Below are 56,768 nucleotides of genomic sequence, written 5' to 3' on the forward strand. Positions count from 1 at the left end.
TGTCCAGGCCGATACGGATCGGCTCGGCTGCCCACTCCGCCGTCCCCTTGTCCCGGCAGACGACCAGGAGCACGCACGGGTAGCGGAACTTCGCGTAGAGGTGGGCGAGGTAGTACGCCCAGCTACTGCGCTTGTCCGGGTCCTTCTTGCCCTGGGCCTCGATCGCCAGCAACAGCGAGCCCCCGTCGGCCACATCGATGCGCAGCAGCGTGTCCACGTGCCGTTCGAGCGGTCTGATCTCCGTGAGATCGGTGTCCATGAGCGACACCGCGACAGGTTCCGGAAAGGGGATGCCCAAGGTGTGGAAGGCACTCGCGAATAGACCCGGATTCTCCTGGAAGATCCGATGATGAGCCTCATGAGGCGAACTGACCATATGCCGGAGACTAGGAAACAATCGGCATATGCGTCTGGCATACCTACTCCGCTTCACCCGATCGTGTCGGCCCGCCCCGGACGGGCATGACACCATCGATCCGTGCTCGACATCGGCTACTCCCTCTCCCGCCGCTTCCCCGACCCCCCGCAGACCGACTACCGCCGCGCGGACGTCCGCGCGCTGCGGCACGATCTGTTCTCCGGCGACGTCTACCTCGCGGACACCAAGGCGGACCGCGAGGTGTCCACAGCCTGGGGATGGGTGCCAGTGCTGGACTTCGCGTGGGCGCTGTGCGACATCGTCGAGCAGATCGACCAGGACCCGCGCGGCAACCGCTCGCACCGGCAGCAGTACGCGGAGCTGGACTTCACCGAGTCATCGGACCGGATGATGTTCGAGCGGCGCTTCGGCTGGGTCGACGTCGAGGCGGACTGGATGCCCGGCGACGAGCCCCCGCTGACCTTCAGCCACTCCCTCCTGCGCCGCGAGGCCCGTGACTTCCTGCACGACCTGATCGCGGACCTGTCCGACCTGCACGAGGGCCTCGCCGACAACCCCGTGATCTGGGACCTCCAGGCCCGCTTCCCCCGCATGTGAGGCCCGCGCCGCCGCCCGAGGGCCTCACGCCTCCACCCGCACCCCGATCTGCGCCGCGAACGCCGGAGCCAGCTCCATCAGCTGCAACGGGCTGATCACCGCGCCCGCCAGCCGGTCGACGCCCCGCGCGATGTCCAGCTCGGCCACCGCGCGCAGGTCCACCGACTCCATCCGGACCCCGCTGAAGTCCGCCCGCTTCAGCACGCAGTCCCGGAACTCGACGCGGACCAGGTGCGCGTCACCGAAGTCCGGCTCGGAGAGCACACAGCCCTCGAAGACGACGTCCTTGAGCCGGGCCTTGCGCAGATTCAGGTAGTCGATCTTGCCGCCGCGCACCACCACCCGCTCCAGCACCGCACCATGCAGCTGCACCCCGCCCAGGCGCGCGTCCACCACCTCCACGTCCCGCAGCGACGCCTCCGCGAGATCGGTGCCCACACCCCGTACGCCCGTCAGCACCGCGTCGATGAAGCGGGCCCGCGCCAGCTCCGTGCGGTCCAGGGTGCAGCCGTCCAGGGCGCAGTCCATGAACCGGGCGCCCCGGCCCGACGCGTCCGCCAGGTCCACCCCGTCGAACCGCACCCCGTCGTAGTCCCCGTCCGGCTCCAGGCCCTCGCCGTCGTAGGGAACGAGCGGTGGCAGCCGCACCTCCGGACGCCGCGCCGCCGCGATGGTGTCCTTCTTGCCCTTGACCGCCCTGGCCCCCCTGGTCGCCCCGGTCGCTCTGGTCGTCCTGCCCTCGCTCGCTGCCATGCCCCCATCGTGACGCACCCCACTGACAGTCCCCCGTCGACCGTGTCACGAGCCGCCGCCCCCGATCCGTCGCATCATCAAAGACGCGAAGGAGATCCAGCCATGGAACACATCCACGTCATCGGCGGCGGACTCGCCGGCCTCACCGCCGCCATCACCGCGGCCGAGTCCGGTGCGCGCGTCACCCTGCACGAGGGCCACCGGACCCTCGGCGGCCGGGCCAGGACCGCGGACGGGCCGTACCGCGCCAACGAAGGCCCGCACGCCCTGTACCGGCGCGGGCCGCACTGGACCTGGCTGACCCGGCGCGGTCTTCTCGGCGCCGTCGTCTCCGTACCGCCCCGCGAAGGCCTCCGCTTCCGTTTCCGCCGCGCGGGAGCGGCCCGCCGGACCCCGCCCGTGGCTCTGCTGCGGCTCGCCCGCCGGGCTCCCCGCACGGCCCCGGTCGACGTCGCCTTCCTGGAGTGGGCCGTCGGACAGGTCGGCGAGGAGGGTGCCCGGGCCGCCGCGAACTTCGCCGCCACCGCCCTGTTCCACCACGACCCGGGGTCGCTCTCCGCCCGGTTCGTCCAGGAGCGCCTGCACCGCCTGGCCTCGTTCCCGCCCGAGGCCCACTACCCGGTCGGCGGCTGGGCTCCGCTCGTCGAGCGGCTGGCCGGCCACGCCCGGGGCCTCGGGGTCGGCATCGAGACCGCCGCCCGCGTCGATGCCCGGACCCTCGGCGAGCTGGCCCGTACCGGGCCGGTCGTCGTCGCCACCTCCCTCGACGCCGCCCGTGTCCTCCTCGACGACGCGTCCCTCACCTGGGACAGCGGCCGCACCGTCCTGCTGGACCTGGCGGTGCGCACCCGGCGCGGCGACGCGTTCGTCGTGTCGGACCTGGACGCGCCCGGCTGGCTGGAGCGGTTCACCGCCCAGGATCCCGGCCTCGCCCCGGCCGGCGAACAGCTGCTCCAGGGCCAGTTCCCGATCGGCCCCGACGCGCGCAGGGCGGAAGGGACGGCGCGGGCCGAGGAACTCCTCGACCTCGGCTTCCCCGGCTGGCGGGAGCGCACCACCTGGCGCGTCGAGGCCCTCGCCGACGGCAGCACCGGGGCCGTCGACCGCCCGGGCACCACCTGGCGGGACCGGCCCTCCGTCGTCCGGGGCGACGGGATCTTCCTGGCGGGCGACCAGGTCGCCGCCCCCGGACTCCTCAGCGAGGTCTCCTTCACCAGCGGCATCGAAGCCGGCCTGCTCGCCGTGAAGGCCGCCGGGCCGCGCTCCCGGGCCGCGCTCCCGGGCGGGGATCCAGGACGGGGGCCCAGGACGGGGTCGACGGGGTTGACCTCAAGCGGACTTGATGTATGAGGGTGGGGTCACAGCCCGCGGCGAGCACGGCCCGCGGCGCGACCCCAGGGAGCTTGTCATGCGCGCTGTACGCCTTCACGCCTTCGGCCCCGCCGAGAACCTCGTGTACGAGCGGGCCGAGGACCCCGTCCCCGGCCCCGGCCAGATCCGTATCGCCGTGGCCGCGGCCGGGGTCCACGTTCTGGACACCGTTCTGCGGGAGGGGGAGCGCGGCCCGTACCCGGAGCCCGTCGTCCTCCCCACCATCCCCGGCCGCGAGGTCGCCGGAACCGTCGAGTCGGTGGGCGAGGGCACGGACCCGGCCTGGCTCGGCAAGCGCGTCGTCGCCCACATCGGCATGGCGCCCGGCGGGTACGCCGAACTCACCGTCACCGAGGCCGACCGGCTCCACGAGATCCCCGAGGGGCTCGACGCCGCCGAGGCCGTCGCCATGATCGGCACCGGCCGAACCGCCCTCGGCATCCTCGGGTTCACCCCGCTCGGCCCCGATTCCGTAGTCGTCGTCACCGCGGCGGCGGGCGGGATCGGCACCCTCCTCGTCCAGTACGCGAAGAACGCGGGCGCCACCGTGATCGCGCTGGCCGGCGGCCCGGCGAAGGTGGCCCGGGCGGAGGCCGAGGGCGCCGACCTCGCCCTCGACTACACCCGCCCCGACTGGCCGCGCCAGGCTCGTGAACACCTCGAAGCGGCGGGAGTGCGGGCCACCGTCGTCTACGACGCCGTCGGCGGGACCACCGCCCGCGCCGCCGTGGACCTCCTCGGCCCCGGCGGGCGGCACGTGGTCTACGGCTGGTCGGGCGAGGGGCTCCACGACGGGGGCCCGCTCACCTTCACCGACGAGGAGCTGGCCGAACGCGCCATCACGTCCGGGTCCGTCCTCGGGCCGGGGATGATCGAGAACGGCGGCGGTCTGCGCGCGCTGGAGACCCGTGCCCTCGCCGACGCGGCGGCCGGCCGGCTGCGGCCCGCCGTACAGCGCTTCCCGCTCGCCGGGGCCGCCGCCGCGCACCGCGCGCTGGAGACCCGGGGCACGATGGGCAAGGTGGTCCTGGAGCCGTAGTCAGGCCCCGCGCCCGTCGGCCCCCAGACGGGTCAGCGCCCCGTCCGTCAGCCGGTACACCGTCCACTCGTCCTGCGGGCGCGCGCCCAGCGACTCGTAGAACGCGATGGACGGGGCGTTCCAGTCGAGCACGGACCACTCCAGCCGCTGGTAGCCGCGCTCCACGCAGATCCGTGCCAGCTCCGTCAGCATCGCCCTGCCGTGGCCGCCGCCGCGCCGGTCGGGGCGGACGTACAGGTCCTCCAGGTAGATGCCGTGCACTCCGCGCCAGGTGGAGAAGTTCAGGAACCAGAGGGCGAAGCCGATCACCTCGCCGCTGTCGTCGTCGGCCGTCGCCACGTGCGCGTAGGCGGCGGGCCGGTCGCCGAACAGCGCCTCGTGCAGCTGGTCCTCGGTGACGACGACCTCGTCGAGGGCCTTCTCGTACTCGGCGAGATCCCGCACCAGGGAGTGCAGGGCGGGGACGTCTTCACGTGTGGCGGTACGAATCATGGGCGCAGCGTAAGCAACCGGGGCCCCGGCCACACCTTGTTTTGTTCTTCGCGGCTTCCGGCCAGGCCGCGGACCCGACTCCGCCCCCGACTCCGCCCCTGCCCCTGCCCCCGGCCCCCGGCCCCCACCGGCGCGCGGGAGGCGAGCCCCTCACCGCCCCAGCAGCCGCCGCGCGATCTCCGCGTGGACGGGGGCGATCCGGCCCTCGCCGCCCTCCGCCGCCCACAGCCCGTGCTGGAGCACCCGCCCCAGCGTCCAGGCCCGCGCCCGCTCCCGGTCCCGCTCCAGGCCCAGCGCCTCCGTCAACGCGTCGAACCGCCACACCACCTCGTCGGCGTCGAAGAGGTTGTCCAACGCCGGGAGCAGCTCGAATCCCGGGTCCCCCGCGAGCGGCTTCGGGTCGAGCGCCACCCACTCCCCTGCCCGCCTCGCGTCCGCGCGCCCGGCCAGGACGTTGTCGTAGTGCAGGTCCCAGTGCAGCAGCCGGTCCCCCGGCTCCCCCGCGACCTCCCGCACCGCCGCCGCGCAGCCCTCGACGAGCCGCCGGTCCTCGGCGTCGGCCAGCAGGCCCACCCTCTCCGGGACCGCCGCGAGCATCCGCTCCACCACCCCGCCCAACGTGCGCAGCCCCTCCGGCGCGGGCACCGCCACCAGCCGGGCCAGCACCGCGCCGAGAACCGTCACCGCCTTCCGCACGTCGGCCTCGCCGGACAACGGTCGCCGCTCGTCGAGCCGTTCCAGCAGCATCGCACCGGACTCCGGTTCATGGCCGAGCAGTTCCACCGCCCCGGCCCCCGCGTCGGTCCACGCCCGCAGCGCGACCGGTTCGCCCGCCGTCTCCTCGTCCACCAACTGGAGTTTCAGCGCCGCGGGCCGCCCGTCCGCCTCCCGCACCACCGGCAGGACCAGCGCGCACATCCCGTTCATCGACGGGCCGTCCGGCCGCAGCCCCCACCGCTCCAGGCACCGCTCGGCCAGGCCGGGCAGGGCGGCGACGAAGGCCCGGCCGGCCGCTCCGTTGTACTGGGACTGCGTGGCGATCAGTTCGTCAGGAATGTCGATCACCTCACCGATCCTAGGGACAGCGATCCTGGGACAGCGATCCCGGGACACCACTCCTGAGGACACCGGTCCTGGGGACCGGCGTCGACCGGGCCATGACGGAACAGCCTCGCGCGCAGTAACGTCCCGCCACACGTACGCTCGGCATCTCACCGGACCGGGCAGGGACACCAGGGGCATCATGAGCACCGTCAGTACCGTCGTCGGCGGCATATCGTTCTGGTACGCGCGGGAGGGCACCCCCGCCCCGCGCGAACCCCTCCCCGGCGACACGAGCGTCGACGTCTGCATCGTCGGAGGCGGCTACACCGGGCTCTGGACGGCGTACTACCTGAAGAAGGCCGTCCCCTTCCTCAACATCACCGTCCTGGAAGCCAAGTTCTGCGGCTACGGGGCCTCCGGCCGTAACGGCGGCTGGCTGTACAACGGCATCGCGGGCCGTGACCGGTACGCCAAGCTGCACGGCCACGACGCCGCCGTACGGCTCCAGAAGGCGATGAACGACACCGTCGGCGAGGTCGTCAGGACCGCCGCGGAAGAGAAGATCGACGCCGACATCCACCAGGGCGGCGTCCTGGAGGTGGCCCACACCCCCTCCCAGCTCGCCCGGCTCAAGGACTTCCACAGCGTCGAGATCGCCTTCGGGGAGAGCGACCGGGTCCTGCGCGGCGCCCGCGAGACCGCCGAGCGCGTCCATGTGACGGGGGCCGTCGGCTCGTCCTGGACCCCGCACGGCGCCCGGCTGCACCCGGCCAAGCTGGTCAAGAGCCTCGCGGACGTGGTGGAGGCGCTCGGCGTGACCATCCACGAGTCGACGCCGGTCACCGAGATCAAGCCCAAGCACGCCGTGACGCCGTACGGCACGGTCCGCGCCCCGTACGTCCTGCGCTGCACCGAGGGCTTCACCGCGAGCCTCAAGGGGCAGAAGCGCACCTGGCTCCCGATGAACTCCTCCATGATCGTCACCGAGCCGCTGCCCGCCCGGATCTGGGACACGATCGGATGGGAGGGCCGCGAGACCCTCGGCGACCTGGCCCACGCCTACTTCTACGCTCAGCGCACCGCCGACGACCGCATCGCGCTCGGCGGCCGCGGATACCCGTACCGCTTCGGCTCGGCCACCGACGACGACGGCCGCACCCAGCCCGCCACCGTGGCCGCCCTGCGCGATCTGCTGGTCCGGCTCTTCCCCACCACGGCGGGCGTCCACGTCGACCACGCCTGGTCCGGCGTCCTCGGCGTCCCGCGCGACTGGTGCGCCACGGTCACCCTGGACCGCACGACGGGCCTGGGCTGGGCGGGCGGTTACGTCGGCTCCGGCGTCGCCACCGCCAACCTCGCCGCCCGCACCCTGCGCGACCTGATCCAGCAGGACTCCGGGCAGGCGGGTCCGACGGAGCTGACCACCCTGCCGTGGGTGAACCACAAGGTCCGCCGCTGGGAGCCGGAGCCCTTCCGCTGGCTCGGCGTCCACGGCATGTACGCGGCCTACCGCGCCGCCGACCGTCGCGAGAGCACTTCGCCGCGCCCCGGCACGGACCCCGTCGCCAGGGTGGCCGACCGCATCGCGGGCCGCCACTGAGCCACCGGGCCCGCAGGGCCGGGATCGCAGGCCCGGAATCGCAGGCCCAGGTCCGCCGGCCCGGGCTCGCTCAGTCGCGCGGCCAGGGCCGTCCGTCGAGACGCTCGATGGAGAGGTTCAGGCGGCTGAGGGAGTCGGCGAGCTGCTGGGCCTCCTCGGGGGTCCACTCCGTGAGGACCTTCGCGAGGCCCGCCATGTTCCTCGCCCGGTCGCTCTCCAGGCGGCGTCCGCCCTCCTCGGTGATGGCGAACTTGCGGGCGATGCCGCCGTCGGGGTCCGGGATGCGCTCGACGACCCCGGCCCGCAGCATCGCGGCGGTCTGCCGGTTGAGCGTGGAGGCGTCCAGGCGGAAGGCGTCGCCGAGCTGGCCGATGGACATGGGCCCCTCCACCTGGATCCGGCTCAGCAGGATGTAGGCGGAACGGTCGAGCTGCCAGTCCACGCGCGGGGTGACCATGTGCATGTACCGGCCGAGCAGCATCGTCTCGCGTTCGATCCGGTCGATGGGCTTGTCCACGCGCTGCTTCCTTCGTCGAACCAGGTCTCTCACGATAGATGTGCATCATGCACGTGCTGTGCATGATGCACAATCAATGTATCTTGCATAGTCGAACGCCGAGAACGCGGTCCCGGAAACCCGGACCGAGAACCCGGCCCGATAGCGCGTACGCGAGAACGCGGCCCAAAACGCGCACGCGAGAACGAACGACCCGAACGAACGACCGGCCCGGAAGGGCAAGAGGGAGCAGTACCCGTGGAGAGTTCACCCCCCGCAGCCCGCCCGGGAGGCGTGGTCGGCATCCTGGCCTTCGCCGGCATCGTGGCGGCGCTCACCCAGACCCTGGTGGTGCCGCTGATCGCGGAGCTGCCGAAGATGTTCGACACCTCCGCGTCGAACGCCTCCTGGGTGATCACCGCCACCCTGCTGGCCGCCGCCGTGGCCACGCCCGTCGCCGGCCGGCTCGGCGACATGTACGGCAAGCGACGCATGCTGCTCGTCTCGCTCGTCCCGCTGGTCCTCGGCTCGGTGGTCTGCGCCCTGTCCTCGTCCGTGGTCCCGATGATCGCCGGGCGCGGTCTCCAGGGCCTGGGCATGGGCGTGGTCCCGCTCGGCATCAGCCTGCTGCGTGACGTGGTGCCGGCCGAGAAGCTCGGCCCGTCCATCGCGATCATGAGCGCCTCGATGGGCGTGGGCGGCGCGCTGGGCCTGCCGTTCGCCGCCGCCATCGCGGAGAACACCAGCTGGCGGGTGCTGTTCTGGGTGGTCGCCGTACTGGCCCTCGCGGTCGGCGCGCTGATCCTGGCCCTGGTCCCCGGGGACCGCCCGGCCACCAGGTCCACCAGCTTCGACCTGCTCGGGGCCGTCGGCCTGGGCACCGCCCTGATCTGTCTGCTGCTCGCCGTCTCCAAGGGCGCCGACTGGGGCTGGGGCAGCGCCACCACGCTCGCCCTCTTCGCCGCCGTGCTGGTGCTGCTGCCCGCCTGGGGCTGGTGGGAACTGCGCCTCAGCGAACCGCTGGTCGACCTGCGCGTCACCGCCCGCCCCCAGGTCCTGATGACGAACACGGCATCGATCCTGGTCGGCTTCGCGATGTACGCGCAGTCCCTCGTCGTGCCCCAGCTGCTCCAGCTGCCCGAGGCCACCGGCTACGGCCTGGGCCAGTCGATGCTGGCGATGGGCCTGTGGATGGCCCCGGCGGGCCTGATGATGATGGCGATGTCCCCGGTCGGCGCGAAGCTGTCCGCCGCCAAGGGCCCGAAGGTCACTCTGGCCGTCGGCAGCCTCCTCATCGCCGCCGGATACGGCCTGTCCGTCCCGCTGATCGGCGCGGACTCCCCGTGGAGCCTGCTGATCGTCACCCTCGTCTGCAACTCGGGCGTCGGCTTCGCGTACGGGGCGATGCCCGCGCTCATCATGAGTGCGGTGCCCCAGTCCGAGACCGCGTCGGCGAACAGCTTCAACGCCCTGATGCGCTCGATCGGCACGTCCTTCGCGGCGGCGGTGATCGGCGTGGTCCTGGCCCGGATGACCACGGACTTCGGCGGCTTCCCGCTGGCTTCCCAGAACGGCTTCCGCGTCGCGATGCTCATCGGCTGCGGCGTGGGCCTCGCGGCGGCGATCGTCGCCGCTCTCATTCCCGTACGCCCGGCGGCCGCGCCCCTGCGGCCGGCCGCCGCGAGCGGTCCCGCGGGGGTGCCGGAGGCCTCGGAGTCCAAGGCCTGACCGTGTCCAGGGCCTGACCGTCCTCGCCTGTACGGAGCGCGGCCCGTGGCCCGACGGCTGAACCGCCGGACCATGGGCCGGACTTCGCCCGGTGACCCGGCATCACGGTCACGACGCCGGGCCAGCGGGTCGCGGGCCAGCGGGTCGCGGGTCAGCGGGTCAGCGAGTCAGCGCGTCGGCGCGTCGGCGCGTCGGCGCGTCGGCGGATCAGCAGGTCGCGGGTCAGCAGGTCGCGGGTCAGCGGGTCAACAGGTCGCGCGTCGGCGGATCAGCGGGTCGCGGGTCAGCAGGTCGCGGGGCAGCGGGCAACAGGTCGCGCGTCAGCAGGTCAGCAGGTCAGCGCGTAAGTCTCAGCAGCCGCCCGGCTCTCGCCGTCGCGACCAGCTCCTCGACGGTGGCGAGCTTCACCCGGGGGCGCCCGTCGCGTCGGCCCCGGTCCCGTTCGGCACGGTCGATCGCGGCCAGGCCCCGGGCGTCCACCACCCGGCGGTTACGCCGTCGGGCCAGGCGCCGGAACGCCTTGGCGTCGCCCGTCGGGGCGGGCAGCGTTCCGGCGACCGCGTCGGCCAGGAGCGTGCCGACCGTCTCGGCCGCGCAGGTGCGGTTCGCGCCGATCCCGCCGGAGGGCCCCCGCTTGATCCAGCCGACCACATAGCCGCCGGACAGCCCGGCGATCCGGCCGCCCTCGTGCGGGACGGTGCCCGAGGCCTCGTCGAACGGCAGCCCGGGGACCGGCAGCCCCCGGTAACCGATGGCCCGCAGCAGCATTCCGGCACGCAGGTCCGCCGTACCCTCGCCACCGCCGTCGGTGACCCGTACGGTGCGCATGTCCCCGTCGCCCCGGACCTCCACCGGCTCGGAGTGGAAGCGGAGCACGATGCGCCGGTCCGCCCCTCGGCCGGGCCGGGGGGAGGCGGCGGCCGTCCGCGCCCGGATCAGCCCCCGGAGCAGCCCGGCTCGGTCGCCGGCCCCGGCCGCGTCGATCGCCGCCCCCGTGCGCGGATCGTGGTCGTCCACCACCAGCTCCACGCCAGGCAGATGCTTCAGCGCGAGAAGTTCGGAGCGGGTGTACGCGGCGTCCCCGGGCCCCCGCCGCCCCAGCACCACCACCTCGCGGACCCGGCTCGCCCGCAGCGCCTCCAGCGCGTGCGCGGCGATGTCGGTGCCCGAGAGCGCCTCCGGGTCGGTGACCAGGATCCGGGCGACGTCGAGGGCCACGTTGCCGTTGCCCACCACGACGACCCGCTCGGCGGACAGGTCGACGCCCTGCGCGACGGCCTCCGGGTGGGCGTTGTACCAGGCGACGAACGAGGTCGCCGACAGACATCCGGGCCCTTCCTCGCCGGGGATGCCGAGCCGCCGGTCCGTGGAGGCGCCGACCGCGTAGATCACCGCGTCGTGGTGGGCGGCCAACTCCTCCGCCGTGACGTCCCGGCCCACCTCGATGCCCAGGTGCATCCGGACCCGGGGGTGGGAGTGGAACCGGGAGAAGGCGTCGCCGGCCTTCTTCGTCGCGGGGTGGTCGGGGGCCACGCCGTACCGGACGAGCCCGCCGGCCACCGGCAGCCGGTCGATCAGGGTCACCTCGGCGGCCGTGTGCAGCAACAGGTCCTGCGCCGCGTACATCCCGGCGGCCCCGGTGCCGACGACGGCCACCCGCAGCGGCCCGAAGTCGGACGGCAGGCTGCGCCCGAAGACCGGCTCGCCCCACACGTGGAAGTTCGGCCCGTCCACCGCCCCGGGGGCCTGCTCCCCGCCTTCGTAATAGGCGGCGTTGATGTCGGCGTACTCCCGCTGCGCGGCGGACAACGAGTCCACCGGGAAGATCGCGTCCACCGGGCAGGCGTCGGCGCAGGCCCCGCAGTCGATGCACGCCCGGGGGTCGATGTGGAGCATCTCCGTACGGCCGAAGGCGCGTTCCTCGGGCGTCGGGTGGATGCAGTTGACCGGGCAGACGGCCACGCAGGTGGCGTCGTTGCAGCAGGTCTGGGTGATGGCGTAGGTCATGGCCCCGGCTCAGATCAGGTTCGCGCGCTTGTAGAACGCGAGGGCGGGCTTGGTGAGGAGGCGGGCGGAGGCCAGGAAGTCCATCAGCCCCGAACAGCTGGACCGCATCATGGACTTGTGGTGCTCGTTGCGCCGGGCGGCGGCCAGCGCGCGCTGCTTGTCCAGCCCGGCCCTCCGGTAGACCTCCGGATTCACCATGCTGGTCACGATGAAGTACGAGGCGACGGCGACGACGAACGCGTTGAGCTGCCGCCGGGCCCACCCGGCGCCCTCCAGGCGCTTGAGGGTCTCGTCCCGGGCGAACTTCATGTGCCGGGACTCCTCCACCACATGGATGTTGTTGATGGTGCGGACGAACGGCACGACCCGCTCGTCGCGCATCCAGTCCCGCTGCATCACGTCGAGCACTTCCTCGGCGACCAGGATCGCCGCGTACGCCGCCTCGCCGAACGCCAGCGTCTTGAAGGCCCTGCCCAGCTCCATCACCGCACGGCGCGGGCGGTAGTGGGGCGCCCCGAGCTTCTGCGCACCGCGCGCGAACATGATCGAGTGGCGGCACTCCTCGGCTATCTCGGTGAGCGCCCACTGGAACTCCGCGCCCGCCGGGTTCTTCATGTAGATGTCGCGCAGCACCATCTGCTGGAGGATCATCTCGAACCAGATCCCGGTGCTGGCGACCGAGGCCGCCTCCTGACGAGTGAGCTCCTTGCGCTGCCCCTCGGTCAACTCGCCCCAGTACGCGGTCCCGTAGAGGCTGCACCACTCCGGGCTCGCGCCGTGGAACTCCTTGTCCAGCGGCGTCTCCCAGTCCACCTCGGTGGCCGGGTCGTACGCCAGCTGCGCGGCCGAGTCGAGCAGCCGCCGCGCGACGTCGTCGCCCTCGGGACTCTCCTGGACCTTCGACGGAACGGTGCTGCCGGCCATGCTGCGGCTCCTTGGGTCGAGTGCGGTGATCCTCGATCGTGGTGAGGTGCGTACATCGGCCGACCGCCGCGTACGCAATCGGCTCGCGCTGTACGGGGTCGGGTGGTGCTGTGCCGGGTCATGCCTGCGTGCTGTGGCTGTGTGCTGTGGCTGTGTGCTGTGTGCTGTGTGCTGTGTGCGGTGTGCTGGACGGGATCACCGGACCGAGGCCGGGGGCGACGGCCCGCGCCGGACCGGACACCGGCCGACCCGGAATCCTTGTTAGACGCAAGGTATAACAAGGATCCCGGGTCGCCTACCCCTCGGTAGAAATCGGTACGGACGCTCACCACATCTCCTTGCCCCGAGGGCAGTTCGGCGCTATTCCTCCCCCCAGGCGACCGGCAGGGAGACCACTCCGTAGATGCTGGAGCGTTCACGCAGCGGCACTTCCTCCGGCGGGACCGCGAGGCGCAGGGAGGGAAAGCGGGCGAGGAGCGCCGGGAGCGCCACGGTCATCTCGACCCGCGCGAGCTGCTGACCGAGGCACTGGTGGGGGCCGTGGCCGAAGGAGAGATGCCCGGTGGCCCGGCGACGGATGTCGAGCCGGTCGGGCTCGGGGAACCTGCGCGGATCACGGTTGGCGGCCTGCACGGAGACGGTCACCGTCTCCCCCGCCCTGATCAGTTCGCCCGCCACCTCGACGTCCTCCAACGCGGAACGCAGCAGCGGGTCGGCCACGCTGAGGTAGCGCAGCAGCTCCTCCGCGGCCGGCCCGGCGAGATCCGGGTCGCCGCGCAGGGCGTCCAGCTGGCCGGGGTTGGCCAGCAGGGCGAAGACGCCCAGGCCGAGCATGTTCGCGGTGGTGTCGAGCCCGGCGGCGAGGAGGAGTCCGCCGATCCCGGCCAGCTCCTCGTCGCTGAGACCGGAGGCGGCGGGCCCGGAGGCGGCAGGGCCGGAGGGGGCGGGGCCGGGGGCGGCAGGGTCACCGGACCGGGGCCCGGTGCCGTGTGCGGGTCCTGGGGCCGCGAGATCGCTGAGCAGGTCGTCGGTGGGTTCGGCCCGCTTGGCGAGCACGAGTTCACCGACGTACCGGAGCAGCCCCGCGTAAGCCTCGTCCCTGGCCCCGGCGTCGGCCGCCTGGTCGAAGATGACCTCGACCAGCCCCAGAAAGCGCCCCCGGTCGGCGTAGGGCACGCCGAGCAACTCGCAGATCACCAACGTGGGCACGGGCCGGGCGAAGGCCTCCACCAGGTCGGCCGTGGGCCCGGCCTGCTCCATGGCGTCCAGGCAGTCGGCGGTGAACCGCTCGATACGGCCGGCCAGTTGACGCATCCGACGGACGGTGAACCGGCCGGCGAGCAGCCTGCGGTAGCGGGTGTGCTCCGGGGCGTCGAGGCCGATGATGTCGCCGACGGGCGCCGGCGGCAGCTCCCCCGGCGCGCCCTCCATCGCCATCGGCAGGTGCAGGAGCTCGTAGCGGGAGCTGAAGCGCGGATCGGCCAGCACCGCGCGGGCCTCGGCGTGCCCGGTGACCAGTCGGCCCACGTGCCCGTCCACGTAGCGGAGGCGGCGGACCGGCCGGTCGCTCAGCGCGGTGAGGGCGGCGGGCGGATCGAAGGGGCAGCCGGTGTGCCGGTCGGTGGGCAGGACGGGCAGCTCGTCGGCGGTCGCGGAGCCGGTGTCGGTGTCGGTGCCGGTGCCGGTGCCGGTGCCGGTGGCCGGGTCGTACGCCATCAGGTTCTCCCCAGGTCGTCGGATCGAGACAAGACATCGGATCGAGGCACCGGAGCTGAAGTCACCGGAGCTGAAGCCATCGGAGCTGAAGCCATCGGAGCTGAAGTCACCGGGACTGAAGTCATCGGGGCGACGTCATCGGGGCGGGAACTCACCGGGGGTCCTGGCCGAACTTCGAGGTCGCCCAGAAGTAGCCGAGCACCACGAGCCCGAGGCTCCAGCCCACGGCCAGCCAGCCGTTGTGGCCGATCTCGGTGCCGAGGAGCAGGCCGCGCAGGGTCTCGATGGCCGGGGTGAAGGGCTGGTACTCGGCGATCGGCCGGAACCAGCCCGGCATCGTCTCCACCGGGATGAAGGCACTGGACAGCATCGGGAGCAACACCATCGGCAGAGCGTTGTTGCTGGCGGCCTCGGCGTTCGGGCTGATGAGGCCCATGCCGACCGCGACCCAGGTGAGGGCGGCGGAGAAGAGCACGAGCAGCCCGAACGCCGCCAGCCACTCCACGAGCGTGGCGTCCGTGGAGCGGAAGCCGATGGCCACGGCGACCGCGCCGACCAGGACCACGCTCAACACGCTCTGCAGCACGCTGCCGACGACGTGCCCGATGATCACGGAGCCGCGGTGGATCGCCAGGGTGCGGAAGCGGGCGATGATGCCCTCGGACATGTCCGTGGAGACGGACACCGCGGTCCCGACCACGGTGGAGCCGATGGTCAGCATCAGGATGCCCGGGACGATGTAGGCGATGTACGCGGAACGGCCGCCCCCTCCGCCGCCGATGCCCGCGCTCATCACGTCGCCGAAGATGTAGACGAAAAGCAGCAGGAGCATGACAGGCGTGAGGAGCAGGTTCAGGGTGAGCGAGGGATAGCGCCGGGCGTGCAGGAGATTGCGCCGCAGCATGGTGTTCGAGTCGCGCACGGCGAGGGAGAGGGACGTCATCGGACAGCCTCCTTCGGCTGGTTGTTCCGGGCGGACACGCCGGAGCCGGTGAGGGCGAAGAACACGTCGTCGAGGTCGGGGGTGTGGACGGTCAGTTCGTCGGCCTCGATGCCGGCCGAGTCCAGCCAGTCGAGGATGGAGCGCAGTTCGCGCTGGCTGCCGTCGCTGGGGATGGAGAGCGACAGGGACTCGTCGTCGGGGGCGGCCCCGGTCAGTGCGGAGGCGGCGGACCGGTAGGCGTCCGGGTCGGTGAAGCGGAGCCTGACGTGGCCGCCGGGGACGAGCCGCTTGAGCTGCTCGGCGGTGCCCTCCGCGGCGATCTTCCCGTCGTTGAGGACGGCGATGCGGTCGGCGAGTTCGTCGGCCTCTTCGAGGTACTGGGTGGTGAGGAAGACGGTGACGCCGCCGGCGACCAGCTCGCGGATGATGCCCCACATGCTGTGGCGGGAGCGCGGGTCGAGGCCGGTGGTCGGTTCGTCGAGGAAGATGATCCGCGGGGAACCGACCAGGGTCATCGCGATGTCGAGGCGGCGCTTCATGCCACCGGAGTAGGTGGACGCGGGCTTCCTCGCCGCCTCCACCAGATCGAACCGCTCCAGAAGTTCGGCGGCGACGCGCCGCCCCTCGCGCCTGGACAGGTGGTGCAGGTCCGCCATCAGCAGCATGTTCTCCTCACCGGTGATCAGACCGTCCACGGCGGAGAACTGGCCAGTGACACCGATCGCCGCGCGCACGGCCTGCGCGTCGACGGCCGGATCGTGGCCGCCGACGCTCAGTACGCCGGCGTCGGCGGTGATGAGGGTGGAGAGGATCTTTACGGCGGTGGTCTTGCCCGCGCCGTTGGGGCCGAGCAGGGCGAAGACGGTGCCCTTGGGCACCGACAGGTCGATGCCGTCGAGCACGAGCTTGTCGCCGTAGGACTTGCGCAGGCCGGTGGCGGTGATCGCCTGCTGCGTCGCGGCCTGGGCGGCGAGCGGCGCGGCGGACCGGGTGACAGTCATGCTGGTTCCCTTTCGCGAGCGGTGAGTCGGGAGTGGTCGGGACGAGAAGCGGGCATGGCGAAGGCGGGCTCGGCGGAGCCGGACGCCGTGGAGTGAGTTACGACGAAGTCAGGCGCGGGAGTCAGGCGCGGGAGCCAGGCACGGGAGTCAGGCACGGGAGTCAGGCACGGGAGTCAGGCACGGGAGTCAGGCACGGGAGTCAGGCACGGCGGACGATGATGTCGCCGGCCCCGCTCCGGGCGTGCACCTCGACGGTCTCGTCGGAGTCCTCGGGCCCGGCGGCGGCGCCGAGCGAGTTGCGTACGGTGCCGAACTTGGGGTTCAGGTCGAGCCAGGCGGCGGTGCCCTCGTGGATGCCCACTTCGAGGTCGCCGACGGAGGTGCGCAGAGCGATGCGGCCGCGGGTCACGTCGCCGACGCGGATGCGCCCGTTGGAGGAGGTCGCCTCGACCCCGGCTCGGGCGACGCCGATCTCGATGCGCCCGTTGGCGGACTTGGCGACGACGTCGCCGTGCGCGACGCCCACGGAGATGTCGCCGTTGGCCGCGTTGACCTTCAGCTCACCGCCGACCTCGTCGATCACGGTCGCGCCGTTGCCGTTCTTGACGACCGCCGCCCCGGCGACCGCGCCGACCTCGACCCGGCCCGAGCCGATGACCTCGACCTCCCCGGTGGAGCGGACCAGCCGGATGTCGCCGTGGTCGGTCCTGAGCTCGGCGCGGGCCGCCTCCTCCACCTGGAGGTCGCCGAGCGAGGTCCTGAGCCGGACCTCGCCGAGCGGCCCCCCGCCGAAGAAGCCGCCCAGCGCGGAGGTGCCGCGCACATCGGAGCCCGCGGGCAGTTCGATGCTCACCACGACGGCGCCCGGCTTGCCGAACAGCGAGCGCTTCTTGGGGGTCCTGACGGTGAGACGGCCACCCGAGCAGGAGACCTGGGTCTGCTGCACGGCGCGTACGTCGTCCTCGTCGGATCCGTTGCCCGGCAGCACCTCGACGACCGTGTCGGTGCGCTTGCCGGCGGTGATGCGGGCGGTGCCGGCGTCCAGCTCGATGACGGCGGAGATCGGCTCGGGGGTATCGAAAGAAGGCATGGCTGTCCCGTCCTCTTGGCTCGGTGAGTGATGAGTGATCAGTGACGTCGGCCGGATCGGCGATCCGCCGGTGAAGTGGCGCCGGCTACGAGCAGGCGGCCCAGCAGGCCCAGGACCCAGCCGGTCCAGCGGACCCAGCAGGCCTAGCGGACCCAGCCGGTGAAGCCGCGACCCCCCGAGTCCTTGACCCGGCCCGTCGCGCTCGCGCGCCCCCCTCCGTCGAGGGACACGGACACGGCCCGCACGAGCCAGGCGTTGACCGACAGCCCCTCCGCCGCGGCGGCGCTCTCCGCGCGGCCCTTGAGGTGGGCGGGGAGACGGAGGTTGATCCGCACCATGGTGCCGTCGTCGGCCTCCCCGGCCGAAGGCGCGGCCACGACGGGGGTCACGACCGCCTCCCGCTCCTCCCGCACCGGCTCCGGCTCGGGCACCGGCGGCGGCGTCACCACGAACTCGGGATCGAGCCCGCGCAGCCGTACGTCGACCGACCCGGGAGCCAGCTCCCGGGTGACGTCGCCCATGGCCGCGGAGAGCACGTTGAGCAGGGTCAGCCGGACGGCGGACTCCAGGGGAGCGCTGAGCCGCTCGGCCAGGGCGCGGGCTTCGTCACCGCTGGCATCCGCCGCGACGGCGAGTTCCCGCCGGAGATTGTCGACGTAGGGGGTGAGATCCATGACGCCATCATGGCACACGAATGGCACCACGTCGAGCCATCCTGGCTCACACCCCCTCGGGAAGCCTCTGACCTGCACCATCACCACCAAAGAAGCCAAGGCAACACCACGGGAGCGGCCAAGACGGCCCAGATTGGCACCACGACAACACCACCTGGCACCATCTGGCGCACCACCTGGCACCACACGGGGACTCCTGGCGCCTCCTGGCGTCTCCTGTTGCCACCTGACGCCACGAGGGCACCAAGCTCAAAGCGCACCCCCGCAGAACGGCGGCCGTCCCGAGCGCCACCACCCCCTCCCCCTCAACGCGGTGCGCCCGCGGTCTCCTCGCCCGCCCCGGTCCGGGCGGCACGCAGGACGGACGCGCCGGTGGGGGTGAGGGTGTGCAGAACGGCAGGGCCGTTGCGGGCGGTCACGATGAGCCCCGCGTCGCGCAGCACGGTGGCATGCCTGCTGGCGGCGGACGCCGAGACACCGGCGGCACGGGCGATCTCCCCCGTGGTGGCACCGCCGGCCGCCGCCCACAGCGCGCGCGCCCGGGCCCGCCCGAGCAGACTGGCCAGCGAACGCTCCGGGTCCTCGGCCCGCAGAGGACGGGCCGGAGGCTCGTGCAGCAGCGAATACCAGAGCACCGGCGGCAGCCCCGGATCGGCGAACGCGACCGGTTCACCCCAGTTGAAGTACGAGGGGACGAGAGTGAGCCCGCGACCGTTCAGATACAGGTCCCGGTCCTCCGTCTGCCGGGGATACGCGACCTCCAGGACGGGCGCACGCCACCGCAGCATGGGCCCGAGACCGGCGAGCATCCCCTCCACCCCACCGTGCAGAAGACCACGGCCACGCACCGCCCGCTCTGCCTCGATGCGAGCCTGGATGCGCTCCTGCTCGGGCACGACGGCGACTGCGTAGTACGCGCGCAGCACCCCGACGAACTCCTGACGCGCCCCGCGCTCGGCCAGGCGCCCGGCCCATTCGGGCGCCCCGATGAGCCGGTCGAAGAGGGTGACCTCTTCCTCGACCCGCCGCGCGGGCGTGGCCAGGAGCGCGTCAAGACCCGCCTCCAGCCCGTCCACCCCGGTGGACGGCGTGAGGAAGTCCGGGAAGTACGCGGCCCGGGGGTACAGAGGCAGCAGCACGCTCCGCAGAGCCCGATCCAGCCCCTTCTCCCGCAGATCCCGCCGTGCCGTGCGGTACCACCCGGCATGCGCCCAGCGGCCCCGGCTGGACTGCAGCCGGTGCATGCTCGCGGCGATCTCGAAGAGAGGGTCGGGCGCGGGAGCGAGCCGAGTCCTGGCCAGATCCACGTCATTGAAGTGGATACGGAGCATGTGGTCCCCCCCACGGGTTCGGCTCCTTGCGAGCCTGGGGAAACGCAATAAAGGTCCGATAAACAAGGACTAAACGGGCATGCGCCGCCCGGAAAGGGAAGAAGCCCAGGCCGGAGGAGATCCGACCTGGGCTTCACACCGCTCCCTGTCGGATGCGAACCGACGACCTACGCCTTTCAAGACCGCGAGTGTTCATGTGCCGACACGGTGATCGACCGTGCCACCGAATGACGTTTCGCCTGATCAGAGCGCGTACGGCTGATTGGCCCGGACCCCCTGGTATGACGCCCCCACATCCCGCGTTCAACCTCGGTAGCCGCATGAGGAGTGGTACGGGAGCATGGGCAGGTGCTCCTGCCACTGCGCACGGGTCGGGGTGTCGGTGTAGGCGCAGATCCGTCGGACGCTGTCGTCCACTGCCAGCGGCCACAGTCGGACTGTATTGTCCTGCCCGCCGGTGACCAGGGTCTGGCTGTTGGGAAGGTAGGCCAGGGAGGTGAGTTCCTCGCTGCTGATGGCCAGGGGCCTGCCGATCGCCGTGGGGTGCGCCGGGTCCGTCACGTCCCACAGGCGTACACCGTCTCCGCTGGTGGCGAGAGTACGCCCGTCGGGGCTGAAGGCCAGGTCAGTGACACGGCTGGTGTAGCCGCTCAGCGGCGGCCCGAGAAGCGTGGGGTGGTCGTGGTCGGAGATGTCCCACAACTTGACGTCGCCGTCTCCCGGCCCGCCCCGGACGCCGGCTGAACTGACCGTGGCGAGGGTGTCCCCGTCCGGGCTGAGCGCCATCCACTGTGCGCCGCCGGTGATGGGCGGCCCAGAGCGGGTCGGATGGTCCGGATCGGTCACATCCCACAACTGCACCGTGTCGGACGTATAGCGACCGGCGATGGCGAGGGTATGTCCGTCGGCACTGAAGACCAATCCGGCCTGCCCCCAGTTGCTCACGCTTTCACCGTCAGCGGGGATCGGTCTGCCGCGCAGCCGGGGCCGGGCGGGGTCCGACACGTCCCACAATCTCACGCTGTTGTCGCCCCCGACGACGGCGGTGGCGGTGGTTGTGGCAAGGGTCTGTCCGTCGGGACTGAACCCCGCCGACACAATGCCGACTCCGAAGCCGGTGGAGATCTGCGAGAGGACGGCAGGCTTGGTCGGTTCTTCGAGGTTCCACAGGATCACGCGTCTCTCGCCGTTGGCAACGGTGGCGAGGGTGCGGCTGTCGGGGCTGAACGCCAGCGATATGACGGCGCCGCTGAAGCCCTTGATCATGCTGAGAGGACCGGGGCGCACGGGATCCGAGGTGTTCCACAGCCGCACGGTGTTGTCGTTCGAGGCAGAGGCGAGCATGCGGCCGTTGGGAGCCGCCACGGTTGAGCCGACGACTTCGGCGTGGCCCGTGAGCAGAGCGGCAGGCAGATGCCACAGATGCACCGCCCGGTCGCCACTGGTGGTGGCGACCGTACGACCGTCCCGGGCGAACGACATACCGCTCGTCGAGTCGCCGACCATGGGCGGGGCGATGGCCTTCGGACGGGCAGGGTCGGTGATGTTCCACAACCGGAGAGTCCGCTCCCCGTCGGGGGCGACGAGGATATGACCGTCCGCGCTCAACGCCAGCGCGCTGACGCCACCCGGATAGCTCGTCACGGGATCGCCCAACGCGGTCACGTTCTCCGGATCCGTCACGTTCAGGAGCTGAACGGTGCCGCCGTCCCCGATGGCAAGGGTGCGGCCGTCCGGAGTGAACATCGCGACGCCAAAAGCAGCCCATATCCTGCCGCGCAAGACAGGCTCAGCCGGGTCCGTGACGTTCCACATCCGCGCCCCGTCGTCCACGGAAGAGGTCACCAGGGACCTGCTGTCCGGGCTGAACGTGACGACGTTGACCGCGGAGGCGTGGTGGAGCGGCTCGCCCAGCGGAACCGGGCTGGCCGGGTCCCTCACGTCCCACAGTTGCTCCTCCCAGTAGGTGTCGCCGCCGGTGGCCAGCATGCGCCCGTCAGGGCTGAACGCCAGGGGGCTGCCACCGTCGCTGTGCGGGAGGGCTGCGCCGAGCGCGCGGGGACGGGCCGGGTCGGAGACATCCCACAGTCGCACCCCCCTGTTCCCAGGGAACGGGCCGGAGGATGTGGCGAGGGTGTCCCCATCGGGGCTGAACACCATCCAGGTAGCGCCGGGAACGCGCAGGGGCTCGCCGAGCAGGACGGGATGTGCCGGATCCGACACATCCCAGAAGCGCACCACGCCCGTGTCCCTGGCATCGTCGTGGCCCGCGGCGGCGAGCGTGCGGCCGTCGGGACTGAACGCCACCTCGCCCACGCTGGAGGAGAATTCGTTCAGGACGGTGGGCAGCGGCTTGTTCGCGTCCTCGACCAGGTGCGTGTACCGGTCCGCGGTGGGGTTCAGCCGATATGCCTCGATGTCCGCCCTCGCCGCGAGCGAAGGATCGGTGGCGTGCAACTGCTCCGCTCGTGCGGTGACCTGGCTGATCAGTGCGGCCCGTTGTCGGGTCTGGGCGAGATCACGCTGGTGAAAGGCGAACGCCCCCGCCGTAACGGCGGCGACAAGAACCGCTATGACAGCGATGCGGCCCGTACGGAACTGCCGGGCATACCGGTCGGCCTCGCGCAGGGTCGCGGCGAACCTCACCTCGCCTCGACGAGGAGCCGCTGCGGAGACTTCCAGCCGGTTCGGCTCGGGTGCCACCAGGCGGAAGCCCTTACGATGCGCGGCAAGCAGCTTCGCGTCCAGGCCCGCAACCCTGAGCAGGCGGCCCTCCTCGTCCACGGCGCCGGTCACCACGGTACGGGGGCGCAGCCCGTAGAAGACGTCTCGGAGCCGGCCCCCACCGGTCCGACGCCGCAGGAGCACCCGAAGCCCGAGCGCGAGGGCAACGCCGAGAGAAGGCCCCTCGATCCGCTCCAGGACCGAGGGTTCGTCGGACAGGACGATGCGCCACACCACGCAACGGCCTTCGGCCTCCGCGCCACCAGCCAGGCGCCAAGCCGTGCCCAGCGCGGAGGCGAACTGGGCGTTCGGGCTGCGCACCCCATCCATGGTCCGGGGATCGGGATACAGTCCGGCCGGCCCCGGAGGGAATTCCCGCAGTTCCAGAATGCCGGTGACACCCTCGGCGGCCGGAGCCTCCCCGTTCTGTCCGGGTGAGCGGCCGAACACCACGGGAACCCGCACGACCGGGCGCCTGCGCGGCGCGATGCCCGCCATCATGAGCGCCGCGACCACCAGAAGCCCCTCAGCAGCCGGCGACGGCCCACCCGGAGCTGTGGACTGGAACAACCGCTGGCTTCGTCGCCGGAGCGCTTCGATTCCGCCCGCGAGACGGGGCGACAGATCGGCGAGCCCCCTGCCGGACGCCCGTGCCGGCCCGGAGGCGGCTTCAGAGCACAGCAGCCCACTGCCTTCCCACGCCGCGAGCAGCCGCCGGAGTGCGCCGTCGTGTTCCTCACCACCTCCTTCGGACGGAACGAGCGCCCTGGCGAGAAGAAGGGGATGGTCGGCTCTCACCGCTGCCGTGCGATCTTGGTCCGATGCGTTCGCCGCGAGCCAGTCCCGTAATTCCTCAGGTTCGCGACCCGCGATCCACGCGGGATCGTCACGAACCGCCTCACTGCACCAGTTCCACCACAACGCTGACTCGCCCAGCAGTTCCCGGACTACGGACTGCGGCCCGGACCCCCGCTCCAGCACGCTCTCGGCCATGGCCCGAGCCGTGGAACCGCCACGAATCCTCGGCCAGAGCCACCCGGTTCGACGCCCAGCCAAGGTCTCCGAGGAGGCCGCACCCCGGCTACCCGCACAATCCCCAGGCCCCGCTGCCCCGGTCACCGCAACTCCTCGTCGATAACACGACGAAGACCGGCGTCCGAAACCAGCGCCCGCACCGCGCGCCAGGCATCACGGGTCGCATCATTGAGCGAAGCCCCGACCGACAGCATGATCGCCTCGACGGCCCACACGCTGCCCGGACCCACAGGCACCGCCACGGAGGCCGCCCACTCCTCCCCCACAAAGCCCGGAAGCCGCACATACGAGGCCGCAGGTCCGAAACGCCCCCGCACCACAGGCACCAACAGCACCCGCTCCGAAGCAGCCCCGTCCACGTACCTGACCGTCGTCATCAAAGGCGCGGCACCCTCCGCCCCCCGCACGACAACTTCCAGACTGTACAAGGGCTCGGTGTCCCCACGCCTACGCACGAAGAACCGGGCGGAACCGTCCGGGGACGAAGCTTCCAACAACACGGCATCGCCCCCCGCGGCGGCCAGTCCGTCGGCCCTCGAAAGCTGAGGAAGAGGGAACCAGCCCGGACCAAGTACCTGACGGCCTGACCGATCGCGCACAGCCCTGGAAACGGGAGACCCGCCCCCGATCGGCCCCTCCCCGAGGACAGACCCGGCAACGAGCGGCACGGAGGGCAGGTCCACACCAATGAACGAAGCCCATACGCGCCGCCGCAGTGTGTACCCCACACGGGCACGACCCCCAGGCAGAGGACGGTCGGCAACCGTACTGCCGGTGAACGAGCGCCAGGAGCGCCGGGCGACCGAGCCGACCGTCATGACGACACCTCCCCCGGAACAGGAGACGCTCCCCCTTGATCAGCCGAGGACACAGGTTCCGCCGGCGACACTTCGCCACGTGCGCGAAGAGCCGCCTCCGGTGTCGCCGCACGGCCGATCTGAGCCAGCAGCGCCGGCGCGGAAGCTCCCACGGCCACCGCCGCGTAGAAACCGGTGACCTCGGTGTGGAGCAGCCACCCGGCCGCGCCTCCCAGCGCCACGCGCACGAGCGCGGCAAGCGAGTCCGCAAGTGGATCGACGAATCTGCCGAGCGGGGGGAGCGGTGCCTCAGACGCCCGCGCCGCATGACGCGCCCCTTGCCAGCTGCGTAAACGTCCGTAGGTGACGGCCACTTCGGCGATCAGTCCACCAACCGCCCCGGACGCCACCGCTTCGATCCATGTCAGCATCAATCCGCCCCCAATCGACCTCGGATCACCCTGTCCGACGGTGAATCAGCGTACGTCCGCAGCATGATCCGCCGGGGGCGATCGGCCTTGGCTCTCCGTCGAACGGAACCAGCTCCGCCTGCGGCTGGAGCGGCGACGATCCCGACCGGAGAAACGGAACCATCGTGTGCGGCTGAGCGGGCGGCACACGCGTACAGTCCGCCCACAACAACGGGCCCTTGGGGGCTCCCGCCTCCGCTTACACCGCCATCAACTACGGCGGGACCAAAATGCTCCTGCCTCGCGCGAGGACAGTGGGGCAACCTGGCCGGAGTCGGAACCTGTCCCAGGTCGCACACCTGGTCCCGCTGCCGCGCTTCCCGGGCCACCGCCACGCCGACGCCTCGGTTGCGTGGATACAGTAGCGCTCGTAGGTGCTCTTACCACCGGCCTCGGGTACCGCACAGGCGATGACCTGGAACTCGCCGTCACCCACGCTCACTATGCTGGTGAACTTGTCGTCTCCGTATTCGATCTGGGCAGTGCGCTTGTCTCCCCCCGTGGCCTCGGCCGTGACCAGATCCCCTGGGCTCCCGCGTTCGACGCGCGCCCATACCGCCTGGCAGTCCTCGCTGTAGCGGAGCTGGAGAAGGGCGGGGTTGCCGACGGCGGGCTTATAGGTACGCGCATCTTCGCCGCATCCCTGATTCTGAGGGTTCTTCCCCCCGCACGCTTCACCCGGACAGGTCGGCTCGTCGAGAAAGCCCTTCATCAGGTGATCCCCGAGAGGGGTCACCAAGGCAGCTGCCACGGCGCCGACGACAGCCACGGCGTAGGCCAGTGTCGTCGCGCTGTTGCGCCTGTTCCGCCCACCGCGTGCGGACAGTTGCGACTCGGGCTCCGGGGACGTTGAGGAGTTGTCGCTGGTGCTGTTCGTCGTCATGGGAACCAACCTCGGGGCGCAGACCGGGGGAGACAGAATCCACCCCCCGTGCCACAGGGAAAAGGCTCACGTCCGAGGCACAGGAGGCACAGGAGGCGCGTCGACCGCCCCCTCATGCGCCCCTCGCTCAGACAACGACAACGCCACGGACCGAGCAACGGGCGCTCGGTCGAAAGTGAAGCGCTACCGCGAACGGCAGCGCCAAGACCGCGAGCGGTCGGCACAGCCTGGGTCGAGACCGGCCGGGTCCTCACCCGGGAAGACGCTCCCGACTCCACCCGGGCAAGGTCACCGACCTCTTCGAACGGCTCGTCGCCGCGTCCGGCCTCCCGCCGATCCGCCTGCACCGTCTCCGTCACACATCGCTCAGCAGACACTGTCACGTCACCCCGACCTGTGACTCGTCACGCCCATAACGACAGAAAACCTCAGGTCACGGGTTACGTGACCTGAGGTTTCATCGAGCCCCCTGTCGGATTCGAACCGACGACATCCGACTTACAAGATCGGAGCTCTGGCCAGCTGAGCTAAGGAGGCAAGGACGCGCGCCAGAAGCGCGCACCAGGACGCCACAACTCTACACAGCCCCGTTCCCCCACGGACAGGCATATCGGGCGGCCGTAACCTCCCACTCACCTGTTCGTTGAACGCACTGAAGTGCCATCCGACTATCGGACAGGGGGAGGGGTCGTGGTCAAGGCGGCAGGGGAGGACGGACGGCCTCGCGTCACCGGCTCGGAGGCCAAGCGCGTCAAACGCGAGGCGCTGGGCGTTCCTGACCCGATCAAGCATCGGCGTCAGCAGCGGGTGGCCGTGCCGATGCAGCGGCGGACTCCGGAGGCCGACACCCGGCAGCGTGTCTACCGGTACCGCTGTTACCCCTCCCCCACCCAGTCCGAGCAGCTGATCAAGACCTTCGGCGCCTGCCGCTGGACCTACAACGAGGGCCTCGCCCTGCGGGACAAGGCCTGGCGCGAGCACCGGGTGTCGCTCGGGTTCGCCGAGTCCTGCCGGGCTCTCACGGGCTGGCGGAACGCCGAGGGGACGCGATGGCTTCAGGAGGTGTCCTCGACGGTTCTCCAGCAGGCGCTCCGCCATCTCGACGCCGGGTTCGGGCGGTTCTTCAAGGGCTCGGGGAGACACCCGAAGCCCAAGAAGAAGGGCCGTTCCCGTGACTCCGCGACCTATGTCCGTACGGGCTTCCGCTGGGTGGAGGACCCGGAGCGGCCGGGTACGGGGCTGATCGCGTTGGCCAAGCAGTCCGGGCCGCTGCGTGTCCGGTGGTCCCGGCCGCTTCCGGCAGGAGTGCGGCCGGTGAAGCTCACCGTGAGCCGTGACCGGGCGGGGCGGTTCTTCGTGTCCGTGCTGGTGGAGGAGCGGATCGAGCCGCTGCCACCCGTGTTTCTGCGGGACGGCGGTGGGCCGAAGGCGGTCGGTCTGGACCTCGGGCTGGCGGCTCTGGTCACGCTGGACGACGGGGAGAAGGTGGACCACCCCCGGTTGCTCAAGAAGTACGGGGTGAAGCTCGCGGGTCTCCAGCGGAGTCTGCACCGTAAGGAGAGGGGATCCAGGAACCGGGACAAGGCGCGGCAGGAGATCGCGCGGCTGTACGCCCTCATCGCCGACGTCCGTCGAGATGCGTTGGACCAGCTCACCACCCGCCTCGTGCACGAGAACCAAGTGCTCGTGGTGGAAGACCTGGCCGTCGACTCTCTCGTACGGTCGCCGAGAGGCAAGGGTCGTCGGCGAAAGGCGGGGCTGAACCGGGCGATCATGGACGCGGCGTGGGGCGAGTTGCTGCGCCAGTTGCGGTACAAGTGCGCGTGGTACGGCCGAACGCTGGTCATCGTCGACCGCTTCTTCCCCTCGACCCGGCGCTGCTCCGCGTGCGCGGCGACGGGGCCGAAGCTGGACCTGTCCGTGCGGGGCTGGTCCTGCGACGGGTGCGGTGCGGTGCACGACCGCGATGTGAACGCCGCGCGGAATCTGCGCGCGGAGGGGCTGCGGTTGTACGGGCTGGTGGCGTCGGCTCTTCCTTCGGGCCGGGTGATGCCGTCGGTGATCAAGGCGTCCGAGATGCCGGACGTGGTGCTGACGGCATAGTCGGCGTGAGGCGCCCGGGGATCCGTTCGGGTGCGGCAGGTGGATACGTAGGAAAGTGTGCAGCCGGACCGACGGGCCGTCGGCCGTGATGCCTGTGGAGTCCGTGTGAGACCGGCGGGGTGTCGCCTTCAGGGCGGCGTCCGGTCGGCGGTGGGTGTCGAAGCAGGAAGCTCCCTCTCATAAAGGGACCGGGCCAAAAGACAGCTGCTCTGGCGTCCTCCGGGTCCATGGGGCGCTTTTCGTGACCCAAGAGGTACTGACAGAACACATGAACGCCAGGTAGCGTCACGGCAGGTTCGCGTCTGTGGACCAGACCACTCCCTACTCGGATCGTCCGGCACGTTCCTGCCGGTTGAGGAGAAGATTCAGCATGGCCAGTGTCACGTTCGACAAGGCGTCCCGCGTCTACCCCGGCTCCACGAAGCCGGCGGTGGACCAGCTGGAGATCGACATCGCGGACGGTGAGTTCCTCGTCCTCGTCGGTCCCTCCGGTTGTGGCAAGTCGACCTCCCTGCGCATGCTCGCGGGTCTTGAGGACGTCAACGGCGGTGCGATCCGCATCGGTGACCGCGACGTCACGCACCTGCCGCCGAAGGACCGGGACATCGCCATGGTGTTCCAGAACTACGCGCTCTACCCGCACATGTCCGTCGCGGACAACATGGGCTTCGCGCTGAAGATCGCCGGTATCAACAAGACCGAGATCCGGGCGAAGGTCGAAGAGGCCGCCAAGATGCTGGACCTCACCGACTACCTGGACCGCAAGCCGAAGGCGCTCTCCGGTGGTCAGCGTCAGCGTGTGGCGATGGGCCGGGCCATCGTGCGTGAGCCGCAGGTCTTCCTCATGGACGAGCCGCTGTCGAACCTCGACGCCAAGCTCCGTGTCTCGACCCGTACGCAGATCGCCTCGCTGCAGCGCCGCCTCGGCATCACCACGGTGTACGTCACCCACGACCAGGTCGAGGCCCTCACCATGGGCGACCGGGTCGCGGTGCTGAAGGACGGGCTGCTCCAGCAGGTCGACTCGCCGCGCAACATGTACGACCGGCCCGCGAACCTCTTCGTCGCCGGCTTCATCGGCTCCCCCGCGATGAACCTCGTCGAGGTCCCGATCACCGACGGCGGCGTGAAGTTCGGCAACAGCGTCGTCCCGGTCTCCCGTGAGGCGCTCACCGCCGCCGCGGACCGCGGTGACACCACCGTGACGGTCGGCATCCGCCCCGAGCACTTCGACATCGTCGAGCACGGTGGCGCCGCCGCGAAGTCGCTGACCAAGGACTCCTCGGACGCGCCGGCCGGTCTCGCCGTCTCGGTCAACGTCGTCGAGGAGCTCGGCGCCGACGGTTTCGTCTACGGTGGCGCGCAGGTCGCCGGGGAGCACAAGGACCTGGTCGTCCGCGTCGGCGGTCGTGCCGTTCCGGAGAAGGGCACGGAGCTGCACGTCGTCCCGCGCCCGGACGAGCTGCACGTCTTCGCGACCTCCACCGGCGAGCGTCTCACCAACTGACGCCGCACCCGCCGTACGCGCGGCCCCGTACTCCCCGCGAGGGGGTGCGGGGCCGTTTGCGTGGTCCCGGCGGGTTGGGGTTTCGGTGCCGGGCGGCAGCAAATACCCTGGCGCACAGGGAATTTCACGGGCACTTCACGGTCATTTCGCCCTGGTTCGTCAAGCTCGTATTCGAAAGGGCGCGTCGAACCATCCCCCGCAAGGGTGACGAATTGTCGCCAGGTCATCACTGGCCGCTACGCTCGCTGCGTGACCCACACCGCGCGCCGCATCGGCCGATCCCTCGCTCTCGTCCTGCCCGTCGTCATGGTTCTGTCCGGGACCCTCGCGGTCACCAGCGTCCAGTGGGCGGAGTCGGACAACGACTCCCAGCTGCTGGCCGCCTCGTCGGAGACCGTGTCCAAGCCGGCGAAGCCGCACGCCCCGCAGGACGTCCTGCGCGAGAAGCTGCTCGTGGAGCTGGCGGAGAAGGACCCGGGCGCCGCGCTCACCGGGCTCCAGCGCGCCGTCGAGCAGCGTCCCTCGCTCGCCCGCCACTGCATGTCGATCGCGAAGGCCCTCGGCAAGGCGGCCGTCGAGCAGTACGGCCCGACCCGGGCGCACCGTTTCTCCCGGCCCGTCTGCGACACCTCGTTCGCCTCCGGCGTCGCGCAGTTCAGCTGAGGCCTTCCGGCCCGGGAGGCGGTCGCACGGAGCGTCGCCCTCCGATGGCGGGCACCGCATATCGTGCCTGCCATGCATACGTATCCGACGCAGGCCGTGATCCTTGCCGGTGGCCAGGGGTCGCGGCTGCGGCCGTACACCGACGACCGTCCCAAGCCGATGGTGGAGATCCCCGGGACGGGGACTCCGATCATCGGGCATCAGCTGTCCTGGCTGGCCGCCGAGGGAGTCACCGACGCCGTGGTCTCCTGCGGGCATCTCGCCGAGGTGCTCCAGGAGTGGCTGGACGCCGCCGTGCTGCCGCTCCGGGTCACCACCGTCGTGGAGACCGAGCCGCTGGGTCGCGGCGGCGGTCTGAAGTACGCGGCCGGGCGGCTGCCTGATCCGGAGCAGCCCTGGTACGCCACCAACGGCGACATCTGGACCCGTTTCTCCCTGCGGGAGATGGCCGCCTTCCATGCGGAGCGCGACGCCACCGCCACCCTGGCCCTCGCCCGGCCCCGGATCCCGTGGGGTGCCGTGGAGACGGACGCGTTCGGGCACATCACCGATTTCATCGAGTCGCCGCCGTCCCCGTATCTGATCAACGCCGGGGTGTACGTGTTCTCGCCGGCGTTCACGAAGCTGCTGCCGGACCGCGGTGACCATGAGCGGACCACGTTCCCGCGTCTCGCCCGCGAGCGCCGGCTGGCCGGGTATCCGTTGCCGAACGGGGCGTACTGGCGGGCCATCGACACGGCGAAGGACCTGACCGAGGCGGCCCGCGAGCTCGGCTCCCACGACGGCTGACGGCTCCCGCGACGGCTGGCGGGTTACAGATGACGGCTGACGGTTGACGCCTTCGCGCCTGAGGCCTCTCCTTCATATGAAGGGGCGGCTCCCACCCGGTTGTTCCGTCCGGGTGGGGGCCGCCCCTCACTGCTGTCGTGCCGGTCGTGCGGGGTCAGCCGAGGAGGCCGCCGATCGGGTTCCGGCCGCCGCCGCCCGTGGTCGATCCCTCGCCGCCGGTGGAGGTCGAGCCGCCGGTGGGCGCCGGTTCGCCGCCGCCTCCGGACGAGGCGTCGCCGGTGGAGCCGGAGGAGGTGGGTCCGGCGCTGGTGGCGGCCGGGGGCTCCTGCGGGGTGGACTGCTGCGGGGGCGCCTGGTCGGTGCCCTGGGTCTGGCTGGGCTGGGTGTCCGTACCGGTGTTCTGGCTGCCGGAGTCGCGCGTCGCGCCCGGTGTGGCCTGGTCGTCCTCGGGTGTGGTGGCCGGGCCGGAGCGGCTGGGCTCCGGCTGTCGCCGCTGGTCCGGCGTACGGGAGGCCTGGCGCTCGCCGGTGGACTCCTGGGGGAGCGGCATGCCGGGGAGGCGGTTGGTGGGGTTGTCGTTGCGGCCGGGGACGGTGACGACCTCGCTGGAGCGGACCGCGCCGCCGAGGATGGAGCCGATGAGCAGGGTGCAGCCGACGACGACCGTCGCGACGACGGTGCCCCGGCGCAGGACCCGGCGGCGCAGGTCCCAGATCTCCGAGCGCGGGCCGAGCTTGCGCCAGGCCTCTCCGGCCAGTCGGCCGTCCAGGGAGTAGACCGGCGCGCCCGCGATGATCAGCGGGCTCCAGGCGGCCAGCAGGATGATGTCGGGTGCGTCGTACACGGCGACCGAGCGCCAGCTCACGGTCACCAGCAGTGCGGCGGAGAGCAGCGCGCCGAGCGCGGCGGCGACCCGCTGCCAGAGGCCGAGGACGGTGAGTACGCCGACGACGACCTGGAGGAAGGCGACGGTCAGGCCGGCTCCGACCGGGTGGGAGAGGGCGAGGTCGCGCAGCGGTTCGGCCATCGCCCACGGGTGCAGGGAGGTCAGCCACGTGACCATGGAGCCGCGCTCGCCGCCGTCGAAGTAGACGGGGTCGCTCAGCTTGCCCATGCCGGCGTAGATGGAGATGAAGCCGAGGAGCACCCGCATGGGGAGCAGGACGACGCCCAGGTTCATCCGGTGGCCGGGGTAGTAGGCGTGCCGGACGGGGTCGCCCACGCCGCGCCGGGCGCGGGACTCGGCGGTCTCGGCGGTTTCGTCGGCCTCGTCGTAGGCGTCGTCGTCGGGGGTGCCGGTCGTGCCGAGGTCGTCGGGCGCCTCGACCGGGTCGTAGGCGCCGACGGCCTGCCGCATGGGCGGCAGCAGCGGGGCGGTGTGTCCCGGCTGGTGGGGGGCGGTCAGTACGGGGTTGGGCTGTGTCTCCTCCAGGAGCGGGATGACCTGCGTGGCGCCCGCCCCGTGTCCGCCCCCGGAGGCCCCGCCGAGTCCGGCGTCGAGGTGTCCGGCGGTGGAGTTGCGCACGGCTTGGAGGAGGCCTGTCGCGCCGGGGTCGCCGGGAGCGGACTTCCCGCTCCAGACGACCGGTGCCCGCCTGCGGCCTCCGCCGGGACCGCTCATGGCGGGGATGCGGGCCGTTTCCGCGGGGGCACCGCGCAGCCGTGCGCGCTGGCCCGGGGCGAGCTGCACCCGGAAGCTGGCGTGGTTGACGATGACCTGCGCGGGGTCGCTGTCCACCTTGGTCATGCTCAGGGCGGCGGGTTGCTCGTCGAACCGAGGCGTTCTGGTGTCCACACTCATCTAACCGAGTGATGTGTGTTTAGGACACTGCCTTGACCGCACCGAATGTGTCCGAGACCCGTCAAGATCAGGCCAAACTCGGGCAACCTGGAACTGTGTTCGGCGTTCGCGCGTCAACTCGCCGGGCGGGCGAGCCGGTTGCCACGCACGGTACGCGCGCGGCAGCGCATGGCAGGGCAGGGCCCGTACGCGCGCTGCCGCGCGAACGCCGTGGCGCACCGGCGGGCCCGCGGGCCGAGCCGGCCCGCCGCACGCCGCCCTCCGCGCCCTCCGCTCGCCGGACGCCCGCCCGCCCGCCGCACGGCTATCCGCGGCGGCGTGCCACCTCGTACAGCACGATGCCCGCCGCGACACCGGCGTTGAGCGACTCGGCGCCGCCCGGCATCGAGATCCGCACCCGGTAGTCGCAGGTCTCGCCGACGAGACGGCCGAGGCCCTTGCCCTCGCTGCCGATGACGATGACGACCGGGCCCGCCAGCTGCTCCAGGTCCTCGACCGTGTGCTCGCCGTCGGCGGCCAGGCCGACGACGGTGAGGCCCGCCTTCTGGTAGCCCTCCAGCGCGCGGGTGAGGTTGGTGACCCGGGAGACGGGCGTGCGGGCCGCCGTGCCGGCGGAGGACTTCCATGCTCCGGCGGTCATGCCGGCGGCGCGGCGCTCGGGGACGACCACGCCGTGGCCGCCGAACGCGGAGACCGAGCGGACGATGGCGCCGAGGTTGCGCGGGTCGGTCACCCCGTCGAGGGCGACGATCAGCGGGTCCTCGTTGTTGTCGTACGCGGCGGCGGTGAGGTCCTCCGGGTGCGCGTACTCGTACGGCGGGACCTGGAGGACGAGGCCCTGGTGGTTCAGGCCGTTCGTCATCCGGTCCAGCTCGGGGCGCGGGGCCTCCATCAGGTTGATGTTGCCGCGCTCGCTCGCGAGCTTGAGGGCATCGCGGACGCGCTCGTCGTTGTCGATGTACTGCTGGACGTAGAGGGTGACGGCGGGCACGCCGTCGCGCAGGGCCTCGTAGACCGGGTTGCGGCCGACGACCATCTCCGAGGTGCCCTTGACGCCGCCGCGCCGGGGTGCGGGGCGGCGGGCGGCGGCCTGCTTGGCCTGGGCGTTGGCGACCCGGTTCTTCTTGTGTCCCTTACGGACGGAGGCCGGCGGCGTCGGTCCCTTGCCTTCGAGACCACGGCGTCGCTGGCCACCGCTGCCGACCTGCATGCCCTTCTTGTTGGACGTGCGGCGGTTCCTGCGTTGGCTGTTCCCGGCCATGATCTACCTGTTTCGTTGCTTTCAGACGTACGTATGTATAAGGAAAGTGTGCCGCCCGGATCGCCGGGCGGCACAATCTCACTGCTCGGAGCGGGTGCTCAGCGCGGTCCCAGCGTCCACCGGGGGCCGGTGGGGCTGTCCTCGATGACGAGGCCGGACTGGTTGAGCTGGTCGCGGATGGCGTCGGCGGCGGCCCAGTCCTTGCGGGCGCGGGCGGACTGCCGCTGGTCGAGGACGAGGCGCACGAGGGTGTCGACGACGCCGTGCAGGTCCTCGCCCCGGTCGCTCTCGCCCGCCCAGTGCGGGTCGAGCGGGTCGAGGCCGAGGACGCCGAGCATGGCCCGGACCTCGGCGAGGCGGTCGACCGCGGCTTCCTTGTCGTCGGCGGCCAGTGCGCTGTTGCCCTGGCGGACGGTGGTGTGGATGATCGCGAGCGCCTGGGGAACGCCCAGGTCCTCGTCCATGGCCTCGGCGAAGGCGGGCGGCACCTCGGCGGCGGGGGCGACGACCTCGCCGGCCTTCTCGGTGACGCGCTGGACGAAGCCCTCGATCCGCGCGAACGCGGACTCGGCCTCGCGCAGGGCCTCCTCGCTGTACTCGATCATGGACCGGTAGTGCGGGGTGCCGAGGTAGTAGCGCAGGACGATCGGGCGCCAGTGCTTGACCATCTCGCTGACGAGGACGGAGTTGCCCAGCGACTTGGACATCTTCTCGCCGGACAGGGTGACCCAGCCGTTGTGCACCCAGTACTTCGCGAACTGGTCGCCGTAGGCCTTGGCCTGGGCGATCTCGTTCTCGTGGTGGGGGAAGATCAGGTCGATGCCGCCGCCGTGGATGTCGAAGGCGGAGCCCAGGTACTTGTGGGCCATCGCGGAGCACTCCAGGTGCCAGCCGGGCCGGCCGCGGCCCCAGGGCGTCTCCCAGCTGGGCTCGCCCGGCTTGGTGGCCTTCCACATGGCGAAGTCACGCTGGTCGCGCTTGCCGGTCTCGCCGTCGCCGGAGGGCTGGCGCAGATCGTCCAGCTCCTGGTTGGAGAGTTCCAGATAGCTGGGCAGGGAGCGCACGTCGAAGTAGACGTTGCCGTCGGCCTCGTAGGCGTGACCGCTCTCGATGAGACCGCGCATCATCTCGATCATCTCGGGAACGTGGCCGGTGGCGCGCGGCTCGTAGGTGGGCGGCAGGCAGCCCAGCGCGTCGTAGCCGTCGTTGAACGCGCGCTCGTTCTCGTACCCGATCGACCACCACGGGCGGCCCTGGTCGGCGGACTTCGCGATGATCTTGTCGTCGATGTCGGTGACGTTCCGGATGAACGTGACGTCGTAGCCGCGGTACGTGAACCAGCGGCGCATGATGTCGAAGTTCAGGCCCGAGCGGATGTGGCCGATGTGCGGTGCTGCCTGGACAGTGGCGCCACAGAGGTAGATCGAGACGCAGCCCGCTGTGAGCGGGACGAAGTCACGGATCTGCCGGGCGTTGGTGTCGTGCAGGCGAATAGTCACGCCTCAAGGGTAGTAGGCCCGCACCAGTGCCCCGCGACCCTTGGGGATCGCGGGGACAACTTTCTGGTACCGGGATGCCCCGGAACGGCCCTGGAAGGGCTCGGAGAGCGTTCTCACGCCCCCGGTGGGACCTAGAGGCGGCCGACGATCTTGCGCGGGGAGACGCGGACGACGACGCGGGGGTCGTCGGCGGCGGAGTCCGGGTTGAACTCCGTGTACGGCTTGCCGGTGTACTTCACCGACAGTTCGTCGATCAGTTCCTGCCCGCCGTCCGTCGTCAGCGTCGCCTCGCCGCGGATCTCGGCGTAGGTGTACGGGTTGTCGAAGGGCTGGACGACCACGGTGACGCGCGGGTCGCGGCGGAGGTTCTTCTCCTTGCGGCGGCCGACGGTGGTGGAGATCAGGAGGTCGTCGCCGTCGCGCTTGACCCAGACGGGGGTGACCTGGGGCTGCCGTCGGGCTGGATGGTGGCGATGTTGACGAACACGGGGCTGTCGAGCAGGTTCTTGAGCTCGGCGGAGAGTGCGGCGGTCATCGTTACGGCCTCCTGTGCGCTGCGGGTCGGTCCTTCGTCCAGTGCTGCTCCTACCCCGCGACCGCGCGCGTTCGCCGATCCTTCCCGCCCCGGCCCGCCGGAAGGGTGAACGCGAGCGCCGCCCCGGTCAGCGGGATCGCCGCGAGCACCGCCCACCGCACGGGCGCGGGCGCGTCGAGCAGGGCGCCGGTCGCCGCGCTCCCCGCGAGGACGACGATTCCGGAGACGGAGGACAGGGCCCCGGTGGCCAGCCCGAGCCGCCGGTCCTCGACCAGGTCGGGCACCAGGCCCCGGGCGGCGGGGACCAGCAGCATCTGGCCCAGGGTCAGCAGGACGACGAGCGTCGCGCCGGGCAGCAGACCGCCGGGGCCCGCCGGGGTGAGCGGTACGGCGGCGAACCCGGCGGCGACGATGGCGAGGCCGGTGACGAGCGCGGTGCGCGGGGCGATCCGGTGGGCGGACCAGCGGGTCAGCGGCAACTGGGCGACGACGACGAGCAGCGAGGAAAGGGCGAAGAGCCAGCCGAGCGCGGCCCCCGATCCGGTGGCCCGTTCCACCTCGACGGGGAGCGAGAGGTAGAGCTGGTTGTAGGCGACGAGGTAGCTGCTGTACGCGAGGCAGAGCAGGAGGAACGCCCGGTTGGTGAAGACCGTCCGCCACGGCGACCGGCCAGGTTGGGCCGTGCGGGTGATGGCGTCCGGTGCCTGTGCATCGTCTCGCTCCCGTTCCCGCTCCCGTTCCCGTTCGCGTACGGGGTCGGCTGCCCGTTCCTGTACGGGGGCGGCGCGCGGCATCAGGCGGGCGTGTCCGGCCAGTACGGCGACGAAGACGGCGGCCCCGGCGAGGCAGGCGGCCCGGAAGCCGCCGCCGAGCAGCAGGAGCAGGGAGCCGAGCAGCGGTCCGATGAACGCGCCGGCCTGCCCGGCGGCGGAGAACAGGGCGAGGACGTGGGCGCGCGGGGCGCCGGTGGCCTGTTCGTGCCGGACGGCCTCGCGGGCGGCCTCGGACTCTATGGCCGGGGAGAACAGCGCGGCGGCGAAGCCGATGAGGAGGACGGCGGCGATGACGGTGGCCGTGGATCCGGCGAGGGCGAGCCAGCCGAATCCGGCGATCCGCAGGGCGCAGCCCGCCAGCACGACGGGGCGCGGGCCGTAGCGGTCGGTGAGGGCGCCGCCGACGACGAACAGGCCCTGCTGGCTGAAGGTGCGCAGCCCGAGGACGAGGCCGACGAGCCAGCCCGCCATGCCGAGGCCGCTGCCGAGGTGGGTGGCCAGGTAGGGCAGGACGGCGTAGAAGCCGATGTTGAAGGCGAACTGGGTGGCGGTGAGGAGCCGGAGGTAGGAGGTGGGGGCGCTCGCGAGCCGGGGCCTGCGGTTCGCCTCGGCGGCGGCCTTCGCGGGTGCGGGTGCGTCGGCGGCGGCTTGCCCGGGTGCGGGCGCGCCGGCGGGCACGGGCCCGTCGACCTTCGCGGGTGCGGGCGCGTCGGCGGGCGGGGACTCGTCGGCCTTCGCGGGCACGGGCGCGCCGGCCTTCGCAGGCCCGTCGGCCTTCGCAGGCAGGGGCCGGTTCACTTCAGGCCCGCCGGGGTGCGCCCGCGCACCGCGGCCGAGGTGAGGACGGCCAGGGCGCCGAGGACGGCGAGTGCGGCGGCGGGGGCGAGGACGGCCCACGGGGCGCGTTCGGCGTACGGCATGTTCTCCGACAGCATCCGGCCCCACTCCGGCGCCGGGGCCTGCGAGCCGAGGCCGAGGAAGCCGAGGGAGGCGAGGGCCAGCGCGATGGCCGGGATGCGGAGCAGGGCGTGGCGCACCACGGGCGGGAGGACCCCGGGCAGGATGTGGCGGCGCAGGAGGTGGGCCCGGTCCGCGCCGAGGGCCGCGGCGGCGGCGAGGTGCGGGGCGGCCTTCTCCTGGGCGTACAGGGCGGCGGTGTGGGCGGCGAGCGGGGCCCAGGCGACGGCGGCCACGGCCGCTGCGGCGCCCCAGGGGCCCGGCCCGGCGATGCCCGCGACGACGAGGCCGGCGAGGACGGCGGGGAGCGCGTTCGCCGTCTCGGTGAGGGCTCCGGCGCGTACGGACCCGAGGAGCAGGCCGAGCACCAGGGTGACGGCTCCGACCGCGACGGCGGCCAGTGCGGTGCGGGCCGCGCCGTGGCCGAGGCGGGCGAGGACGTCGCGGCCGAGGTTGTCGGTGCCGAGGGGGTGCGTGGCGGAGGGGCCGGCGAGGCGGGCGGCCGTGTCGACGTGGAGCGGGTCGCGCAGGAGGCCCGCGACGGTGACGGCGATCAGGAGGCCGCCGAGGACGAGGGCGGCGACGGCGAGCGCGCGGCGGCCGGGCAGCCGGGGCGCGACGAGGGCGGGGAGCGCGCGGTCGGTGAGCGCGGGGCCGAGCAGCGCGCGGACGGCGAGGCGGGAGAGGAGGCCCGCGGCGACGCCGAGGAGCAGCAGGACCAGGACGGTCGCCTGGAGGACGGGCAGGTCCTGGGCGAGGGCGGCGGCCAGGGCCGTACCGCCGAGGCCGGGGATGGCGTACAGCGTCTCGACGGCGACCGCCCCGCCGGTCAGCCCGACCGCGACCAGGCCGAGCTGGGGCAGCAGGCCCGGCAGCGCCCGGCGCAGGGCGTGCCGGGCGACGGTGCGGCCGGGCAGGCCGTTCGCGGCGGCGGCGCGGGCCCAGGGTTCGGCGAACGCGCCGGGCAGGGCGTCGTCCAGCAGCCGGCCGAGCAGCGCCCCGGCGGGGACGCCCATGGCGAGCGCGGGCAGCAGGAGCTGGTCGGGGGCGCCCCAGCCGAGCGCGGGGAGCCACCCGAGGTGCACGGCGAACACGGTGGCCAGTACGGCGGCGAGCAGGAACTCCGGCAGTGCGGCGAGCACCGCCGCGCCCGCTCCGGCGCGCACGCGGACGATCCGGCGCGCGGCCCCGCGCCGCAGGGTGGCGGCGCTCAGCGCGAGGGCGAGGAGCAGGGCGACGGCGAGCGAGGCGGCCATCAGAGTGAGGGAGTTGCCCAGCGCGGCGGTGACGTCCGGTCCGACGGGCTGCCCGGAGACCCAGGACTCCCCCGCGTCGCCCCGGAGCAGGCCGCCGAGCCAGCCGCCCAGGACCTGCCAGGGGCCGCCGTCGAGCCCGGTCTCGGCGCGGATCGCGGCGAGGGTCTCGGGGGTCGGGGCCCGGTCGGCGTACCGGGCGTGCAGGATCGTGCGGGCCGGGTCGGTCCGGGTCAGCCAGGGCAGCAGCCCGATCACCGCGACGACGGCGAGCAGCGCGCCGAGCCGTCCGGCGAGGTACTTCACGCGGTCACCCGACGCGGGTGTCGGCGGTGATGAGGGTGCGCTCCATCGGGTCGAGGGCGACGCCCTGGACGCGGGTGTCGTCGTAGCCCTGCACGAAGCGTTCGTGGACGAGCGGGACGAGGGCGTCGGAGCCGAGGATCGCGGCCTCGGCGGTCATCTCGGCCCGGTGGCGGGCGTCGGTGTCGGCGAGGGCGGCGGCCTTGTCGACGGCGGCGTCGACGGGCTTCGCGCAGAGCTGGGTGATGTTGAAGCTGCCGTCGCAGGTGAAGTCGGAGGCGAGGTAGGAGACCGGGTCGGCGGTGTCCAGGAGGGTGTTGCGGGCCTGGATGAACGCGTCGTACTTCCCGGCGAGCGCGTCGGCCTCCAGCTGCGCGTAGTCGCGGACGACCTGCTTGACGGTGAAGCCGCGCTTCTCCAGCTGCTGCTGGACGACGGTGGCTGCCTCGGGCAGCTCGGGCCGGTTGGTGTAGGTGGCCAGCACGATCGCGGACGTCTTGCTCACCGCGGCCGGGGCGGCGGCTTCCGCGCGGCCGGTGGGGGCGGTGCGCAGGTCGGCGGCCCACGGGACGCCGGGGCCGAGCAGCCCCTGGGCGGCGTCGGCGCGCCCTTCGTAGACGCCGTCGACCAGGGCCTTGGGGTCGATGGCCTCGCGGGCGGCGGCGCGCATCGCCGGGTCGGCGAAGACGCCGCGTCCGGTGTTGAGGGAGAGGCCGTTGGTGCGGGCGGAGGGGAACTCGTGGACCAGGCCGTCGCCGAGCAGCGAGGCCTGGGAGATCGGTACGTACTCGGCGACGTCGACGGCCTTGGTCCGCAGCGCGTTGGCGCGGGCGGTGCCGTCGGCGACGAACTTCACGTCGACGCCGGGGGCCTTCGCCTTGCCGCCCCAGTAGGTGTCGTTGCGCTCCAGGGTGGCGCTGACCGCGCCGTTGACCTCGGCGAGGGTGAAGGGTCCGGTGGCGTGCCCGGCGGGGTTCACCTGGGAGCCGTCCTTGCCGTCCTTGTACGCGGCGGCGGACAGGATGCTCAGGGAGGGGTTGGCGAGCCGCTGGGGCAGCAGCGGGTCGGCGTCCTTGGTGGTGATCCGTACGGTGTCCGCGTCCGCGGCCGTGGGGGTGAGGGTGGTGTCGGACAGCACCCGGGGCTTGGGGGACGCCTTCTGCGCGGCGGCCAGCGAGCGGACTACAGCGGCGGCGTCGAGCTTCGTCCCGTCCTGGAAGACGGCGTCCTCGCGGACCGTGAATTCCCATGCCTTCTCGCCGTCGCGCTTCCAGGTGGCGGCGAGCGCGGGCCGGGCCTCCCCGTTCCGGTCGAGCCGGGTGAGCCCTTCGACGACGGCGAGCCGGCTCAGGGTGACGGCGTCGTCGCCGTACGGGGACATGGCCTGGGCGGGCGGGAAGGCCATGGCCACCTTCAGCCGCTGGTCCTCGCCGGAGCCGCCGGAGTCCGTGGACGAGGTGCAGGCGGTGGCGACGGGCACGAGGAGCGTGGCGGCGGCCAGGGGCAGCGCGACGCGGCGGCGGGGGAGGCGGGGGCGGGAGGTGGGCATGGCGACGACCTTATATGAAAACGATTGTCATCTAATGGGCGGGGTTGGCCCGTCGTGAGCCGGCGGCGGCACCGGGGTCGTCCCCGGCGGCGGCACCGGGGACGACCCCGGGCATCGGCAGCTCGAAGTGGACGATCCCCTGCCCGCCCCCGGGCAGCGCCCGCTCGTCGCACACCTCGTGGGCCAGCGAACGCCAGAAGGGCTCGGCGCCCGGCACGGCGGGGTCGGTGTGCAGGTACAGCGCCTCGTAGCCCCCGGCACGGGCGGCGAACTCCGCCAGCTCGCGCACCAGTCGCCGGGCCAGTCCGTGCCTGCGGTGCTCGGGGCGCACGTAGATCCGGCAGAGCTGCGCGGTGGTCCCGGAGGGGAAGCGCTCGGCGACCCACGGCGGATTGGGCGGCGCCTGCGGCCCCCGGTCGCGCACGGCCCCGGTGGCGACGATCTCGCCGCGGTGCTCGACGACGAGCAGGGTGCAGCGCTCCGGGCGCAGATAGGCGGCCCGGGGGTCGATGATGTCGGCGTGCCAGCGGGGTACGTAGCCGGACTTCAGGTCGCGGTAGACGGTGTCGAGCATCACGGCCCGCGCTCCACCGAGGTCGTCGGCGGTGGCGGTGCGCAGGACGTATCCGGCGTCCGGGTGGCCGTCGTGGGCGGTCCGTTCGCCGGTCCGGTCGGTCGTCGTCCCCGTAGCCCCCGCCATCACCGTGGTCGCGCTGGTCACCGGTGCCACTTCCGCCTCCTCCTGCACTTCGCTTGCATCTTCAGCGTACGTGCAAGTGATGTGCAGGAGGAGGCGGGCCGGGTGCCGCCCGGGTGTCAGGCGGTGCGGTAGACCAGGGCGCTCGCGATGCCGGCGATGCCCTCGCCGCGGCCGGTGAAGCCGAGCCCGTCGGAGGTGGCGGCGGAGAGCGATACCGGGGCGCCGACGGCGTCGGACAGCACCTTCTGCGCCTCCTCGCGCCGCTTGCCGATCTTCGGGCGGACGCCGACGACCTGGACGGCGACGTTCCCGATCTCGAAGCCCCCGGCGCGGACGATCCGGGCGGCCTCGGTGAGCAGCGTGACGCCCGCGGCCCCGGACCATTCGGGGCGGCCGGTGCCGAAGTGCTGCCCGAGGTCGCCGAGGCCGGCGGCCGAGAAGAGCGCGTTGCAGGCGGCGTGCGCGACGACGTCGGCGTCCGAGTGACCGGCCAGACCTGGCCCCTCGCCCTCCCACTTCAGGCCCGCGCACCACAGCTCGCGGCCCTCTTCGAACGCGTGGATGTCGGTGCCGATGCCGACGAGCGGGATGACGGGGGCGGGGGCTCCCGCGCCGGGGCTTCCCGTGCCGGGGGCTCCCGCGCCGGGGCTTTCCGCGCCGGGGTTCTCAGAAACCATCGTTGGCCCTCCTGCGGGCGAGTACCGCCTCGGCCAGCACCAGATCGAGCGGCCGGGTCACCTTGAACGCCTCCTCGTGGCCGGGGACGACGACCACGGGCGCGCCGAGCCGTTCCACCATGCCCGCGTCGTCCGTGGCGCCCTCGCCGTCGACCGCGACCTCGGCGTGGGCCCGGACCAGCGTGTCCCGGTCGAAGCCCTGCGGCGTCTGCACCGCGCGCAGTCTGGCCCGCACGGGGGTGGCGAGCACCGGCTCCGGCTCTCCGGGCGCCTGGGCGGGCTCCACCTCCTTGACGGTGTCCGCGAGGGGCAGCGCGGGAACGACGGCGGGCGCTCCGTCCCGTACGGCCGAGGCGACGGCGTCGACCGTGTCCACCGGCACCAGGGGGCGGGCGGCGTCGTGGACCAGGACGACGGAGATGTCCTCGGGCAGCGCGTCGAGGCCCAGCCGGACGGACTCCTGGCGGGTCTCACCGCCCGGCACCACCAGATAGTCGGTGCGCTCGGGCAGCGCGTGCTCGTCGAGGAGGTGCTTCACCTCGGGCGCGCCGTCCGGCGGGGCGACGACCACGACGAGGGAGACGGCCCGGGACGCGGCCATGGCGCGAATGGCGTGGATCAGCATGGGCGTCCCGCCGAGCGCCCGGAGGGCCTTGGGCGCGCCCGGCCCGAGCCGCACGCCCCGTCCGGCCGCGGGGATCACCGCGGCGGTACGGGGAGGGCGCGGCCGGTCGGTCGGGGGTGGCGTCGATGACATCGGTTGCACTCCGAAGGTCCGAGAAGGTCCGAAGGTTCGGCAGGTTTGTTTCCACGACCGACATGGGTAGGGGCCCCAGCGAGCCGGGCGTGACGCCTTGGGCTCGCACCGGGCCCCTTCCGTGACACCCGGTCGAGCGCAGGTCGCGTCGGATGCTCACGCAGCACGGTGGCCGTCCTTCACCGAAGGCCACCGCATACGCGGATCACACCGCGGGCACGGGGCTACCGGCAGTCGGGCACCGGATGCGGGATGCGGGTCCGAACATGCCGCAGCGCCCGACGACACAGCGTGAAAACGGCTGGTCAGCGGGCACCGCGGCACATTCATACAACCGGTGCGCTCCGGCCGCACGAGCCGGAGTAATCCAGTTTTCAGGACGCGAGGACCTCGTCGAGCAGAGCCTCGGCCTTGTCCTCGTTCGTGTTCTCCGCGAGAGCGAGCTCGCTCACCAGGATCTGGCGGGCCTTGGCGAGCATGCGCTTCTCTCCTGCGGAGAGACCGCGCTCGCGCTCCCGACGCCACAGGTCACGCACTACTTCGGCGACCTTGATGACATCGCCGGAGGCGAGCTTTTCGAGATTTGCCTTGTAGCGCCGGGACCAGTTCGTCGGCTCTTCTGCATACGGTGCGCGCAGCACCTCGAAGACCCGGTCCAGCCCGTCCTGCCCGACCACGTCGCGCACGCCCACGAACTCCGCATTGTCCGCCGGCACACGAACCGTCAAGTCGCCCTGGGCGACCTTGAGCACCAAGTAGGTCTTGTCCACGCCTTTGATCTGGCGAGTTTCGATAGCCTCGATCAGCGCGGCCCCGTGATGGGGATAGACCACGGTGTCGCCAACCTTGAACGTCATGTGACAGGTACCCCTTCCGTGGCTATCCAGAGTAACACGAGAACCGCATCTCCTGAATGGCGTTTTCGCAGGTCAGGGCATATCTCGGGGCTTGACAACAGCAACACGAACGTGCTGCGGAAGGGTTCCGGAAGACGGTATTCGCAGGTCGGAGCCACTGCGCGCCCGGAGCGAAACAGCCACGCCACACAGCCCCGAAGCCCTACAGAAGAGGACGAAAGTCCCGTTTTGTCGGTTTCGAGATGCCCATCATTCCCTACTCCGTTCGGTGATCGCTCACCCGTACGGACGTAACTGTCCGACCGCAATGAAATTGATCAAGCCACATGAGGCCCGGCCCCTTTCCGTCACGAAGCTGGGAATGGCGAAGAAACGACCACGACGCCACGACGCGGGCAGAAGAATTGATCACGTGGATTATGTGAACGGCACATGGCGTACCCGCCGGTAGAACACCGCGCGGCCCCTTCGGAGGACGTACGTCCGAGGCCTCCCGGGCCCTCCCCTCGGCGCGCCTGGAGAACATCCCTCACCAGCCCCCGGGAGACGCCCCTCGCCGCCCCCGGGGGGACGCCTCTCGCCCTCCCCGAGGAACGCCCCTCACCGCCCCCGGGGAAGAGCCGGAGCGCCGTAGGGGCGGGTCGGGTGCAGGGCGGGCGCGGCGGCTCGGTAGCCTAAGGCCGCTGACACACCCTTAGGGCGGCTTTACACCACCGCTCGACACACCACCGCTCGACGACTGACGTCCGAAGTCCGCAGTCCGACTCGTTCAAGGAGTTGCCGCCGCCGTGAGCCGCAGCCTTCGACACGGCGCCCTCGCCGCCGCCGCCACCGTGATCTCGATCGTCTCCCTGTCCGCGTGCGCGGCGGGCAACCACGCCGAGACGCTCAAGGTCAGGCCGGACAACCCGGCCACCACGGTGGGCGACATCAAGATCCAGAACGTGAACGTGCTCACGCAGCCCGAGGGCGGCGCGGACGGCCCCGCCGTCGTCGCCGCGACGCTGTTCAACGAAGGCACCGAGCGCGAGGTGCTGGAGTCGGTCACGCTGCCCGGCAGCGACGTCGAGGTGAAGCTCCAGGCCGCCGAGGGCGACGGCCCCGTCGTGGTCCCGGCCGGCGGCCAGGTCACGCTCGGCGGCAAGGGCAACGCCGCCGCCGTGATCGAGAACAGCGGCGAGGCGGCGCGCAACGGCGACGTCCAGCAGGTCGTCTTCAAGCTCAGCCGGACCGGCGATGTCGGCCTCGGCGCCAGCGTCTTCCCGGCCGAGGGCTTCTTCAAGGACTTCGGCCCCAGCCCGAAGGCGGAGGCGCCCGCGCCGAAGCCGACGCCGTCGGGCAGTGCTTCCGGCGACGCGTCCGGCGAGGGGGACACACCCGGCGCGGCCGAGGGCGAGACGTCCGGCACGCCGGAGAACGGCGCCGGCACCGAGGGCGCCCAGGGCGAGACGGGCACGCAGGGCGAGACCGGCGCGCAGGGCGAGACGGGCACCCAGGGCACGGGCGACGCCGCCTCGGTGCCCGCGGCGAACTGACGCGGAACCGCTCCGCCCGTAGTAGCGCGGCAACGGGCGTACAGCACGCCGAAGGGGCGCTTCCCGGCCGGAAAGCGCCCCTTCGGCATACCGCGGGCGGCGTCGGCCACCGCGTCCTTCGGTTTACGGCTCGAACTTGTACCCCAGGCCCCGCACGGTGACGAGGTAGCGCGGGGCGCCCGGGTCGGGCTCGATCTTGGCGCGCAGGCGCTTCACGTGGACGTCGAGGGTCTTGGTGTCGCCGACGTAGTCCGCGCCCCAGACCCGGTCGATGAGCTGCATCCGGGTCAGCACCCGGCCCGCGTTGCGCAGGAGCATCTCCAGCAGGTCGAACTCCTTGAGCGGAAGGTCGACCTTGCCGCCGGAGACGGTGACCACGTGCCGGTCCACGTCCATCCGGACGGGGCCCGCCTCCAGGGCGGCGGGGGTGACCTCCTCCGGCTCCCCCCGGCGGCGCAGGACGGCCCGGATGCGGGCGACGAGCTCCCGGGAGGAGAAGGGCTTGGTGACGTAGTCGTCGGCTCCTATTTCCAGCCCGACGACCTTGTCGATCTCGCTGTCCTTGGCGGTGACCATGATCACCGGAACGTTGGAGCGGCTGCGGAGCTGGCGACACACCTCGGTGCCGGGCAGGCCGGGCAGCATCAGGTCGAGCAGGACCAGGTCGGCGCCGTTGCGCTCGAACTCGTCCAGCCCGTCGGGGCCGGTCGCCGCGATGGCGACCTCGAAACCTTCCTTGCGCAGCATGTAGGACAGGGCGTCGCTGAAGGATTCCTCATCCTCGACGACAAGCACTCGGGTCACGGAAGAGCCTCCGGGGCAGGGAAGGGGTCAAAGGTGTCGGTCTCGTACGGCCCCTCGTCGTCGCCGTTGACGATAAGCGGTCCGCCGGTGGTGCGCTCCCTCGCGGCGCCCGATTCGGGCAGCCGGAGGGTGAAGGTGGAGCCCTGTCCCTCGGAGCTCCAGACGGTGACCTCCCCGCCGTGCGAGGCGGCCACGTGTTTGACGATGGCGAGGCCGAGACCGGTGCCACCGGTGGCCCGTGAGCGGGCCGGGTCGACGCGGTAGAACCGCTCGAAGACCCGTTCGCGGTCCTTCTCGGAGATGCCGATCCCCTGGTCGGTGACGGCTATCTCGATGAGGTCCCCGCCCGGTGAGGCGATGCGGCGTGCGGCGATGCCGACGCGGGTGTGGGCGGGGCTGTAGTTGACGGCGTTCTCGACGAGATTGCCGAGCGCGCCGACGAGCTGGCCGCGGTTGCCCCAGACCGTGAGGCCCTCGGCTCCCGCGGAGGCCATGGTGATCTGCTTCGAGCCGGCCTGCTGGCGGCAGCGGTCGATCGCCTCGGCGACCAGCGTCTCCACCTTGACCGGCTCGGCGTCCTCCAGCGGGTCGTCGTTCTGCACCCGGGAGAGGTCGATGAGCTCCTGGACGAGGTTGGTCAGCCGGGTCGCCTCGATCTGCATCCGCCCGGCGAACCGCTCCACCGCCTCCGGGTCGTCGGAGGCGTCCATGACCGCTTCGGAGAGCAGGGAGAGCGCTCCGGTCGGCGTCTTCAGCTCGTGGCTGACGTTGGCGACGAAGTCGCGCCGTACCGCTTCTATCCGGCGGGCCTCGGTGAGGTCCTCGACCAGCAGCAGCACCAGCCGCGAGCCCAGCGGGGCGACCCGGGCGGAGACCGCGAGGGTGTCCCCCCGGCCCGTGCCGCGCCGGGGCAGGTCCAGCTCGCCCTGCCGTATCTCTCCGTCCCGCCGGGTGTCCCTGGCCATGTTGAGCATCGGTTCGACGGCCAGCCGGCCGCCTCTGACCAGGCCCAGGGCGTACGCCGCCGAGCTGGCCTTCACCACGCCGTCGCTCTCGTCGAGGACGACGGCGGAGGAGCTGAGAACGGAGAGGACGGTGTCCACCCCGGGGGGCAGGGGCGCGTTGTTGTCCGGCCGCAGCGACGTACGCGTGGGCCGTTTCAGGTCGCGTTCGCTCCAGCGGAACGCCAGCATGGCGATCACACCGGTCAACAGCCCGGCGATCGCTGCAGCTGCGGCGACCGCCGCGTTCACGTCCATGCTTCAAGGTTATGCGGGTGCGACGACTCCCTCCCAGCCGTCCGAGTGCCATCTCGAACACTCGTCGCCCAGAGTTCACCGAGGGGTAGGAGCCGGTTCACTTGGGGGGACGGATACGGACGCGTTCCGGCCCCACCGTGTAACCGTGGGGGTCGGTCCGAGACCCCGGCCTCAGTCTGGAACTGGAGAGGGACTTCCCATGCGCGACGCTTACCACGAGGAACTCGATTCGATCGGAGAGGGCCTGGTCGAGATGGCCCGGCTGGTCGGCTCGGCGATCGGGCGGGCGACCACGTCCATGCTCGACGCCGACCTGGCGCTGGCGGAGACCGTGATCGCCGGCGACCAGAAGGTCGACGACCTCCAGCACGACCTGGAGGCCCGCGCCATCGCGCTCCTCGCCCGCCAGCAGCCGGTGGCGACCGACCTGCGGATCGTGGTCACCTCGCTGCGGATGAGCGCCGACCTCGAGCGCTCGGGCGACCTCGCCCAGCACGTGGCGAAGCTGGCCCGGCTGCGCTTTCCGCAGGCGGCGGTCCCGAACGACCTGCACGCCACCATTCTGGAGATGGGTCAGCTCGCCCAGCGCCTGATGGCCAAGGCGGCCGAGGTCATCATCACCAAGGACGTCGATCTGGCACTCCAGCTGGAGCAGGACGACGACGAGATGGACCTGCTGCACCGCACCCTGTTCCAGCACCTGATGGACGACCGCTGGAAGCACGGCATCGAGACGGCCGTCGACGTGACGCTGCTGGGCCGCTACTACGAGCGCTTCGCCGACCACGCGGTGTCGGTCGCCAAGCGCGTCGTCTACCTGGTGACGGGCGAGCACGCGGACGAGATCCAGGCGGCGGCCCCGGTCGAGGGCGCGTGACGGCAGCTTCGGCCGCCGGTAGTCGCGGCAGCTCCAGCAGCAACCCCCAGTAACTCCGGTAACTCCGGTAACTCGCTCCGACAGTTCCGGTAACCCCAGTAATGCCGGTACCCCCAGTAATTCTGGTAACTCCGGTAGCTCCGGTAGCCGCTGTCGTACTGGAGAACGACGGCGCACGCGGGTCGCACTTATGTTCCTGCACACGTGCGCCGTTGATGCGCCCGCGGGGGTGGGCATGCAATGGGGCGGGGACGGACGACGCCATGGCCGTGAGCGGTGGGTCATGCCGTACGTCCCCGGCGGCGGCGCACCGGCGTCCGCCGCCCAGCCGTATGCCCTGAGGAGGAACCATGGCCGATTCCCCCACGACCGACCCCCAGCAGGAGACCCCGACCGAAGTGGTGCGCCGAACCGTGCTCGGCGCCTGCGGCTGCGGGTCGGGCTGCGGGTGCGGCTGCCAGTCCGGTGCCCCGTGCCAGTGCGGCGGCTGCTCCGGCTGACCCGCGCCTCCTACGAACGTACGGTGCCCGCCCGGCTGCTGTTCCGGGCGGGCACCGTGCGCGTCACCGGCCGCCCGGATCAGCCCGCCCGCTCCACCGTGGCGGCGGGCGCGGCCTCCGGCTCGGCCAGGTCCGGCCGGGCCTCGGCCGGTACGGGCGCGGGCTCGGGCAGGGCGTCCACCACCGCGTGCTCCTCCCGCGGCAGGTTGCGCATCAGCAGCCAGTAGCCGAGGCCGGCGACCGTGCCGATCACGGCGCAGGCGGCCCAGAGCCAGGCTGCGCCGTAGTGGTCGATCACGAAGCCGGACATCAGCGGTGCGACGAGCGCGGCCACCGACCAGGACATCGTGTACACGCCCTGGTAGCGGCCCCGGCCCTTGGCGGGCGACAACTGCACGACCAGGCCCGTCTGGGTGGGCGCGTTCACGATCTCGGCCAGGGTCCAGACGCACACCGTCAGGGCGTACGCGGCGACCGACCCGGCGAAGGCCGTCAGCCCGAAGCCGTACCCGGCGAGCACCGAGGAGATGATCAGCAGCCGGCGCGGGTCGCGGTGCTGGATGAAGCGGGTGACGGGGATCTGGAGGACCACGATCAGCACACCGTTGACGGCCATGGCGGTACCGAAGTCGGAGCTGGAGAGCCCGTCCGTGCCCATGGCCACCGGCAGCCCCACGTACCCCTGCTGGAAGATCAGCGACACCAGGAACGACAGCCCCACGACCCCCATGAAGCGCCCGTCGCGCAGGACGGTGATCAGCCGCACCTCGTCCTTGGGCCGCTTGCCGCCGACGGTCTTCACGACCGCTTCCTCGGGCCGCGACTCCGGCACCTTCATGAAGACGAGCACGGCGCACACGAGCGTCATCACGGCCTCGCCGATGAACCCGGCGAGGTAGCTGTACTCGGCGATGAAGCCGGCCCCGGCGGAGGAGATCGCGAAGCCGAGGTTGATGGCCCAGTAGTTGAGCGAGAAGGCCCGGACCCGGTCCTTCGGGGGCACGATGTCCGCCATCATCGCCTGGACGGCGGGGCGGGAGGCGTTGCTCGCCATACCGACGAAGAACGCCACGGCGGCGATGGCGAAGGGGTGCACCATGAACCCGAGCACCGCCACCGACACCGCGGTGGAGACCTGGGCGATCAGCATGGTGGGCCGCCGCCCGAGCCGGTCGGTCATCACACCGGCGCCGAGCGACGAGATGACCCCGCCGAGCCCGTGGAGGGCGGCGACGAGCCCGGCGTACGAAGCGGAGTAGCCCCGGTCCAGAGTCAGGTACAGGGCCATGAAGGTCGCGACGAACGCCCCGAGGCGGTTGACCAGGGTGCTGGTCCACAGCCACCAGAACTCGCGGGGCATCCCGGAGACGGTCTCGCGGGCGGCTGTGCGCAGACCGGCGACGGACATAAGGATTCCCCCCACGGGACGTACGGAACGAGGCCTCGGGTAACACCCCCGACAACGTCCGAGACATTACGAACCCCAGCTCCCCGCCCGCCACTGGATTGACGCCCGCCGTCAATCGTCCGCCCGTCGGGCCCTCCCGGCCCGGGCCCTGTCCGCGTTACGGGCGGGCGCGCGGAGCCCGCACGGGTTCGATTACGCTCGGACTCATGGCCGACGCACCGTACAAGCTGATCCTCCTCCGCCACGGCGAGAGCGAATGGAACGCGAAGAACCTGTTCACCGGTTGGGTGGACGTCAACCTCACCGAAAAGGGCGAGAAGGAAGCAGTCCGCGGCGGTGAGCTGCTCAAGGACGCCGGTCTGCTCCCCGACGTCCTGCACACCTCCCTCCAGCGCCGCGCGATCCGGACCGCCCAGCTGGCCCTGGAGTCCGCCGACCGCCTCTGGATCCCGGTCCGCCGCTCCTGGCGCCTGAACGAGCGCCACTACGGCGCGCTCCAGGGCAAGGACAAGGCGCAGACGCTCGCCGAGTTCGGCGAGGAGCAGTTCATGCTGTGGCGCCGCTCGTACGACACCCCGCCGCCGCCGCTGGACCGCGACGCCGAGTACTCCCAGTTCGACGACCCGCGCTACGCGACGCTCCCGCCGGAGCTGCGCCCGGACACGGAGTGCCTGAAGGACGTCGTCGTCCGCATGCTCCCGTACTGGTTCGACAGCATCGTCCCGGACCTCCTCACGGGCCGCACGGTCCTGGTCGCCGCGCACGGCAACAGCCTCCGCGGTCTGGTGAAGCACCTGGACGGCATCTCGGACGAGGAGATCTCGGGCCTCAACATCCCGACCGGCATCCCGCTCTCCTACGAGCTCGACGCCGACTTCAAGCCGCTGAAGCCGGGCGGCACGTACCTGGACCCGGATGCGGCGAAGGCCGCCATCGAGGCCGTGAAGAACCAGGGCAAGAAGAAGTAGGTTCACTGATCATGCCCCCGACCTGCGCATACACCGCGGGGCGGGGGCATCTTCACGGCTTGGGCCCAGTGTGGGACCTCAGCGGGGGGAATTGCCGAGCAGCCGGGACCGGGCCCGGAGGCGCTCGGGCAGGCACTCCGGCCGCCTCAGGACGGCAGCCTGCTACTGGATTGGGCGTCTGCACGCACCGCAGCGCAGGGCAAGCGATGGTTGCGGCTGGACGCGTGGAAGGACGATCAGGGGTTGCACCAGTTCTACAAAGTGCCGTCGTTCAGCCGGTGCCGCTCACGTCGATGACGTCGTCCTTGTCCGGGGGACGGACGTCCAACGGCTCGTCGAAGGCGCTGAACGACACCGTGTTGTCGAACGTGGCGTCCTTGTAGACGACCTTGAGGATGTACGGCTTGCCCTCGGTGGCCACGTGGAAGCCGAATTCGCCCTTGGTCTCCTTGTCGATCACCTTCAGCAGAACCGTCGGCACCCCGTTGATCTCTGACGACTCCCCCTTGGTGGCCTTGCCGAACGAGGTGAACTCGTGCGTGCAGTCGGACAGTCCGGCGTCCGGTTTCGACTCGCTGGAAAGGTCTTTGATCCACAGTCTCTGCTCGCCCTTGCCCGCGACCTTCCGGCCCGACTCCTCCATGTGGGTCCGATTGGGGCGGACGTAGTCCGACCCGTCGATCCGGATCTGGTCGAGCCGGGCGCCCGAGGCCGAGGCCGTCCTGTACGCGCATGTGGCCTTGAGGTCGGTCACCAGGTGGCTGGACCGGTCCTCGCCTCCGGTCACCTTGGTGGCCGTCTCGATGGTCACCGACTTCAGATCGCTCATCGCGGCGTTCGCGTCGTCGAGCAGCTGGGTGGCGGAGGGTTCCTCCGAGGTGCCGCCGTCCGTGCAGCCGGTCAGCGCGACGCCCATGACCAGGCACGCCAGGACCGCTGTCGCAGCGGTCGATATCTTTCGCACAAGAACCCCCAGGTGTGAGCCCGATCATCTCAGACGGGGTTCCCCTGCCTCAGACCGCCGGCTTGCGCCAGACCGAGATGTGCTGGTCCGCGTCCTCGGTGAACGGTGCTCCGTGCCAGTCCGCCACACGTTGCTCCAGCTCCAGCCCGGCGATGCGGGCCATCAGGTCGAGTTCCGCCGGCCAGGCGTACCGGTGTCGGGAGTTGGCTCGGCGGTAGCGGCCGTCGTCGCCGTCGCGGGTGAAGTGGTGTGAGACGAGGATCTGCTCGACCAGGTCGAAGGTGTCGAAGCCGAGATGCCGGTCGGACACGTCGAACGGCACCGCGACCTGGCCCGGTGGCAGGAACCGCAGGGGCGGGACGCCGAGTTCGATGACGAACCGGCCGCCGGGCGCGAGGTGGCGGGCCGCGTTGCGGAAGCACTCGACCTGCTCGTCCTGGGTGAGGAGGTTCGAGATGGTGTTGTAGACCAGGTAGACCAGGGCGAACTCGCCGGGGACGACCGTGGTGGCCATGTCCCCGATGGTCACCGGGAGGGTGTGCGCGTCGACCCTGCGGCGGAGTACCGCCGCCATCGGTTCGGACAGTTCGATACCCGCCACCGGCACGCCGCGCTCCCGGAGCGGCACGCCCACGCGACCGGTCCCGATGGCGAACTCCAGGGCCCGGCCGCCTCCGGCGAGTTCGGCGAGGAAAGCGAGGGTCGGTTCGAGGGCGGTGGCCGAGGAGTTCTGGGCCTCCTCGGCGTCGTAGCGGTCGGCGGTCTCTTGGCTCCACAGTTCGCTGCTCGTCACGGGCGACCACTCTGCCGGGTGCCCAGGGCCCTGTCGACGCGATTTCGTACGGCCGCCGTCGCGGTCGGCCCCTGCTGCGCGCGGCGTGCTCGCGGCCGTCGCCTCCAGGCGTGGACGCCGATCACCGGCCGCCACGACGAACACACCGGCGATGCCGCCCGGGCCGGCCCACGGCTCCAGGATGACGGGTTGTCAGTGCTCCTTGGCACCATGGTCATCATGGCGACCTACCTGCTCTCCGACATCGAACAGGCGATCCGCGACAGTTGGAGCGCCGAGACCTGCACCCCGGAGTACCGGGACCGCTGGACTCCGGACAATCCGGCGCGGGACCAGTGCGGCGTGACCGCCATGGTGCTCAACGACCTGCTCGGCGGGGAGCTGATCCGGGGCGAGGTCCACGTCGACGGTGTGCGCACCGACTTCCACTGGTGGAACCGTCTGGGCCCCGGTGTCGATCTCGACCTGACCCGGGAGCAGTTCGGGCCGGAGGAGGTCGTCGTGGGCGGTGACGTCATCGTCAGGCCGCCGGTCAGCGAGTGGCGGCGGCTTCAGGAGGAGTACGCGATCCTGCGCGACCGGGTCGCGGAGAGGCTCGGGCGGCACTGAGGCCGACGGCGGTCCGTGCCCGATCCGTGACCTCGCCCGACCGGCCGAAGTGCCCCTCGTACGCACTACGGTGGGCCCATGCCGTCCGTGTGCTTCCAGGGCAAGGAGATCGAGGAGAGCGATCATGGGTGAGTCTCTGAAGACCTTCGTCGGCGGTGCCGAGGTCGAGGTGCCCAACAGCATCCCGGACATCCGGGCCGCGCTGCCCGACGAGAGACGCGAGGAGTTCGATCTCGCGATCAACGAAGCCGGGGTGCACGAGATTCAGGCCGTCATGCGGCACTGGATGCTGGAGGCCGTCCCCGATCCCGAGGCCGAGAAGATCCTGGACCGGCTGGCGCAGGACGAGGCCGAGAGGCGGAGCGTCGCTTGAGCTTCCGTATCTCCTACGCGCCGCCCGCCGACGACACCCTGGCCAAGATGCGCGGCGGCGAGGCCTTCCGGGACGAGATGGCCCGCACGCTCGGCGAGGAGCCGTACGGCCACGCGTCCTCCGCCGTCAAGAGCGAACGGGACCGGCGTGAGGCGACCGTCTCCGGTGCCATCGTCCTCTACTACGTCTCCCGGTCCGTCCTGACCGTCACCGTGGTCCGCCTCGTTCCCCTGCCCTGACCACCCGAGGGGCGGGCGGGAAGGGCAGGGAACGCCGCGCGGGGACCGTACGTCAGGCGAGTCAGGCGAGCTTCTTGTCCTGCGCCGCCACGACCTCCGCCGGCACCTCGAACTTCGCGTCGCCGCCCGCCGCGGCCAGGTTGAAGGAGAAGAACGTCGCCACGGTGGCCTCCTTGCGCAGCGCCACCAGCTTGAACGGAGCGGTGTCGCCCTCGTCCTCGGAGGTGACGGTCCAGGCCGCGGCCTCGTCGCCGCCGGTGACCTTCTCCTCGGTGATCGAGGCGACTTTCGTCGGCGTGCCCGCGACCGTGGCGGTGAAGCCGCCCGCACAGTCCGCGGCGGCCTTCTTCAGCGCGGCGAACGCGTCAGGGCCCGCCGTCCCCTCGTACGAGTGCAGCGCGAGGAAGGTGGACGTCAGGTTGAAGGCGTCCTTGAACGCCTCCCCGGCTTCGCCTTCCGCCATGTCCTCCAGCGACTTCTTCTTGCCGTCGGTCTTCGGCTCGTCGATCACCTTGCGCTTCGTGGTGGCCACCGAACCCTTCTGCGCCACACCGAACATGGCGTGGGCGACCGGCAGGCAGCCTTCCTTGTCGACCTTGACGCCGTCCGCCGGGACCTCGTCGGCCGGGCCTGCCTTGGTGACCTTGCGGCCCCGCACGTCGCCCTGGGCGAGGGTGGCCTTCTCCAGCTCGGCGGCGGTGAGCGCCTTGGCCGGGGTCTTCGGGGCCGAACTGCTCCCGCCCCCAGCGCTCTTGTCGTCCTTGCCGTCCTTCTTGTCGGCGTCCGACGTGCCACCGCAGGCGGTGGCCAGCAGGGTGAGGGCGGCCGCGGAGGCGGCGAGGGCGGTACGGCGTACGGCAGTGGCGCGCATGGTTCTACTTCCTGCAATCTCCGGCTCGGGAGCAACCGCCCTGTTCCCGTACGGCACTTCGACTCCGTCTGGGACGGGCCGTCGCAGTGATCCACACTTTACGATCGAACCTCTGGACGATGGCCGGTCAAGGGGAACCCACCGTCGATCGTGATTCTGCCGTGATCATCCTGTGAACGCACTGTGTGGCTCCTCTGTACAACCCCGCCGTACTGCCCCGCCGCGCACCTCGCTCCTGCCGTACGAAAGTGCGTCGCCCTCATGTCCGGCCACGTCGCGGACCCGCCGCTCGCCCGCGCCCTCGACGCCCTCAGGGACGCGCCCGTCAGCTGCCGGACGGACGCCGGGTCAGATGGCTGAACGCGTCCAGATTCCGGGTGGACTCGCCGCGCGACACCCGCCACGCGTACTCCTTGCGGATCGAGCTCGCGAAACCGAGCTCCAGGAGGGTGTTGAACGCCCCGTCCGCCGCGTCGAGGACCACGCCGAGCAGCCGGTCCAGCTCATCGGGGGTGACCACCGACAGCGGCAGCTTGCCGACCAGGTAGACGTCGCCGAGCGAGTCGATCGCGTAACTCACTCCGAACAGGCGGAGGTTGCGCTCCAGCAGCCAGCGGTGCACCTCGGCGTCGTTCTCGTCGGGGTGCCGCACGACGAACGCGTTGAGGGAGAGGGAGTGCTTTCCGACGATCAGCGAACAGGTCGTCGACAGCTTGCGGGTGCCGGGCAGCGTCACGACGTAGTTGCCACGCCCCGGGCTCTCCCATGCGAGCCCGGCATCGTTCAGCGTCGCCTCGATGACCTGGGCCGCTGCGGTTTCGTCCGGTACGTCAGCCATGCTGCGAGCCTACGACAGAGCGCCGGGACACACGGGACGGGCTCAGCCGTGGTGCGCCCGGGCCCGGCGGCGGTGGTCGCAGAGCGCGGCCGTGTACACGTCGGCGGTCGCCGAGGCGGCCGTGTCCCAGCCGAAGGACTGGGCGTGCGCCGCGGCGGCCGCCCCCATCCGCTCCACGAGCTCCGGCGCGTCCGCGAACCGCCCGAGCGCGCGAGCGTACGCCTCCGGCTCGTGCCCCTGCACCAGGAAGCCGCCGACCCCGTCGCGCACCGCCACCGGGAGCCCGCCGACGGCTGCTGCGACCACGGGGGTGCCGGTCGCCTGCGCCTCTATGGCGACCAGCCCGAAGGATTCGCTGTAGGACGGCATGACCAGCACCGACGCGGCGCGAAACCAGTCGGCGAGCCGGTCCTGGCCCACCGGCGGGTGGAATCGTACGACGTCGGCGATGCCGAGGCGGGCGGCCAGCTTCTGGAGCCCCTCGGGCTTGGCGAGTCCGCTGCCGCTCGGGCCGCCGACCACCGGCACGACGATGCGGGACCGCAGGGACGGGTCCCGGTCCAGGAGCACCGCTACGGCGCGCAACAGCACGTCCGGGGCCTTCAGCGGCTGGATGCGGCCCGCGAAGAGCGGGATCAGCGCGTCCTGCGGCAGCCCGAGCCGGGCCCGCGCGGCGGCGCGGGCGGAGGGGGCGGAGGGGGCATCCCTGGGACGGAGCTTGTCGGAGCCCTCGGGGAAGGGGCGGAAGCGGTCCAGGTTGACGCCGGGGTGCACGACGGCGACCGCGGCCGGGTCCGCGTCGTAGAAGCGGACGAGCTCGTCCGCCTCCTCGGCGGTGTTGGCGATCAGCCGGTCGGAGGCGTTCACGATCTGGGTCTCGCCGATGACCCGGGCGGCCGGCTCGGGGGTGTCCCCCTCGGCGAGCGCGGCGTTCTTGACCTTGGCCATGGTGTGCATGGCGTGCACGAGCGGGACGCCCCAGCGCTGGGCGGCGAGCCAGCCGACCTGGCCGGAGAGCCAGTAGTGGGAGTGCACGAGGTCGTAGTAGCCGGGGCGCTGACCGGCCCAGGCCTGCATCACGCCGTGCGTGAAGGCGCAGAGCTGGGCGGGCAGCTCCTCCTTGGCGAGACCCTCGTACGGGCCGGCGTCGACATGCCGGACCAGGACGCCGGGCGCCAGCTCGACCGCGGGGGCCAGCGAGCCGTTGGTGGCCCGGGTGAATATCTCGACCTCGATGTTGATCGCGGCGAGGCGCTTGGCCAGTTCGACGATGTAGACGTTCATCCCGCCCGCGTCGCCCGTGCCGGGCTGGTGGAGCGGGGACGTGTGCACGGAGAGCATCGCGATGCGGCGGGGCTTGCGGGAGGCCCCGGAGAAGCCTCCGGGAAACCTGAGGCGCGCGGCCGTGCGGGTGGAGCCGAGCCGGGAGACGTACTGGCTCACCTCGTCGGTCCTCCTCGATCGGGGCATGCTGACCGGAGGGCACGGGGGTCCTCCGAAGGGCGAGAACAGTGGAATCCCGTCTTTCATTTCCGCTTTGCCAAATCATTACGTTGCCGGGCGGCGCGTCGCGCGGCGACGGCGGAACGTCCGGGCAGCCACCGCGCCCCGCCCCGTCGCTACGTTCGGCCCATGCGCCGGCGCCCTGTCGC

The 56,768-nt window shown here is 71.7% G+C and carries 50 protein-coding genes, 1 tRNA gene and 2 pseudogenes (1 of these 53 running past the window's edge); 17 read left to right on the plus strand and 36 right to left on the minus strand.

All coding sequences use genetic code 11. The features are described from left to right. A protein-coding gene (locus D581_RS0124200) for a hypothetical protein (protein ID WP_026290859.1) crosses the window boundary here: on the minus strand, positions 1-376 show its beginning. The gene continues 509 nt to the left of window position 1, outside the view; the window shows 376 of its 885 coding nt (coding positions 1-376); its start codon is at positions 374-376; the stop codon falls past the left edge of the window. Between the two features lie 102 nt (positions 377-478). Here D581_RS0124200 and D581_RS0124205 point away from each other — a divergent pair, with 102 nt between their 5' ends. After that, positions 479-976: a hypothetical protein gene (locus D581_RS0124205; protein WP_018959779.1), complete on the plus strand. Its 498-nt coding sequence runs from the start codon at positions 479-481 to the stop codon at positions 974-976. A 24-nt stretch (positions 977-1,000) separates the two neighbouring features. Here D581_RS0124205 and D581_RS0124210 read toward each other — a convergent pair whose 3' ends face one another. Beyond that, entirely contained in the window at positions 1,001-1,729 is a 729-nt protein-coding gene (locus D581_RS0124210; RefSeq protein ID WP_018959780.1) for a pentapeptide repeat-containing protein, read from the minus strand. A 102-nt stretch (positions 1,730-1,831) separates the two neighbouring features. Here D581_RS0124210 and D581_RS01000000137625 point away from each other — a divergent pair, with 102 nt between their 5' ends. Further along, the gene (locus tag D581_RS01000000137625; protein ID WP_018959781.1) at positions 1,832-3,079 is read left to right on the plus strand and encodes an NAD(P)-binding protein; all 1,248 of its coding nucleotides are present in this window, start codon (positions 1,832-1,834) and stop codon (positions 3,077-3,079) included. Between the two features lie 58 nt (positions 3,080-3,137). Continuing rightward, complete coding sequence (locus tag D581_RS0124220; protein WP_018959782.1) at positions 3,138-4,139, plus strand: zinc-binding dehydrogenase; 1,002 nt, start codon at positions 3,138-3,140, stop codon at positions 4,137-4,139. On the opposite strand, the gene D581_RS0124225 is transcribed toward D581_RS0124220, so the two are convergent. Both D581_RS0124225 and D581_RS0124230 read right to left on the minus strand, forming a co-directional pair. Then, positions 4,140-4,631, minus strand: coding sequence for a GNAT family N-acetyltransferase (locus tag D581_RS0124225; RefSeq protein WP_018959783.1), 492 nt, complete (start codon positions 4,629-4,631; stop codon positions 4,140-4,142). 150 nt (positions 4,632-4,781) lie between these two features. Beyond that, positions 4,782-5,705: an aminoglycoside phosphotransferase family protein gene (locus D581_RS0124230; protein WP_486585878.1), complete on the minus strand. Its 924-nt coding sequence runs from the start codon at positions 5,703-5,705 to the stop codon at positions 4,782-4,784. A gap of 169 nt (positions 5,706-5,874) precedes the next feature. On the opposite strand from D581_RS0124230, the gene D581_RS0124235 reads away from it, so the two are divergent. Further along, positions 5,875-7,275: an FAD-dependent oxidoreductase gene (locus D581_RS0124235; protein WP_018959785.1), complete on the plus strand. Its 1,401-nt coding sequence runs from the start codon at positions 5,875-5,877 to the stop codon at positions 7,273-7,275. 70 nt (positions 7,276-7,345) lie between these two features. Here D581_RS0124235 and D581_RS0124240 read toward each other — a convergent pair whose 3' ends face one another. Further along, a complete protein-coding gene (locus tag D581_RS0124240; protein WP_018959786.1) occupies positions 7,346-7,792 on the minus strand; it encodes a MarR family winged helix-turn-helix transcriptional regulator in 447 nt (148 codons plus the stop codon). Between the two features lie 237 nt (positions 7,793-8,029). Here D581_RS0124240 and D581_RS0124245 point away from each other — a divergent pair, with 237 nt between their 5' ends. Then, positions 8,030-9,499 carry an MFS transporter gene (locus tag D581_RS0124245; RefSeq protein ID WP_026290861.1) on the plus strand — a complete coding sequence of 490 codons (1,470 nt, stop codon included), beginning with the start codon at positions 8,030-8,032 and terminating at the stop codon, positions 9,497-9,499. 336 nt (positions 9,500-9,835) lie between these two features. Here the strand turns inward: D581_RS0124245 and D581_RS0124250 are convergent, their stop codons facing one another. From D581_RS0124250 to D581_RS01000000137635, 11 genes are all read right to left on the minus strand, one after another. Further along, positions 9,836-11,506, minus strand: a complete 1,671-nt coding sequence (locus D581_RS0124250) for an FAD-dependent oxidoreductase (protein ID WP_018959788.1) — start codon at positions 11,504-11,506, stop codon at positions 9,836-9,838. Between the two features lie 9 nt (positions 11,507-11,515). Beyond that, positions 11,516-12,430, minus strand: coding sequence for an AurF N-oxygenase family protein (locus D581_RS0124255; protein WP_018959789.1), 915 nt, complete (start codon positions 12,428-12,430; stop codon positions 11,516-11,518). A 360-nt stretch (positions 12,431-12,790) separates the two neighbouring features. Beyond that, complete coding sequence (locus D581_RS0124260) at positions 12,791-14,146, minus strand: cytochrome P450 (protein WP_018959790.1); 1,356 nt, start codon at positions 14,144-14,146, stop codon at positions 12,791-12,793. A gap of 151 nt (positions 14,147-14,297) precedes the next feature. After that, the gene (locus D581_RS0124265; RefSeq protein ID WP_018959791.1) at positions 14,298-15,089 is read right to left on the minus strand and encodes an ABC transporter permease; all 792 of its coding nucleotides are present in this window, start codon (positions 15,087-15,089) and stop codon (positions 14,298-14,300) included. Beyond that, on the minus strand, positions 15,086-16,090 hold the full coding sequence (locus D581_RS0124270; RefSeq protein ID WP_018959792.1) for an ATP-binding cassette domain-containing protein: 1,005 nt from the start codon (positions 16,088-16,090) through the stop codon (positions 15,086-15,088). The genes D581_RS0124265 and D581_RS0124270 overlap by 4 nt, the downstream gene beginning before the upstream one ends. A gap of 199 nt (positions 16,091-16,289) precedes the next feature. Next, positions 16,290-17,180: a DUF4097 family beta strand repeat-containing protein gene (locus tag D581_RS0124275; protein ID WP_018959793.1), complete on the minus strand. Its 891-nt coding sequence runs from the start codon at positions 17,178-17,180 to the stop codon at positions 16,290-16,292. Positions 17,181-17,323: 143 nt separating this feature from the next. Further along, entirely contained in the window at positions 17,324-17,854 is a 531-nt protein-coding gene (locus D581_RS0124280) for a toxin-antitoxin system HicB family antitoxin (protein WP_018959794.1), read from the minus strand. A gap of 305 nt (positions 17,855-18,159) precedes the next feature. Next, the gene (locus D581_RS0124285) at positions 18,160-19,185 is read right to left on the minus strand and encodes a helix-turn-helix domain-containing protein (protein WP_018959795.1); all 1,026 of its coding nucleotides are present in this window, start codon (positions 19,183-19,185) and stop codon (positions 18,160-18,162) included. 303 nt (positions 19,186-19,488) lie between these two features. Continuing rightward, complete coding sequence (locus D581_RS01000000137630) at positions 19,489-22,230, minus strand: WD40 repeat domain-containing protein (RefSeq protein WP_158688628.1); 2,742 nt, start codon at positions 22,228-22,230, stop codon at positions 19,489-19,491. A gap of 794 nt (positions 22,231-23,024) precedes the next feature. Next, on the minus strand, positions 23,025-23,321 hold the full coding sequence (locus D581_RS0124295) for a hypothetical protein (protein ID WP_158688629.1): 297 nt from the start codon (positions 23,319-23,321) through the stop codon (positions 23,025-23,027). A 1,104-nt stretch (positions 23,322-24,425) separates the two neighbouring features. Further along, positions 24,426-25,094, minus strand: coding sequence for a DUF2690 domain-containing protein (locus tag D581_RS01000000137635; protein ID WP_063738212.1), 669 nt, complete (start codon positions 25,092-25,094; stop codon positions 24,426-24,428). Between the two features lie 196 nt (positions 25,095-25,290). Between D581_RS01000000137635 and D581_RS1000000142225 the strand changes: the two are divergent. Continuing rightward, positions 25,291-25,453: pseudogene (locus D581_RS1000000142225) on the plus strand (site-specific integrase); the annotation flags it as partial. A 104-nt stretch (positions 25,454-25,557) separates the two neighbouring features. Here D581_RS1000000142225 and D581_RS0124305 read toward each other — a convergent pair. Beyond that, positions 25,558-25,631 (minus strand) — tRNA-Thr (locus D581_RS0124305). Between the two features lie 153 nt (positions 25,632-25,784). Between D581_RS0124305 and D581_RS0124310 the strand changes: the two genes are divergently transcribed. The 4 genes from D581_RS0124310 to D581_RS0124325 all read left to right on the plus strand — a co-directional run bounded on the left by D581_RS0124310 (position 25,785) and on the right by D581_RS0124325 (position 30,156). Next, positions 25,785-27,197 (plus strand): RNA-guided endonuclease InsQ/TnpB family protein, encoded by a 1,413-nt coding sequence (locus D581_RS0124310; RefSeq protein WP_018959797.1) that lies wholly within the window; start codon positions 25,785-25,787, stop codon positions 27,195-27,197. Positions 27,198-27,567: 370 nt separating this feature from the next. Next, positions 27,568-28,704, plus strand: a complete 1,137-nt coding sequence (locus tag D581_RS0124315; RefSeq protein ID WP_018959798.1) for an ABC transporter ATP-binding protein — start codon at positions 27,568-27,570, stop codon at positions 28,702-28,704. A 249-nt stretch (positions 28,705-28,953) separates the two neighbouring features. Beyond that, complete coding sequence (locus D581_RS0124320) at positions 28,954-29,367, plus strand: hypothetical protein (protein ID WP_018959799.1); 414 nt, start codon at positions 28,954-28,956, stop codon at positions 29,365-29,367. A gap of 72 nt (positions 29,368-29,439) precedes the next feature. Further along, on the plus strand, positions 29,440-30,156 hold the full coding sequence (locus D581_RS0124325) for a nucleotidyltransferase family protein (protein WP_018959800.1): 717 nt from the start codon (positions 29,440-29,442) through the stop codon (positions 30,154-30,156). Between the two features lie 154 nt (positions 30,157-30,310). Here the strand turns inward: D581_RS0124325 and D581_RS0124330 are convergent, their stop codons facing one another. From D581_RS0124330 to D581_RS0124380, 11 genes and pseudogenes are all read right to left on the minus strand, one after another. Beyond that, on the minus strand, positions 30,311-31,957 hold the full coding sequence (locus tag D581_RS0124330; RefSeq protein ID WP_106434450.1) for a DoxX family membrane protein: 1,647 nt from the start codon (positions 31,955-31,957) through the stop codon (positions 30,311-30,313). A gap of 304 nt (positions 31,958-32,261) precedes the next feature. Beyond that, the gene (gene rlmB / locus D581_RS0124335; protein ID WP_018959802.1) at positions 32,262-33,218 is read right to left on the minus strand and encodes a 23S rRNA (guanosine(2251)-2'-O)-methyltransferase RlmB; all 957 of its coding nucleotides are present in this window, start codon (positions 33,216-33,218) and stop codon (positions 32,262-32,264) included. Positions 33,219-33,316: 98 nt separating this feature from the next. Beyond that, entirely contained in the window at positions 33,317-34,717 is a 1,401-nt protein-coding gene (cysS, locus tag D581_RS0124340; RefSeq protein WP_018959803.1) for a cysteine--tRNA ligase, read from the minus strand. Positions 34,718-34,848: 131 nt separating this feature from the next. Then, positions 34,849-35,252: pseudogene (locus D581_RS1000000138690) on the minus strand (PPOX class F420-dependent oxidoreductase). A gap of 50 nt (positions 35,253-35,302) precedes the next feature. Beyond that, on the minus strand, positions 35,303-36,553 hold the full coding sequence (locus D581_RS0124350; RefSeq protein ID WP_469225477.1) for an MFS transporter: 1,251 nt from the start codon (positions 36,551-36,553) through the stop codon (positions 35,303-35,305). A gap of 266 nt (positions 36,554-36,819) precedes the next feature. Continuing rightward, positions 36,820-38,541, minus strand: coding sequence for an ABC transporter permease subunit (locus tag D581_RS0124355; protein ID WP_018959805.1), 1,722 nt, complete (start codon positions 38,539-38,541; stop codon positions 36,820-36,822). 4 nt (positions 38,542-38,545) lie between these two features. After that, a complete protein-coding gene (locus D581_RS0124360; protein ID WP_018959806.1) occupies positions 38,546-40,087 on the minus strand; it encodes an ABC transporter substrate-binding protein in 1,542 nt (513 codons plus the stop codon). A gap of 31 nt (positions 40,088-40,118) precedes the next feature. Next, positions 40,119-40,787, minus strand: coding sequence for a GNAT family N-acetyltransferase (locus tag D581_RS0124365; RefSeq protein ID WP_486585879.1), 669 nt, complete (start codon positions 40,785-40,787; stop codon positions 40,119-40,121). Positions 40,788-40,903: 116 nt separating this feature from the next. Next, positions 40,904-41,464, minus strand: coding sequence for a 2-C-methyl-D-erythritol 2,4-cyclodiphosphate synthase (ispF, locus tag D581_RS0124370; protein ID WP_018959808.1), 561 nt, complete (start codon positions 41,462-41,464; stop codon positions 40,904-40,906). Next, complete coding sequence (ispD, locus tag D581_RS0124375; RefSeq protein ID WP_032752950.1) at positions 41,454-42,221, minus strand: 2-C-methyl-D-erythritol 4-phosphate cytidylyltransferase; 768 nt, start codon at positions 42,219-42,221, stop codon at positions 41,454-41,456. Before ispD ends, ispF begins: the two co-directional genes overlap by 11 nt. A gap of 374 nt (positions 42,222-42,595) precedes the next feature. Continuing rightward, complete coding sequence (locus D581_RS0124380) at positions 42,596-43,078, minus strand: CarD family transcriptional regulator (RefSeq protein ID WP_003953493.1); 483 nt, start codon at positions 43,076-43,078, stop codon at positions 42,596-42,598. A 788-nt stretch (positions 43,079-43,866) separates the two neighbouring features. On the opposite strand from D581_RS0124380, the gene D581_RS0124385 reads away from it, so the two are divergent. After that, a complete protein-coding gene (locus D581_RS0124385; RefSeq protein ID WP_018959810.1) occupies positions 43,867-44,613 on the plus strand; it encodes a hypothetical protein in 747 nt (248 codons plus the stop codon). A 123-nt stretch (positions 44,614-44,736) separates the two neighbouring features. Here D581_RS0124385 and phoP read toward each other — a convergent pair whose 3' ends face one another. Together phoP and phoR are read right to left on the minus strand one after the other, a co-directional pair. Beyond that, positions 44,737-45,408, minus strand: a complete 672-nt coding sequence (gene phoP / locus D581_RS0124390) for a two-component system response regulator PhoP (protein WP_007446453.1) — start codon at positions 45,406-45,408, stop codon at positions 44,737-44,739. Positions 45,409-45,413: 5 nt separating this feature from the next. Further along, the gene (phoR, locus tag D581_RS0124395; RefSeq protein WP_018959811.1) at positions 45,414-46,676 is read right to left on the minus strand and encodes a two-component system sensor histidine kinase PhoR; all 1,263 of its coding nucleotides are present in this window, start codon (positions 46,674-46,676) and stop codon (positions 45,414-45,416) included. Between the two features lie 199 nt (positions 46,677-46,875). On the opposite strand from phoR, the gene phoU reads away from it, so the two are divergent. Next, positions 46,876-47,553, plus strand: coding sequence for a phosphate signaling complex protein PhoU (gene phoU / locus D581_RS0124400; protein ID WP_018959812.1), 678 nt, complete (start codon positions 46,876-46,878; stop codon positions 47,551-47,553). Positions 47,554-47,903: 350 nt separating this feature from the next. Then, positions 47,904-48,053, plus strand: a complete 150-nt coding sequence (locus D581_RS1000000141690) for a hypothetical protein (RefSeq protein ID WP_199787829.1) — start codon at positions 47,904-47,906, stop codon at positions 48,051-48,053. Positions 48,054-48,132: 79 nt separating this feature from the next. On the opposite strand, the gene D581_RS0124405 is transcribed toward D581_RS1000000141690, so the two are convergent. Beyond that, the gene (locus D581_RS0124405; protein ID WP_018959813.1) at positions 48,133-49,461 is read right to left on the minus strand and encodes an MDR family MFS transporter; all 1,329 of its coding nucleotides are present in this window, start codon (positions 49,459-49,461) and stop codon (positions 48,133-48,135) included. Positions 49,462-49,667: 206 nt separating this feature from the next. Here D581_RS0124405 and D581_RS0124410 point away from each other — a divergent pair, with 206 nt between their 5' ends. Continuing rightward, positions 49,668-50,429: a phosphoglyceromutase gene (locus tag D581_RS0124410; protein WP_018959814.1), complete on the plus strand. Its 762-nt coding sequence runs from the start codon at positions 49,668-49,670 to the stop codon at positions 50,427-50,429. Positions 50,430-50,700: 271 nt separating this feature from the next. Here D581_RS0124410 and D581_RS0124415 read toward each other — a convergent pair whose 3' ends face one another. Together D581_RS0124415 and D581_RS0124420 are read right to left on the minus strand one after the other, a co-directional pair. Continuing rightward, positions 50,701-51,345: a hypothetical protein gene (locus D581_RS0124415; protein ID WP_018959815.1), complete on the minus strand. Its 645-nt coding sequence runs from the start codon at positions 51,343-51,345 to the stop codon at positions 50,701-50,703. A 97-nt stretch (positions 51,346-51,442) separates the two neighbouring features. Continuing rightward, the gene (locus D581_RS0124420; RefSeq protein WP_018959816.1) at positions 51,443-52,186 is read right to left on the minus strand and encodes a class I SAM-dependent methyltransferase; all 744 of its coding nucleotides are present in this window, start codon (positions 52,184-52,186) and stop codon (positions 51,443-51,445) included. 219 nt (positions 52,187-52,405) lie between these two features. On the opposite strand from D581_RS0124420, the gene D581_RS0124425 reads away from it, so the two are divergent. The 3 genes from D581_RS0124425 (at position 52,406) to D581_RS0124435 (ending at position 53,407) form a co-directional block, all read left to right on the plus strand. Then, positions 52,406-52,795: a YunG family protein gene (locus D581_RS0124425; protein WP_026290865.1), complete on the plus strand. Its 390-nt coding sequence runs from the start codon at positions 52,406-52,408 to the stop codon at positions 52,793-52,795. Positions 52,796-52,919: 124 nt separating this feature from the next. Then, a complete protein-coding gene (locus D581_RS0124430) occupies positions 52,920-53,168 on the plus strand; it encodes a hypothetical protein (RefSeq protein ID WP_003968171.1) in 249 nt (82 codons plus the stop codon). Then, positions 53,165-53,407 (plus strand): hypothetical protein, encoded by a 243-nt coding sequence (locus tag D581_RS0124435; protein ID WP_018959818.1) that lies wholly within the window; start codon positions 53,165-53,167, stop codon positions 53,405-53,407. The genes D581_RS0124430 and D581_RS0124435 overlap by 4 nt, the downstream gene beginning before the upstream one ends. 61 nt (positions 53,408-53,468) lie before the next feature. Here the strand turns inward: D581_RS0124435 and D581_RS0124440 are convergent, their stop codons facing one another. From D581_RS0124440 to mshA, 3 genes are all read right to left on the minus strand, one after another. Then, positions 53,469-54,278: a hypothetical protein gene (locus tag D581_RS0124440; RefSeq protein WP_018959819.1), complete on the minus strand. Its 810-nt coding sequence runs from the start codon at positions 54,276-54,278 to the stop codon at positions 53,469-53,471. A 325-nt stretch (positions 54,279-54,603) separates the two neighbouring features. Continuing rightward, a complete protein-coding gene (locus D581_RS0124445; protein WP_018959820.1) occupies positions 54,604-55,116 on the minus strand; it encodes a type III secretion system chaperone family protein in 513 nt (170 codons plus the stop codon). A gap of 42 nt (positions 55,117-55,158) precedes the next feature. Then, positions 55,159-56,559, minus strand: coding sequence for a D-inositol-3-phosphate glycosyltransferase (gene mshA, locus D581_RS0124450; protein WP_018959821.1), 1,401 nt, complete (start codon positions 56,557-56,559; stop codon positions 55,159-55,161). Between the last annotated feature and the right edge of the window lie 209 nt (positions 56,560-56,768).

Source organism: Streptomyces sp. CNB091 (assembly GCF_000377965.1).

Excerpts from the sequence above, each read along its gene's own strand:
- D581_RS01000000137635 (WP_063738212.1), bottom strand. The coding sequence starts at position 25,094 with ATGACGACGAACAGCACCAGCGACAACTCCTCAACGTCCCCGGAGCCC.
- D581_RS0124445 (WP_018959820.1), bottom strand. The coding sequence starts at position 55,116 with ATGGCTGACGTACCGGACGAAACCGCAGCGGCCCAGGTCATCGAGGCG.
- D581_RS0124270 (WP_018959792.1), bottom strand. The coding sequence starts at position 16,090 with ATGACTGTCACCCGGTCCGCCGCGCCGCTCGCCGCCCAGGCCGCGACG.
- D581_RS0124415 (WP_018959815.1), bottom strand. The coding sequence starts at position 51,345 with ATGGGCGTCGCGCTGACCGGCTGCACGGACGGCGGCACCTCGGAGGAA.
- D581_RS0124285 (WP_018959795.1), bottom strand. The coding sequence starts at position 19,185 with ATGCTCCGTATCCACTTCAATGACGTGGATCTGGCCAGGACTCGGCTC.
- D581_RS0124425 (WP_026290865.1), top strand. The coding sequence starts at position 52,406 with ATGGCGACCTACCTGCTCTCCGACATCGAACAGGCGATCCGCGACAGT.
- D581_RS0124380 (WP_003953493.1), bottom strand. The coding sequence starts at position 43,078 with ATGACGTTCAAGGTTGGCGACACCGTGGTCTATCCCCATCACGGGGCC.
- D581_RS0124410 (WP_018959814.1), top strand. The coding sequence starts at position 49,668 with ATGGCCGACGCACCGTACAAGCTGATCCTCCTCCGCCACGGCGAGAGC.
- D581_RS0124405 (WP_018959813.1), bottom strand. The coding sequence starts at position 49,461 with ATGTCCGTCGCCGGTCTGCGCACAGCCGCCCGCGAGACCGTCTCCGGG.
- D581_RS0124210 (WP_018959780.1), bottom strand. The coding sequence starts at position 1,729 with ATGGCAGCGAGCGAGGGCAGGACGACCAGAGCGACCGGGGCGACCAGG.
- D581_RS0124265 (WP_018959791.1), bottom strand. The coding sequence starts at position 15,089 with ATGACGTCCCTCTCCCTCGCCGTGCGCGACTCGAACACCATGCTGCGG.
- D581_RS0124360 (WP_018959806.1), bottom strand. The coding sequence starts at position 40,087 with ATGCCCACCTCCCGCCCCCGCCTCCCCCGCCGCCGCGTCGCGCTGCCC.
- D581_RS0124365 (WP_486585879.1), bottom strand. The coding sequence starts at position 40,787 with ATGGCGGGGGCTACGGGGACGACGACCGACCGGACCGGCGAACGGACC.
- phoU (WP_018959812.1), top strand. The coding sequence starts at position 46,876 with ATGCGCGACGCTTACCACGAGGAACTCGATTCGATCGGAGAGGGCCTG.
- ispD (WP_032752950.1), bottom strand. The coding sequence starts at position 42,221 with ATGTCATCGACGCCACCCCCGACCGACCGGCCGCGCCCTCCCCGTACC.
- D581_RS0124235 (WP_018959785.1), top strand. The coding sequence starts at position 5,875 with ATGAGCACCGTCAGTACCGTCGTCGGCGGCATATCGTTCTGGTACGCG.
- D581_RS0124225 (WP_018959783.1), bottom strand. The coding sequence starts at position 4,631 with ATGATTCGTACCGCCACACGTGAAGACGTCCCCGCCCTGCACTCCCTG.
- D581_RS0124295 (WP_158688629.1), bottom strand. The coding sequence starts at position 23,321 with ATGACGACGGTCAGGTACGTGGACGGGGCTGCTTCGGAGCGGGTGCTG.
- D581_RS0124260 (WP_018959790.1), bottom strand. The coding sequence starts at position 14,146 with ATGGCGTACGACCCGGCCACCGGCACCGGCACCGGCACCGGCACCGAC.
- D581_RS0124220 (WP_018959782.1), top strand. The coding sequence starts at position 3,138 with ATGCGCGCTGTACGCCTTCACGCCTTCGGCCCCGCCGAGAACCTCGTG.
- D581_RS0124430 (WP_003968171.1), top strand. The coding sequence starts at position 52,920 with ATGGGTGAGTCTCTGAAGACCTTCGTCGGCGGTGCCGAGGTCGAGGTG.
- D581_RS1000000141690 (WP_199787829.1), top strand. The coding sequence starts at position 47,904 with ATGGCCGATTCCCCCACGACCGACCCCCAGCAGGAGACCCCGACCGAA.
- phoR (WP_018959811.1), bottom strand. The coding sequence starts at position 46,676 with ATGGACGTGAACGCGGCGGTCGCCGCAGCTGCAGCGATCGCCGGGCTG.
- D581_RS0124440 (WP_018959819.1), bottom strand. The coding sequence starts at position 54,278 with ATGCGCGCCACTGCCGTACGCCGTACCGCCCTCGCCGCCTCCGCGGCC.
- D581_RS0124255 (WP_018959789.1), bottom strand. The coding sequence starts at position 12,430 with ATGGCCGGCAGCACCGTTCCGTCGAAGGTCCAGGAGAGTCCCGAGGGC.
- ispF (WP_018959808.1), bottom strand. The coding sequence starts at position 41,464 with ATGGTTTCTGAGAACCCCGGCGCGGAAAGCCCCGGCGCGGGAGCCCCC.
- D581_RS0124280 (WP_018959794.1), bottom strand. The coding sequence starts at position 17,854 with ATGGATCTCACCCCCTACGTCGACAATCTCCGGCGGGAACTCGCCGTC.
- D581_RS0124330 (WP_106434450.1), bottom strand. The coding sequence starts at position 31,957 with ATGAGTGTGGACACCAGAACGCCTCGGTTCGACGAGCAACCCGCCGCC.
- rlmB (WP_018959802.1), bottom strand. The coding sequence starts at position 33,218 with ATGGCCGGGAACAGCCAACGCAGGAACCGCCGCACGTCCAACAAGAAG.
- D581_RS0124250 (WP_018959788.1), bottom strand. The coding sequence starts at position 11,506 with ATGACCTACGCCATCACCCAGACCTGCTGCAACGACGCCACCTGCGTG.
- D581_RS0124325 (WP_018959800.1), top strand. The coding sequence starts at position 29,440 with ATGCATACGTATCCGACGCAGGCCGTGATCCTTGCCGGTGGCCAGGGG.
- D581_RS01000000137625 (WP_018959781.1), top strand. The coding sequence starts at position 1,832 with ATGGAACACATCCACGTCATCGGCGGCGGACTCGCCGGCCTCACCGCC.
- D581_RS0124315 (WP_018959798.1), top strand. The coding sequence starts at position 27,568 with ATGGCCAGTGTCACGTTCGACAAGGCGTCCCGCGTCTACCCCGGCTCC.
- D581_RS0124275 (WP_018959793.1), bottom strand. The coding sequence starts at position 17,180 with ATGCCTTCTTTCGATACCCCCGAGCCGATCTCCGCCGTCATCGAGCTG.